At 41.3% G+C, this 57,671-nt stretch carries 60 protein-coding genes and 1 pseudogene (2 of these 61 running past the window's edge); 35 read left to right on the forward strand and 26 right to left on the reverse strand.

Annotated elements, in window-relative coordinates; all coding sequences use genetic code 11:
• From FJ709_RS17115 to FJ709_RS17180, 14 genes are all read left to right on the forward strand, one after another.
• Window positions 1-273: the end of a KpsF/GutQ family sugar-phosphate isomerase gene (locus tag FJ709_RS17115; RefSeq protein ID WP_226411406.1), read on the forward strand. It extends 705 nt beyond the left edge of the window; 273 of the gene's 978 nt are visible here — the last part of the coding sequence; its start codon lies off the left edge, out of view; it ends in the stop codon at window positions 271-273.
• Between the two features lie 2 nt (window positions 274-275).
• The gene (kdsC, locus tag FJ709_RS17120; RefSeq protein ID WP_226411408.1) at window positions 276-842 is read left to right on the forward strand and encodes a 3-deoxy-manno-octulosonate-8-phosphatase KdsC; all 567 of its coding nucleotides are present in this window, start codon (window positions 276-278) and stop codon (window positions 840-842) included.
• Window positions 839-1,399 carry an LPS export ABC transporter periplasmic protein LptC gene (gene lptC / locus FJ709_RS17125; RefSeq protein ID WP_226411410.1) on the forward strand — a complete coding sequence of 187 codons (561 nt, stop codon included), beginning with the start codon at window positions 839-841 and terminating at the stop codon, window positions 1,397-1,399. The genes kdsC and lptC overlap by 4 nt, the downstream gene beginning before the upstream one ends.
• Complete coding sequence (lptA, locus tag FJ709_RS17130) at window positions 1,386-1,973, forward strand: lipopolysaccharide transport periplasmic protein LptA (protein ID WP_226411412.1); 588 nt, start codon at window positions 1,386-1,388, stop codon at window positions 1,971-1,973. The genes lptC and lptA overlap by 14 nt, the downstream gene beginning before the upstream one ends.
• Window positions 1,970-2,701: an LPS export ABC transporter ATP-binding protein gene (gene lptB, locus FJ709_RS17135; RefSeq protein ID WP_226411414.1), complete on the forward strand. Its 732-nt coding sequence runs from the start codon at window positions 1,970-1,972 to the stop codon at window positions 2,699-2,701. Before lptA ends, lptB begins: the two co-directional genes overlap by 4 nt.
• A gap of 160 nt (window positions 2,702-2,861) precedes the next feature.
• Window positions 2,862-4,355, forward strand: a complete 1,494-nt coding sequence (locus tag FJ709_RS17140; protein WP_226411416.1) for an RNA polymerase factor sigma-54 — start codon at window positions 2,862-2,864, stop codon at window positions 4,353-4,355.
• A gap of 26 nt (window positions 4,356-4,381) precedes the next feature.
• A complete protein-coding gene (gene hpf / locus FJ709_RS17145; protein ID WP_226411418.1) occupies window positions 4,382-4,669 on the forward strand; it encodes a ribosome hibernation promoting factor in 288 nt (95 codons plus the stop codon).
• A 2-nt stretch (window positions 4,670-4,671) separates the two neighbouring features.
• A complete protein-coding gene (gene ptsN, locus FJ709_RS17150) occupies window positions 4,672-5,115 on the forward strand; it encodes a PTS IIA-like nitrogen regulatory protein PtsN (protein WP_226411420.1) in 444 nt (147 codons plus the stop codon).
• Window positions 5,112-5,969, forward strand: a complete 858-nt coding sequence (gene rapZ / locus FJ709_RS17155) for an RNase adapter RapZ (RefSeq protein WP_226411422.1) — start codon at window positions 5,112-5,114, stop codon at window positions 5,967-5,969. The genes ptsN and rapZ overlap by 4 nt, the downstream gene beginning before the upstream one ends.
• Window positions 5,970-6,002: 33 nt before the next feature.
• On the forward strand, window positions 6,003-6,278 hold the full coding sequence (locus FJ709_RS17160) for an HPr family phosphocarrier protein (protein ID WP_226411424.1): 276 nt from the start codon (window positions 6,003-6,005) through the stop codon (window positions 6,276-6,278).
• Between the two features lie 349 nt (window positions 6,279-6,627).
• Window positions 6,628-6,777 (forward strand): hypothetical protein, encoded by a 150-nt coding sequence (locus FJ709_RS17165; protein ID WP_226411426.1) that lies wholly within the window; start codon window positions 6,628-6,630, stop codon window positions 6,775-6,777.
• A 31-nt stretch (window positions 6,778-6,808) separates the two neighbouring features.
• Complete coding sequence (locus FJ709_RS17170) at window positions 6,809-7,057, forward strand: transposase (protein ID WP_226411428.1); 249 nt, start codon at window positions 6,809-6,811, stop codon at window positions 7,055-7,057.
• A 380-nt stretch (window positions 7,058-7,437) separates the two neighbouring features.
• On the forward strand, window positions 7,438-8,427 hold the full coding sequence (locus FJ709_RS17175) for an ABC transporter substrate-binding protein (RefSeq protein ID WP_226411430.1): 990 nt from the start codon (window positions 7,438-7,440) through the stop codon (window positions 8,425-8,427).
• Window positions 8,427-9,731 carry a GGDEF domain-containing protein gene (locus FJ709_RS17180; protein WP_226411432.1) on the forward strand — a complete coding sequence of 435 codons (1,305 nt, stop codon included), beginning with the start codon at window positions 8,427-8,429 and terminating at the stop codon, window positions 9,729-9,731. The genes FJ709_RS17175 and FJ709_RS17180 overlap by 1 nt, the downstream gene beginning before the upstream one ends.
• 64 nt (window positions 9,732-9,795) lie before the next feature.
• On the opposite strand, the gene FJ709_RS17185 is transcribed toward FJ709_RS17180, so the two are convergent.
• Window positions 9,796-10,398 carry a hypothetical protein gene (locus FJ709_RS17185; protein ID WP_226411434.1) on the reverse strand — a complete coding sequence of 201 codons (603 nt, stop codon included), beginning with the start codon at window positions 10,396-10,398 and terminating at the stop codon, window positions 9,796-9,798.
• A 195-nt stretch (window positions 10,399-10,593) separates the two neighbouring features.
• On the opposite strand from FJ709_RS17185, the gene ubiD reads away from it, so the two are divergent.
• From ubiD to FJ709_RS17205, 4 genes are all read left to right on the forward strand, one after another.
• Window positions 10,594-12,075 carry a 4-hydroxy-3-polyprenylbenzoate decarboxylase gene (gene ubiD, locus FJ709_RS17190; protein ID WP_226411436.1) on the forward strand — a complete coding sequence of 494 codons (1,482 nt, stop codon included), beginning with the start codon at window positions 10,594-10,596 and terminating at the stop codon, window positions 12,073-12,075.
• Window positions 12,076-12,211: 136 nt separating this feature from the next.
• Window positions 12,212-12,910: an NAD(P)H-flavin reductase gene (gene fre, locus FJ709_RS17195; RefSeq protein ID WP_226411438.1), complete on the forward strand. Its 699-nt coding sequence runs from the start codon at window positions 12,212-12,214 to the stop codon at window positions 12,908-12,910.
• Window positions 12,911-13,094: 184 nt separating this feature from the next.
• Window positions 13,095-14,633 (forward strand): methyl-accepting chemotaxis protein, encoded by a 1,539-nt coding sequence (locus FJ709_RS17200; RefSeq protein WP_226411440.1) that lies wholly within the window; start codon window positions 13,095-13,097, stop codon window positions 14,631-14,633.
• A gap of 73 nt (window positions 14,634-14,706) precedes the next feature.
• On the forward strand, window positions 14,707-15,285 hold the full coding sequence (locus tag FJ709_RS17205; RefSeq protein WP_226411442.1) for a nucleoside triphosphate pyrophosphohydrolase family protein: 579 nt from the start codon (window positions 14,707-14,709) through the stop codon (window positions 15,283-15,285).
• A gap of 378 nt (window positions 15,286-15,663) precedes the next feature.
• Here FJ709_RS17205 and FJ709_RS17210 read toward each other — a convergent pair whose 3' ends face one another.
• The 4 genes from FJ709_RS17210 to uvrD all read right to left on the reverse strand — a co-directional run bounded on the left by FJ709_RS17210 (window position 15,664) and on the right by uvrD (window position 21,165).
• Window positions 15,664-16,086 carry a hypothetical protein gene (locus FJ709_RS17210; RefSeq protein ID WP_226411444.1) on the reverse strand — a complete coding sequence of 141 codons (423 nt, stop codon included), beginning with the start codon at window positions 16,084-16,086 and terminating at the stop codon, window positions 15,664-15,666.
• Window positions 16,087-16,884: 798 nt separating this feature from the next.
• A complete protein-coding gene (locus FJ709_RS17215; protein WP_226411446.1) occupies window positions 16,885-17,904 on the reverse strand; it encodes a hypothetical protein in 1,020 nt (339 codons plus the stop codon).
• Window positions 17,905-18,109: 205 nt separating this feature from the next.
• Window positions 18,110-19,021 (reverse strand): 4-hydroxybenzoate octaprenyltransferase, encoded by a 912-nt coding sequence (gene ubiA / locus FJ709_RS17220; protein WP_226411448.1) that lies wholly within the window; start codon window positions 19,019-19,021, stop codon window positions 18,110-18,112.
• A complete protein-coding gene (uvrD, locus tag FJ709_RS17225) occupies window positions 18,982-21,165 on the reverse strand; it encodes a DNA helicase II (protein WP_226411450.1) in 2,184 nt (727 codons plus the stop codon). The genes ubiA and uvrD overlap by 40 nt, the downstream gene beginning before the upstream one ends.
• Window positions 21,166-21,382: 217 nt before the next feature.
• Between uvrD and FJ709_RS17230 the strand changes: the two genes are divergently transcribed.
• The gene (locus FJ709_RS17230; protein ID WP_226411452.1) at window positions 21,383-22,255 is read left to right on the forward strand and encodes a LysR family transcriptional regulator; all 873 of its coding nucleotides are present in this window, start codon (window positions 21,383-21,385) and stop codon (window positions 22,253-22,255) included.
• 144 nt (window positions 22,256-22,399) lie between these two features.
• Here FJ709_RS17230 and FJ709_RS17235 read toward each other — a convergent pair whose 3' ends face one another.
• The 7 genes from FJ709_RS17235 to FJ709_RS17265 all read right to left on the reverse strand — a co-directional run bounded on the left by FJ709_RS17235 (window position 22,400) and on the right by FJ709_RS17265 (window position 30,499).
• On the reverse strand, window positions 22,400-22,999 hold the full coding sequence (locus tag FJ709_RS17235; RefSeq protein WP_226411454.1) for a hypothetical protein: 600 nt from the start codon (window positions 22,997-22,999) through the stop codon (window positions 22,400-22,402).
• Window positions 23,000-23,051: 52 nt separating this feature from the next.
• A complete protein-coding gene (locus FJ709_RS17240) occupies window positions 23,052-25,328 on the reverse strand; it encodes an LruC domain-containing protein (protein ID WP_226411456.1) in 2,277 nt (758 codons plus the stop codon).
• Between the two features lie 295 nt (window positions 25,329-25,623).
• Window positions 25,624-26,631: an NADH:flavin oxidoreductase gene (locus FJ709_RS17245; protein ID WP_226411458.1), complete on the reverse strand. Its 1,008-nt coding sequence runs from the start codon at window positions 26,629-26,631 to the stop codon at window positions 25,624-25,626.
• A 240-nt stretch (window positions 26,632-26,871) separates the two neighbouring features.
• Window positions 26,872-27,987: a glycosyltransferase gene (locus FJ709_RS17250; RefSeq protein WP_226411460.1), complete on the reverse strand. Its 1,116-nt coding sequence runs from the start codon at window positions 27,985-27,987 to the stop codon at window positions 26,872-26,874.
• A gap of 113 nt (window positions 27,988-28,100) precedes the next feature.
• Window positions 28,101-29,039 (reverse strand): SPFH domain-containing protein, encoded by a 939-nt coding sequence (locus FJ709_RS17255; protein WP_226411462.1) that lies wholly within the window; start codon window positions 29,037-29,039, stop codon window positions 28,101-28,103.
• A complete protein-coding gene (locus FJ709_RS17260; RefSeq protein WP_226411464.1) occupies window positions 29,039-29,989 on the reverse strand; it encodes an SPFH domain-containing protein in 951 nt (316 codons plus the stop codon). Before FJ709_RS17260 ends, FJ709_RS17255 begins: the two co-directional genes overlap by 1 nt.
• Window positions 29,990-30,043: 54 nt before the next feature.
• Window positions 30,044-30,499: an NfeD family protein gene (locus FJ709_RS17265; protein WP_226411466.1), complete on the reverse strand. Its 456-nt coding sequence runs from the start codon at window positions 30,497-30,499 to the stop codon at window positions 30,044-30,046.
• A gap of 235 nt (window positions 30,500-30,734) precedes the next feature.
• Here FJ709_RS17265 and FJ709_RS17270 point away from each other — a divergent pair, with 235 nt between their 5' ends.
• The gene (locus FJ709_RS17270) at window positions 30,735-31,484 is read left to right on the forward strand and encodes an outer membrane protein OmpK (protein WP_226411468.1); all 750 of its coding nucleotides are present in this window, start codon (window positions 30,735-30,737) and stop codon (window positions 31,482-31,484) included.
• 121 nt (window positions 31,485-31,605) lie between these two features.
• Here FJ709_RS17270 and udp read toward each other — a convergent pair whose 3' ends face one another.
• Window positions 31,606-32,361 carry a uridine phosphorylase gene (udp, locus tag FJ709_RS17275; RefSeq protein ID WP_226411470.1) on the reverse strand — a complete coding sequence of 252 codons (756 nt, stop codon included), beginning with the start codon at window positions 32,359-32,361 and terminating at the stop codon, window positions 31,606-31,608.
• 318 nt (window positions 32,362-32,679) lie between these two features.
• On the opposite strand from udp, the gene FJ709_RS17280 reads away from it, so the two are divergent.
• Window positions 32,680-32,898 carry a YdcH family protein gene (locus FJ709_RS17280; protein ID WP_226411472.1) on the forward strand — a complete coding sequence of 73 codons (219 nt, stop codon included), beginning with the start codon at window positions 32,680-32,682 and terminating at the stop codon, window positions 32,896-32,898.
• A gap of 72 nt (window positions 32,899-32,970) precedes the next feature.
• On the opposite strand, the gene FJ709_RS17285 is transcribed toward FJ709_RS17280, so the two are convergent.
• Entirely contained in the window at window positions 32,971-34,146 is a 1,176-nt protein-coding gene (locus FJ709_RS17285; RefSeq protein ID WP_226411474.1) for a type III PLP-dependent enzyme, read from the reverse strand.
• 305 nt (window positions 34,147-34,451) lie between these two features.
• Window positions 34,452-34,928, reverse strand: a complete 477-nt coding sequence (locus FJ709_RS17290) for a hypothetical protein (protein WP_226411476.1) — start codon at window positions 34,926-34,928, stop codon at window positions 34,452-34,454.
• Window positions 34,929-35,079: 151 nt separating this feature from the next.
• Here FJ709_RS17290 and FJ709_RS17295 point away from each other — a divergent pair, with 151 nt between their 5' ends.
• The 3 genes from FJ709_RS17295 (at window position 35,080) to FJ709_RS17305 (ending at window position 36,715) form a co-directional block, all read left to right on the forward strand.
• Complete coding sequence (locus FJ709_RS17295; protein WP_226411478.1) at window positions 35,080-35,913, forward strand: mechanosensitive ion channel family protein; 834 nt, start codon at window positions 35,080-35,082, stop codon at window positions 35,911-35,913.
• 185 nt (window positions 35,914-36,098) lie between these two features.
• The gene (locus FJ709_RS17300; RefSeq protein ID WP_226411480.1) at window positions 36,099-36,521 is read left to right on the forward strand and encodes a hypothetical protein; all 423 of its coding nucleotides are present in this window, start codon (window positions 36,099-36,101) and stop codon (window positions 36,519-36,521) included.
• The gene (locus FJ709_RS17305; RefSeq protein WP_226411482.1) at window positions 36,518-36,715 is read left to right on the forward strand and encodes a helix-turn-helix transcriptional regulator; all 198 of its coding nucleotides are present in this window, start codon (window positions 36,518-36,520) and stop codon (window positions 36,713-36,715) included. The genes FJ709_RS17300 and FJ709_RS17305 overlap by 4 nt, the downstream gene beginning before the upstream one ends.
• 21 nt (window positions 36,716-36,736) lie before the next feature.
• Here FJ709_RS17305 and FJ709_RS17310 read toward each other — a convergent pair whose 3' ends face one another.
• Complete coding sequence (locus tag FJ709_RS17310) at window positions 36,737-37,192, reverse strand: GNAT family N-acetyltransferase (protein WP_226411484.1); 456 nt, start codon at window positions 37,190-37,192, stop codon at window positions 36,737-36,739.
• 42 nt (window positions 37,193-37,234) lie between these two features.
• Window positions 37,235-38,011 (reverse strand): annotated as a pseudogene (locus FJ709_RS17315) (radical SAM protein); the annotation flags it as partial.
• A 203-nt stretch (window positions 38,012-38,214) separates the two neighbouring features.
• Here FJ709_RS17315 and FJ709_RS17320 point away from each other — a divergent pair.
• On the forward strand, window positions 38,215-38,484 hold the full coding sequence (locus FJ709_RS17320; protein ID WP_226411486.1) for a hypothetical protein: 270 nt from the start codon (window positions 38,215-38,217) through the stop codon (window positions 38,482-38,484).
• Window positions 38,485-38,529: 45 nt separating this feature from the next.
• Here FJ709_RS17320 and FJ709_RS17325 read toward each other — a convergent pair whose 3' ends face one another.
• Both FJ709_RS17325 and FJ709_RS17330 read right to left on the reverse strand, forming a co-directional pair.
• Window positions 38,530-38,847 (reverse strand): putative quinol monooxygenase, encoded by a 318-nt coding sequence (locus tag FJ709_RS17325; RefSeq protein WP_226411488.1) that lies wholly within the window; start codon window positions 38,845-38,847, stop codon window positions 38,530-38,532.
• Between the two features lie 11 nt (window positions 38,848-38,858).
• Window positions 38,859-39,311 carry a GNAT family N-acetyltransferase gene (locus tag FJ709_RS17330; RefSeq protein WP_226411490.1) on the reverse strand — a complete coding sequence of 151 codons (453 nt, stop codon included), beginning with the start codon at window positions 39,309-39,311 and terminating at the stop codon, window positions 38,859-38,861.
• Window positions 39,312-39,577: 266 nt separating this feature from the next.
• Here FJ709_RS17330 and FJ709_RS19615 point away from each other — a divergent pair, with 266 nt between their 5' ends.
• Together FJ709_RS19615 and FJ709_RS17335 are read left to right on the forward strand one after the other, a co-directional pair.
• Complete coding sequence (locus FJ709_RS19615) at window positions 39,578-39,703, forward strand: hypothetical protein (protein ID WP_264177950.1); 126 nt, start codon at window positions 39,578-39,580, stop codon at window positions 39,701-39,703.
• A gap of 363 nt (window positions 39,704-40,066) precedes the next feature.
• Complete coding sequence (locus FJ709_RS17335) at window positions 40,067-40,861, forward strand: S1/P1 nuclease (protein ID WP_226411492.1); 795 nt, start codon at window positions 40,067-40,069, stop codon at window positions 40,859-40,861.
• A 131-nt stretch (window positions 40,862-40,992) separates the two neighbouring features.
• On the opposite strand, the gene FJ709_RS17340 is transcribed toward FJ709_RS17335, so the two are convergent.
• From FJ709_RS17340 to zntR, 3 genes are all read right to left on the reverse strand, one after another.
• On the reverse strand, window positions 40,993-43,008 hold the full coding sequence (locus FJ709_RS17340) for a multiheme c-type cytochrome (protein ID WP_226411494.1): 2,016 nt from the start codon (window positions 43,006-43,008) through the stop codon (window positions 40,993-40,995).
• A gap of 467 nt (window positions 43,009-43,475) precedes the next feature.
• On the reverse strand, window positions 43,476-44,933 hold the full coding sequence (locus tag FJ709_RS17345; RefSeq protein WP_226411496.1) for an SO_0444 family Cu/Zn efflux transporter: 1,458 nt from the start codon (window positions 44,931-44,933) through the stop codon (window positions 43,476-43,478).
• A 105-nt stretch (window positions 44,934-45,038) separates the two neighbouring features.
• The gene (gene zntR, locus FJ709_RS17350) at window positions 45,039-45,494 is read right to left on the reverse strand and encodes a Zn(2+)-responsive transcriptional regulator (protein ID WP_226411498.1); all 456 of its coding nucleotides are present in this window, start codon (window positions 45,492-45,494) and stop codon (window positions 45,039-45,041) included.
• A gap of 348 nt (window positions 45,495-45,842) precedes the next feature.
• Here zntR and purH point away from each other — a divergent pair, with 348 nt between their 5' ends.
• Both purH and purD read left to right on the forward strand, forming a co-directional pair.
• Entirely contained in the window at window positions 45,843-47,432 is a 1,590-nt protein-coding gene (purH, locus tag FJ709_RS17355) for a bifunctional phosphoribosylaminoimidazolecarboxamide formyltransferase/IMP cyclohydrolase (protein ID WP_226411500.1), read from the forward strand.
• Window positions 47,433-47,518: 86 nt separating this feature from the next.
• Entirely contained in the window at window positions 47,519-48,820 is a 1,302-nt protein-coding gene (gene purD / locus FJ709_RS17360) for a phosphoribosylamine--glycine ligase (protein WP_226411502.1), read from the forward strand.
• Between the two features lie 141 nt (window positions 48,821-48,961).
• On the opposite strand, the gene rhlP is transcribed toward purD, so the two are convergent.
• A complete protein-coding gene (gene rhlP, locus FJ709_RS17365) occupies window positions 48,962-49,795 on the reverse strand; it encodes a rhombotarget lipoprotein (protein WP_226411504.1) in 834 nt (277 codons plus the stop codon).
• Between the two features lie 499 nt (window positions 49,796-50,294).
• Here rhlP and nhaC point away from each other — a divergent pair, with 499 nt between their 5' ends.
• Window positions 50,295-51,779: a Na+/H+ antiporter NhaC gene (nhaC, locus tag FJ709_RS17370; protein WP_226411506.1), complete on the forward strand. Its 1,485-nt coding sequence runs from the start codon at window positions 50,295-50,297 to the stop codon at window positions 51,777-51,779.
• Between the two features lie 25 nt (window positions 51,780-51,804).
• On the opposite strand, the gene FJ709_RS17375 is transcribed toward nhaC, so the two are convergent.
• From FJ709_RS17375 to FJ709_RS17385, 3 genes are read right to left on the reverse strand one after another with little or no spacing between them, the layout of a single operon-like run.
• Window positions 51,805-53,154: an NAD(P)/FAD-dependent oxidoreductase gene (locus FJ709_RS17375; protein ID WP_226411508.1), complete on the reverse strand. Its 1,350-nt coding sequence runs from the start codon at window positions 53,152-53,154 to the stop codon at window positions 51,805-51,807.
• Between the two features lie 4 nt (window positions 53,155-53,158).
• Window positions 53,159-53,395, reverse strand: a complete 237-nt coding sequence (locus FJ709_RS17380) for a hypothetical protein (protein ID WP_226411510.1) — start codon at window positions 53,393-53,395, stop codon at window positions 53,159-53,161.
• Window positions 53,396-53,406: 11 nt separating this feature from the next.
• The gene (locus tag FJ709_RS17385) at window positions 53,407-53,958 is read right to left on the reverse strand and encodes a GNAT family N-acetyltransferase (protein ID WP_226411512.1); all 552 of its coding nucleotides are present in this window, start codon (window positions 53,956-53,958) and stop codon (window positions 53,407-53,409) included.
• A gap of 187 nt (window positions 53,959-54,145) precedes the next feature.
• Here FJ709_RS17385 and FJ709_RS17390 point away from each other — a divergent pair, with 187 nt between their 5' ends.
• The 5 genes from FJ709_RS17390 to FJ709_RS17410 form a co-directional block, all read left to right on the forward strand.
• Window positions 54,146-54,847, forward strand: a complete 702-nt coding sequence (locus FJ709_RS17390) for a spondin domain-containing protein (protein WP_226411514.1) — start codon at window positions 54,146-54,148, stop codon at window positions 54,845-54,847.
• 11 nt (window positions 54,848-54,858) lie between these two features.
• On the forward strand, window positions 54,859-55,578 hold the full coding sequence (locus tag FJ709_RS17395) for a spondin domain-containing protein (protein WP_226411516.1): 720 nt from the start codon (window positions 54,859-54,861) through the stop codon (window positions 55,576-55,578).
• Between the two features lie 102 nt (window positions 55,579-55,680).
• Entirely contained in the window at window positions 55,681-56,412 is a 732-nt protein-coding gene (locus FJ709_RS17400; RefSeq protein ID WP_226411518.1) for a response regulator transcription factor, read from the forward strand.
• Window positions 56,412-57,278, forward strand: a complete 867-nt coding sequence (locus tag FJ709_RS17405) for an ATP-binding protein (RefSeq protein WP_226411520.1) — start codon at window positions 56,412-56,414, stop codon at window positions 57,276-57,278. Before FJ709_RS17400 ends, FJ709_RS17405 begins: the two co-directional genes overlap by 1 nt.
• Window positions 57,279-57,280: 2 nt before the next feature.
• Window positions 57,281-57,671, forward strand: the 5' portion of a protein-coding gene (locus FJ709_RS17410; RefSeq protein ID WP_226411522.1) for a sensor histidine kinase. The gene runs 233 nt beyond the window's last position; the window shows 391 of its 624 coding nt (coding positions 1-391); the start codon lies at window positions 57,281-57,283; the stop codon falls past the right edge of the window.

Below are 57,671 nucleotides of genomic sequence, written 5' to 3' on the forward strand. Positions count from 1 at the left end.
ACAGCGGTTGTTGATGATAATAATGTCTTAGTTGGTATTTTTACTGATGGTGACTTACGACGTGTCATCGATGCAGAAGTGAATCTTCGCACCACACCTATTTCACAGGTTATGACTAAAAACTGCGTCACCAGCCCAGCCAACATCTTGGCCGCTCAAGCGTTACAAATAATGGATGAGAAAAGCATCAATGGTTTAATTGTGGTCAATGACGCACATCAACCTATTGGCGCGTTGAATATGCTCGATATGGTCAAAGCAGGAGTAATTTAAACATGACAATAAATACGCAAACTCACCAAGGTTTTTATGGCCCTATTAGTGATGATATTTGGCTGCGCGCTCAAAAAATTAAACTGCTTATTTGCGACGTTGACGGTGTTTTTTCTGACGGCCGTATTTACCTTAATAATAGCGGTGAAGAGTCAAAAGCTTTCCATACTCGAGACGGATATGGCGTTCGGTCAATATTAACCAGTGGCATTAATGTTGCGGTTATTACCGGACGAAAATCTAAAATTGTCGAAAATCGCATGACGGCTTTAGGTATCAAAGATATTTATCAAGGTATAGATGATAAATTTACTCCCTACGAGGAATTAATCAGAAAATATAACGTCACTGCTGAACAGGTAGCTTATATTGGCGATGACATGGTAGATTTACCTGTTATGAAAGTAGTAGGACTTGCTGTTAGCGTTGCCGATGGACATCCTTACGTGAAACAACATTGCCATATGATAACTACCATTAAAGGTGGCAATGGTGCTTTGAGAGAACTCACTGATTTGTTACTACTAAGCCAAAATAAATTTGAAAGTGCACATGGTATGAGCATATGAATCGAACCACATTGGCTATTTGTGCATTTTTTGGCTTAGCCTTGGTATTGTATTGGCAAGTACAAGTCAAACGTAATCAAATGGCGTTAATCAAAGATCCTAGAATTGAGCGACCTGATTTTGTGGCCGACAATCTTCGCACGACAGAATTTAATAAGTTGGGGTTTGTTGACAGCAAAGTCAGTGCCGAGCATATGGAACATTTTACCCGCTCAAATACCACTTTATTTACAGAGCCTGTATTACTTATTTACCCTGAAAATGGTAAAGCGCAGTGGCAAATAACAGCTAAAAATGCGACCTTAGATCAACATTCAAATGAAGTCAGTTTACATAACGATGTAGTTATCGATGCTATTGATATTAAAGAGCCATTACAATCACTTGAGACTCAGCAAGTCACCTTTAATTTAAACACTATGATAGGCCGTTCTGAAGAGTCAGTTACCATTAAAGGTAATGGTTTTATTATTCAAGGCTTAGGGCTATTTGCCGATCTCAATGCAGAACAAATTACCTTACTCAGTCAGGTAGAAGGGACATATGAACCACATTAATTTTTTAACAACATTGCTCGGTAAAAGCAGTGTTATTTGCACTTTAGCTATTAGTATATTAGCAGGCAACGCCGTAGCCAAAGAAGGCGATTTGAAGCAAGAGCTTAAAATTGCTGCTGTAAGTCAACGAGCTGATGTTAAAAATAATCAAATTATTTTTAACGGACCAGTAAAGATTACCCAAGGCTCGATCAATATCGAAGCCGATGAACTGCGGGCATTTTCAGCTGAAAACGGCCAGACTAAAACGCTCATTGCGACCGGTAACCCTGCTACGTTTTCACAAGAACTTGATGATGGTCGCATAGGTACAGCCAGTGCCAATGAAATTCGTTATGACTTAGCAACAACTGGACTGTTATTAACCGGTAACGCTAAGCTAGATCAAGCTGGCAGTAAAGTGACAGGTAATGTGATCCGTTACAATATTAATGCTCAGGAACTTATCGCTGAAAGTACCGGTAAAGGTGAAGATCGTGTTATTACCATTATTCAACCGGAAAACTTCCAAAATGATAATTCACCAGTACAAAAATTACCTGAAATTCCGTTAAAAAAGCAAGGTAACCAATGACCCAAATTACCTTAACAGCTGAGAATTTAGCTAAAAGCTATAAAAGTCGTCAAGTGGTTAAAAGTGTCAGTCTAACTGTAAAAACAGGCCAGATTGTCGGACTACTTGGTCCCAATGGCGCAGGTAAGACGACCACGTTTTATATGGTTGTTGGCTTAGTCAAAAGTGATCATGGCCGCATTTTAATTGATGACGATGACTTAACTGCTGACCCAATGCATTTACGTGCGCGAAAAGGTATTGGCTATTTACCGCAAGAAGCCAGTATTTTTAGAAAGCTCAGTGTGCACGATAATATTATGGCCGTGTTGCAAACCCGAAAATCGATGACTTCGGATGAGCGAATTCAGGAACTTGAACATCTTTTAGAAGAATTCCATATTACCCATATTCGCGATAGCCTAGGCATGTCACTATCTGGAGGCGAAAGACGACGGGTAGAAATTGCACGCGCTTTAGCAGCCAATCCTAAATTTATATTGTTAGATGAGCCCTTTGCGGGTGTTGACCCTATTTCAGTGATTGATATTAAGAAAATCATTCTTCAACTCAAACACCGTGGCCTAGGCGTATTAATTACTGATCATAACGTCCGTGAAACACTTGATGTGTGTGAGCGGGCATATATCGTTAGTCAGGGAAATTTGATTGCCGAAGGCACTCCAACTGAAGTACTCAACAATCAGCAAGTTCGAGCAGTATACTTAGGCGAACAATTCAAGCTATAGTTAATCTAAATAGGATCTGAAGCACTTGCTTGGCATAGTGTTTCTGGCAACTAAGCTAATAGATCGTTTGTAGGTAAAGTAAAACCATTTGTTAAAAAATTGCGACTATCACTCACTTTAATCAGTGTAGAAAGCCGAATTCTTCTAGGGATCAGCAGTAATGAAAGCTTCACTCCAACTTAAAATGGGTCAGCACCTCACTATGACCCCACAGCTGCAACAAGCTATACGTTTGCTGCAGTTATCATCTTTGGAGTTACAGCAAGAAATTCAACAAGTATTAGATTCCAATCCTTTGCTTGAAATGGAAGATGAATTTTCAGCACTTAGCAACAAAAATGACAACTCAAAAGACCTATCAGAAACTGACTTCAATGAAATCAGTGCACCTGTAGTCGAAAAAGACACTTCAAATGTCGACACCGCAGAGTCAATGACTAAAGAGCAAATGTCTGAAGACTTGCCAATGGATACTACCTGGGATGAAGTGTACAGCGCCTCACCAATGGCAAGTCCTGGTTCGGGTTCAGGCAGCATGCCAAATGATGACATGCCCTTCCAAGGTGAAACATCCGAAGGATTATACGAGCATTTAGAATGGCAAAAAAATCTAACCCCTTTTTCTGAAACAGACCTAGCTATTGCCACAGCCATTATTGATGCCATTGATGACACAGGTTATCTCACCCAAAGTACTGAAGATATTTTAGAAGCTATGGGCGATGATTCTGTCGAATTAGACGAAGTAGAAGCGGTACTAAAACGCATACAACATTTCGATCCTCTCGGGGTTGCTTCGCGTAGTTTAAGTGAATGCTTGTTGATTCAACTTGTTCAGTTTGCACCAGATACGCCACATATTGATAATGCCAGAATATTAATCAAAGATTATTTAGATTTGATAGCAGGACGTGATTTTCGCACCTTAATGCGTAAAACTAAGCTAAAAGAAGATGAGCTGCGCGAAGCCATTGAATTAATTCAATCTTTAAATCCACGTCCTGGCACGATGATCACCCCACCGGATGATGAATATGTTATCCCAGACGTGTCAGTGACGAAAAAGAATGGCCGTTGGGTAGTTGAATTGAACCCTGATAACATGCCTAAAATAGGGATTAATCAACAATATGCCGCCATGGCAAAAAGTAGTAAGAGTTCAACAGATACTCAATTTATTCGAGGTCACTTACAAGAAGCCAAATGGTTTATAAAAAGCTTAGAAAGCCGTAGCGACACCCTGCTTAAAGTATCCAATTGTATTGTGCAATTTCAGCAAGGTTTTTTTGAGTATGGTGCAGAAGCAATGAAGCCTATGGTGTTGAATGACATAGCTGAAGCTGTCGAAATGCATGAATCTACTATTTCGCGTGTCACCACGCAAAAGTATATGCATACACCGCGCGGACTATTCGAACTTAAGTATTTTTTCTCTAGCCATGTAAGTACTGATGATGGCGGAGAGTGTTCATCTACAGCAATTAGAGCCTTTATTAAAAAGCTGGTGGCAGCTGAAAACCAGAGAAAGCCATTAAGCGACAGTAAAATGGCAGACCTTCTGGCAGAACAAGGGATCAATGTTGCACGTCGCACCATCGCGAAATACCGCGAAGCGATGATGATCCCTCCCTCAAACCAACGTAAGAGTTTATAATCTACCTAGGCAATTGGAGGAAAAATATGCAAATCACCTTGACGGGTCATCATATTGAAATTACTGAATCACTAAGAGAATATGTCACAAGTAAGTTTACAAAACTTGAACGACATTTCGATCAGATCAATAATGTCCACGTAGTATTAAATGTCGAAAAGCAACAACAGATAGCTGAAGCAAAAGTCAGCTTAAATGGAGCTGAAGTATTTGCGACATCTGAACATGCCGACATGTATCACGCTATAGACGCCCTGATTGATAAACTCGATCGTCAGGTCATTAAACACAAAGAGAAATTAACTAAGCATTAATGATGGAACTTAGTACCATCCTGCAGCCGGAATGCACCTCCTGTGCCACACCGGGCAGTAAGAAAAAGGTACTGGAGCTTATCAGCGATTTAGCTGCAGCCCAGTACCCATCCCTATCTTCACAAGAGATTTTTGAAAGCCTAGTGGCTAGAGAAAAAATGGGTAGCACAGGAATAGGCTCTGGCATTGCAATCCCGCATGGTCGTTTAACGTCCATCGTTCGCCCTATCGCGGTTTTTATAAAGTGCGAAGAAGCGATTTCATTTGATGCTATCGACAAACAACCAGTGGATCTCTTATTTGCATTACTGGTGCCAGCAGACCAGTGCCAGCAACATCTCAGTACCCTATCCTCAATGGCTGAAAAGTTATCGGATAAACAGATTCTTAAGCAGTTACGAAAAGCAAGTAACTCAACTGAACTCTATCAGGTTATCACAGCATGAAATTAGTCATTGTATCCGGTCGTTCGGGCTCAGGTAAATCTGTCGCACTTAGGGTACTAGAAGACCTGGGTTACTATTGCGTTGATAACTTACCACTGCCCTTAATTGGACGACTATTAGAGCAGCTTAGAAACACCAATGAACTGGTGGCCATAAGTGTTGATGTTAGAAATATAGAAGAGCAAGGTAAAGTATTACAGCAGCAGCTTGCGTGGTTATCTAAGGATACTGAAGTCATAAGCTTTTTTTTACAGGCAAGTGATGAAGCCCTACTAAAACGTTACAGTGAAACCCGCAGACTACATCCATTATCGAAAAAGAATATGTCCCTACAGGATGCGATTCAATTTGAAGGTAAGCTACTGGCGCCTATTTCTGAATACGTAGACCATTTTATCGACACATCTAAGTTAAATATTTATCAACTTAGTGATCAAGTACGTGAAATTTTAATGGGCAGTGTTGATAAAGAGTTAGTGATCAATTTTGAGTCATTTGGTTTTAAATATGGTATGCCCGCCGAAGCCGATTTTATGTTTGATGTACGCTTTTTACCTAACCCACATTGGGAAATAGAATTACGTCCCTTTACTGGATTAGATGAACCCGTGCAGGAATTTCTTGGCCAGCAACCGCTGGTAAATAAATTCATTTGGCAAATAGAAAACCTATTTGAAACATGGATGCCCCACTTAGAGCGCAATAACCGCAGCTACCTAACCATAGCTATTGGTTGTACTGGTGGCCAGCATCGTTCAGTTTATATCGCCGACCAGCTTGCTAAACGTTTTTCAAGTGGTAAAAAACATGTTGTTCAAGCAAGGCACCGAGAGCTTATAAACAAGCATAAATAATCGCTATTCAGTTACTTGTCGGAACTTAACTAAATGAGTCTTTTACAGCGCCAAGTCATCATATCAAACAAGCTTGGTTTACACGCACGAGCTGCTACCAAACTGGCTATTCTTGCTAATGAATTTAATGCCAATGTTACCCTGATCCAGGGTGAAAAAAAGGCCAGCGCGGCCAGTGTATTGGGCTTATTAATGCTTGAAAGTGGCTTAGGTAAAACCATAGATATCATAGCAGAAGGGCCAGATGCACAATCCGCTCTTGATGCTATCTGTAATTTAATTAATGACAAGTTCGAAGAAGGTTGTTGATCCTAATCATTTCTCCATCGGTTAAATCTAGTTTTTAATCGTATACCCACCTTTGCTTTAAAATGGCTAAACGTGTTGAATCTAACTTATTGAATGTATCCCTTAACCAGATTTAAGTTGAGGTTAAATTAATGCAATTAGGAAAATTTAAATTTCTCCCCCGAATTAGTGCAATTGCACCACTATATTGCATCTCCTACGACCACCACAGAAACCATAAAACTCTAACAAATTGAAAATAAATAAAAATTTAATAAAAAAATAGTTGGCACGTTCTTTTCATATAGTAACCAGTACCTACAAAGTGGTACTAGATTTAAAGCTAGCAAAACTTATTGGAGAGAACACTATGCGAAATACACAGTTAACCTTAAATACGATTAATACTGTTTTTGGACATACTCTTAAATTGGCTAGCCCAATTTTTACAAAAATTCAGCAACACTACACATTTTTTGCCAATGTTGGTTTTAGTCAATGGGAAGTTGAAAAACGATAAATATCTGCATTCAAAAAAGTGGACTTTGATTATGAAAAAATACCTAAGCAATCGTTATCCAGACACACTAATCAATCAAGTGGTTAATCAAGTCACTGACCATAACCGCTTGTTATCAGAAGTAGCCAAGGAATATGGCGTTTCATCTAGAGTGGTATACCAATGGGTAAAATCAACGACTGAACCAGTTGAGGTTAAAAAAGATCTAATCACAGAACAAATAGCCTCTTTACAAAGGCAAATCCAAAGCTTAAATAAACAATTGCAAATGATTGCTTAAACCAGTTTCGGCAAGGGTGTTTGGATATATTCAATTATTCCCCAGTAATGGGATATATCAATGCAAACAACAACCACACATAATAATATGGCGCTAGTAGCCTAATAGTGACGCACTAACACCCTTGCCACTTTATCCGCACGACAATCCAAAGACAATCCACACGACAATAATTAGGCTAAGCCTCATTTAGCCCCTTAATAGTGAGTAATATTTTTACCGTTAACGCCAGCATTAAGATAATAAGGATTAGTCAAATTCAGATTATAACTACAACTTTTTACTTACTTCTATAATAATTAACAGTTTTTTACTCAACAATTTAGCGAACATGTCTTTTAGCCACTACACTTACCATTATTAACTAAAATCAATTATGTATGAAATTTCAACTCCCTGTATGTATGTTGCTTGTTGTACTATTATCCGCATGTCAGCCTGATTCAACGGTTAACCCACAAAACAGTACGGCTAATGTCATCAAAATTGCAGTTTCTAATACCCCACTATCGACGCCTTTATTTGTTGCGCATGAAAAGGGTTTTTTTAAGCAACACGGATTAAATGTTGAATTAATAGGACACGAGGGTGGTGTAAAATGTTTTGAAGCTCTTATCACTGAACAAGTGGACTTTGCCACCGCATCAGAAACTGTAGCCATGTTTAATAGCTTCTATCGTAGCGATTTTTCTATTTTAACCAGTTTTGTTGAGTCTGATAATGATATTAAATTAATCAGCTTATCCGCGGAAAAATATCAAAATCTAGCGAGTATTAAAAATGCAAGAATAGGTATCATCAAAAGCAGTGCCAGTGAATTCTTTTTTGATAGCCTACTGATACTTCATCATCAGCAAGACTTGCCTTTAGAAAGAGTCTACCTGAAACCTAATGAGCTGTTAGCTGCGCTAGAAAACGGTGAGGTAGATGCTATTTCAGCCTGGGAGCCATTAGGTTATCAAATATTACAAAGGAGTAAAAACGCTAACCAGGTTATGAGTACCAAAGGGCTTTATAACCTGTCATTTAACCTGCTCGGGTTAAAACAAAATCAAGTTAGTCTGAAAGATCGTCAAAGTTTACTTAAAGCGCTCAGTGATGCAATTGACTTTATTAGCGAGAACCCTACTGAATCGCAACTCATTGTCAGTCAAACGTTAGACATGGATTTACAACAACTGCGTTATTTATGGAAGGATTACTCTTTTCGAGTATCATTAAGTAATGCTTTAGTTTCAAACATTCAGTCACAAGCCCAATGGGCAATTGACAATAGATTAGTCCTTAAAGATAATCGAATCGATGTCAGAATGATTATTGATAAACAGCTATTTGAATCCGCTATCAGTCAGCATCAGGACGAGCATTAATGACACTTGCGACACGACTAAAATTAACCGCGATTTTGTGTGCATTATTAACGCTTGCCGTCGGCGAAGCTTTATTTCGAGCACACGACTACCAGCAGAAAATCTATCAACAACTTAACCACTCAATGCAAATTCAACTCAGCATTGACAGCCTTCGAAGCCAATTATGGCTTTATGAAGAATACGCTGACAAACTCAGTTTAACTGAGTTAAATGCCAGACAGGCTAGCTTAGCATTTGAGCTATCAAAAAAGATGCAGTGGAATACTAAGCAACAGCAAGTATTAGATAATCTAAATCGCCTTAACACCAATATTAGAGTGCTATTTAATACTCAGCAGAGCTCAAAAAATGGCGAAACACCTGTAGAAAGAACCTCCACCTCAGTGCGGTTACTTAAAGTAAAATACAGCATGAATATTGAAAGAATGACTGAGGATATGTATCGTCTGCATCAACTGACCATTTCACAAGCAAAACAAACCCAACAATCTTTACTCATATCAATTTCCCTGGTCGTATTACTACTCTCTGCCATAGCAACCCTTTGGTCATCTATCACTCTGATTAGATTTAAACGCGGCATGAAAGCGCTTAATGACGGCATGCGAAAATTAGCTGCAGGTGACTTAGAAAGCCGTATTGCCTACACAATGAAAGATGAATTTTTCGAAATGAGTGACAACTTCAACCATATGAAGTCCTCATTACAGAACATCACCGTCAAAAAAGATCAGCTCAAACGAGAGGTCGCCAGGCAAACCGCAAAGCTAACCGCACAACAAGTCAAACTCACTTATTTAGCTGAACACGATGAACTCACCTCGATTTACAACCGCAGAGCATTTATAAAGCAAATTGATATTGCCATTGCCAGAGGCACAAGAAGGGATGAAAAGGCAGCGTTGTTGTTTATTGACCTAGATAGATTCAAAATTATTAATGATACTTTAGGCCATCAAATGGGGGATGAAGTATTAATTACCATAGCTCAGCGTCTCACTTCTCACCTTCGCAGCAGCGACTTTGTGGGCAGATTGGGTGGCGATGAGTTTGTTGTATGGTTAGATTATATTGATGATGTACATGATATTATTGCCAAAGTTAATCAGATAATCATGCTGATAGAGCAGCCTATAATAGCCAATGGTGAAATACTCAGTGTGGGGGCAAGCATTGGTATAAGTCAGTTTCCATTACATGGTAAAAGTAGCGGTAGCCTAGTTACCGCCGCTGATACAGCCATGTATATGGCAAAACAAGATGTCGACAACCACTACTGCTTATTTCAAAATATCAATTAAACCCGTGAATCAGATAAAATTACCGACCTATTTTGGCCATACTTTTTTATCGTGTTGTATCCCTTTATTCTACTTTTACATAGCGCTCTGTAGACCAGTCATAGACATATCTTATCCCTTGCCACTCATATAACGTTTTCCCCTCGAGCTGAATCACTCTAGCATTTTCAGGTAAGGTTTTTATTGTGCGATCATACTGTATTGATGTGGTTGTTCTAGTTGGTTCAGTCACGAATACCGGTTCAACAATAACATCACGTCTAGGATATTCGCTGTATCGATTATAGTCATTTCGATCATAATCATAGTTTGCACGTCTGTTATTATACCAAGGGTCACGCCATCCCCAATCATTTCCCCATCGATAACCAGAACTCCAGCCAATGCCAATATTTGGCCCCCAGTGATTATTCCAACCAGTCCCCCAACGCCAAGGGGCTTGGTAGCCATATTGATTACTTTGTCGATAGTGTTGTCGATGGTTGGATTGATAATGTTGCCGATGACCCTGCTGATAACCTTGGCTAATGCTTTGTTGCTGACCAATAGATGATTCAGTATCTTGATTGAGTAGATCGAATCTTAATGGCTCTTTTGCCAGAACGAAATGGCTGCTAATAGCAACCGCAAGCAGCAGTACTTTTACAATATTGATTTTCATGATCATTTAACGTTACATCCCGGTTAATACATACATAGCTTTGTCAATGTCAAACCACTCAACATCAGTTTACACCTGAGCATATTAATTACACATAAATAACGTATCTATAGCACACCGATAGGGATCAAATGGCTTAACCTCAAATTATAAAAATGCTATAGTGCGCGCCACATCGAATTGCATATATAGGCGGTAGGTATGAGTTTCAAGGATTTACGCAGCTTCATTAATCATCTTGAAGCCAATGGTGAGCTCAAACGCATTAGTCATCCAGTTGACCCTCATCTTGAAATGACTGAAATAGCCGATAGAGTATTACGCTCCGGTGGCCCAGCCTTGTTGTTTGAAAACCCAGTTAATAATTCTATGCCTGTTTTAGTCAATTTATTTGGCACACCTAAACGTGTTGCTATGGCACTAGGTAAAGAAGATCCGCTAGCGCTGCGGGAAGTTGGTGAATTATTGGCATTTTTAAAAGAGCCTGAACCACCAACGGGTTTTAAAGACGCTATTTCAAAGATCCCAATGTTTAAACAAGCGTTAAACATGCCGCCCAAAACAGTGCGTAATCCACCTTGCCAAGAAGTCATAAAAACCGGTGACGAGGTTGATTTAACCTCGCTGCCAATTCAGCATTGCTGGCCGGGAGACGTTGCACCTCTGGTTACCTGGGGATTAACTATTACCAAAGGTCCACGTCAAAAACGCCAAAACTTAGGTATTTATCGTCAGCAGCTTTTGGGTAAAAACAAACTCATTATGCGCTGGCTAGATCATCGCGGTGGTGCATTAGATTTTAAAGATTTTAAACAAAAACACCCGGGAGAAAACTATCCAGTGGTCGTTGCACTGGGAAGCGATCCAGTCACTATTTTAGGTGCGGTAACACCAGTACCAGATTCTATGAGCGAATATGCCTTTGCGGGGCTTTTACGTGGCGAACGTACTGAAATATGTAAAGCAATCAGTTGTGATTTAGAAGTGCCCGCTACCAGCGAAATCATCCTAGAAGGCTATATAGCCCCCGATGAAGTTGCCGAAGAGGGTCCTTATGGCGACCATACCGGTTACTACAATGAAACCGATGCCTTTCCAGTCTTTACGGTAACGCATATTACTCACCGTAAAGATGCTATTTATCACAGCACCTATACTGGCCGCCCACCTGATGAGCCTGCCATGTTAGGCGTAGCACTCAATGAAGTCTTTGTGCCCATATTACGCAAACAATACCCAGAAATTATCGACTTCTATTTGCCGCCAGAAGGCTGCTCATATCGCATGGCGATTATCTCTATCCGTAAGCAATACCCAGGTCACGCTAAGCGGGTCATGATGGGTGCTTGGTCATTCCTACGCCAGTTCATGTACACCAAGTTTATTGTGGTAGTCGATGACGATGTAAACTGTCGCGACTGGCAAGATGTCATCTGGGCAATCACAACCCGTATGGACCCTACACGTGATACCGTACTGATAGACAATACCCCAATTGATTATCTAGACTTTGCCTCGCCAATCGCTGGTTTAGGCTCAAAAATGGGCTTAGATGCTACCAATAAATGGCCTGGTGAAACCAATCGCGAATGGGGTACGCCGATAGTAATGGATAAGGCTGTTAAAGAGAAAGTTGATCAAATGTGGGAACAACTGGGTATTGATGGTCAAGCTACACTATAGAGTATGTTAATCTGTCGAAATACACTTTGATGATGAAAAAGTAACATCTCAGTAAGACGTGAGTTAAGAGTAACTAAACGCTATAATTTAGCAAATGATAAACCACCTTCAAAAGAAAGGGCCTAAAGGACGTTAGATGAAAACCATTCGTTGTCAGATTAAAAAAATCACCCCGTTTAATGACGCTGTATTCCAGGTCGTTCTTAAACCTGACACTGCTTTTGATTTTAAAGCGGGTCAGTATCTAAGTATTGTTATGGGTGAAAAAGACAAACGTCCTTTTTCTATTGCATCAGCACCCAATGCCGATGAAATTGAATTACATATCGGTGCTGCGGTAAGTGAAAGCTATCCAATGCAGGTGGTAGAGCGCTTAAAAAACGCTACTCACATTGATATCGAAGCCCCCGCTGGTGATGCCTATTTTCGCGAAGACAGTATCCGTCCGCGTATTTTGATTGCAGGCGGCACAGGTTTTTCATATATCAAAAGTATCATTGAGCACCAAATTGCTATCGGCGAAAAAGTACATACCCATTTTTATTGGGGATGTCGCACCGAAGATGCTATGTATTATCAAGCTATCGCACGTCAATGGCACCAAGCCCATGAGTGGCTAGAGTTTATACCTGTTATTGAACAGGCCGATGCAAATTGGACAGGCAAACAAGCCAATTTACTGGAACAAATTAAGCAGGATTTTATCAGCCTTAATGGATATGACGTCTATATTGCTGGACGATTCGATATGGTAGGCGCAGCGCGTGAAGTATTTAGAGCCCAAGGTATCGAAGAAGCCCATCTTTATGGTGATGCTTTTGCATTCATAAAGTAGTTATTGATATATTTAAAGCTTCTTTAAAACCGATTCACTGAGTCGGTTTTTTTATTGATAATACTAACTTAATACCTCTTTAGTAAGATCTAACGTGAAAGTTATCCCTTCATCATCTAATATTGGTAATAACAAACAATTAAAGCCTACGCCGTGCGTACGTTAAAAATTATGGAAGTATCTGATGCGAAACAAGCCCATTATTAATAAGGAAGTTGAACTAAAAGCGGGCGACGAGTTGGTTTCAATAACCGATACTCGCGGTATTATTACCTATGCAAACCCCATTTTCATTCGAATATCGGGTTACAGTGAGCATGAGCTTGTTAGCCATAACCATAACCTAGTACGTCACCCCGACATGCCAGCAGAAGCATTTAAAGAGCTTTGGGATAAATTAAAAGCGGGTGAATCTTGGCGTGGTATCGTTAAAAATCGTTGTAAGGATGGCAGTTATTATTGGGTTGATGCTTTTATATCCCCTCTATTTGAAAATGGTAAAGTAATCGGTTATCAATCTGTTCGGATAAAAGCAAAGCCTGAATATATTGCTAGGGCCACTAGCTTATACGCCAAAATCAAACAGGGCAAAAAGCTTTCTTCACCCATGAGTTTCAGCCATAAAAAAACGGTCGCTGCTATAATAATCATGGCAGCTGTTATCGCTATGGCAGTAATGTTCAATACTGGCACCGCACTCTTCACCCTGGCGTTATCCATTTTAATGGCCGTTATTTTCAAGGAAGAGCTGTTCACTATTCCCGCTAAAATACAGCAATTACAGCAAAAATATGACTCAGTAAGTCGTTTGGTATTTTGTGGTAACGGCAACAGCACTGTATTAGATTTTCAGCTGATCCTTAATCAGGCAAAAATGCAGGGAGTGCTTGGGCGTGCGCAGGATCAAGGTAATAACCTTGATCAAATAGCCAATGAACTTGTTGCCTCATCTAAGCAAGCTAATCGCAGTATTGAGCAACAACAGAATCAGATTAATCATATCGCTACCGCGATAGAAACAATGAACAACACGGTGTCAGATATGGCACAACACGCCTTATCGACATCACACCATGCAGAAGAAGCCCAACTGGTCTGTGTTGAAAATCGTCAAACCATGCAAAACAATAAGAAACAAATTGAACTGCTAAGTCATTCAGTGACCACAGCGGCTGAAAATTCGCATTTATTAACCAAAGAAGCGGAAAATGTGTCTAATGCGATGCTTGAAATTAATGGTATTGCTGAGCAAACAAATTTACTGGCGCTAAATGCCGCCATTGAAGCAGCCAGAGCTGGTGAACAAGGCCGAGGTTTTGCCGTCGTTGCTGATGAGGTTCGCGCCTTATCCAGCCGAACGCAGCTCTCCACCGATACTATTTCTAAAAGTATTCAGTCAATGCACACCATGCTTCATGACTGGTCTGTTCAAATGCAAAACAGTAAGCAACAAGCCGAAGTTTGTGCAAATGAAATGGGTCAAGTGACTGAAAAATTTGATCAAGTGTATCAACGCATGAGTGAAATAAATCAGTTTACCCAGCAAAGTGCGGTGGCAACAGAGCAACAAAAAAATGTAACCGTTGAAATGACCCATAATATTCATCAAATAAGTCAGCTTAGCCAAAGTAATGTTGATAATTTAAATGTGATAGGATCGGCGGCAATAAACATTCAGCATCATGCTGAAAAGGCCAAAGGCTTACGTAATACATTTGGGTAACGTTATTAAACCTAACATAGTTACCTTATCACCCAATACATGAACGACTCATTACCCATTTATAAGGTTCCACATGCAATTAAGTCAGTTAACTCAGCCTATTTTTGATCACCTTTACCATGATATTTTTGAATTTCGCAGCACATTTGACCTTCCAGTTGCCGACGAATCAAGTTTAGACAGTAAAGCAGATACCCTTCACACCTCGCTTATTATTGAAGAGTTAACTGAGCTAGCTGAGGCAGATTGTAAAGTTGAACAGGCTGATGCCATTGTTGACTCTGTATATGTGTTAATGGGGCGTTTAGTCCACTTAGGTGCGTCTCAGGTAAGTGATCGTTTAGAAATTAGTTATCTGATTGATCTGTTATTAAATGTGGCTAAAAACCGTGAAATAGATTTTATTCAATGCTGGGATGAAGTGCACTCAAGTAACATGAGTAAAGTGTGTCGCAATCAACAAGAGTTAGATGAAACGATTGCCCATTATGCAAAACAAGGCGTAGAAATTGTTGGCAGTCAAAAAGGTGATTTTTTAATCGCAAAATGTGCTAAAGATGTAGAAATGGCCGGTAAAACCGTTCGTCAAGGCAAGGTATTAAAGTCAGTTTATTATCGCCCAGCAGATTTAACGTCGCTAGTTAAGGGTTAAGGCATAAAGCTTAAAGCGGTTGTCTGCTAAAACACTCGCCATGAGAATAGCAAAATAGCCAAATAAAATGCGCTTATCGTATTAACGGTAAGCGCATTTTTTGTGTTTAATTTACAAAGATAATCGCGATGATCCTGAGCATACTAAATGCCTGCCGCACTCAGTGTCTCAACGGCAATCACTCTGGTTAGTGTAATGAGTCCAATACTTCATGGGTACTTATTGCCTGCCGCAGGGATGTTCAGGATTGTAGTGGTCAATAAAAACTGGACGCTACATTAGGGCCTACCAAGCTTGTTTTTGGACAGAAATGAATTAGTAACAAGCACTGTAAAAGGCGGAAAATAGTTGGCCAAAACTTGCAAGAACAAGCACAAGTTAACGACTTTTCTGGATAGCCTTTATTAAGTTTTTTGGATCGTTTGTACCCAGACAAACCGTTGTGCCATCTTTAAGTTTTAATTCAACAGCAGTGAGACCAGAAACATTATATAACCATCCAGTTGAGATCAAACGAATTCCAAGCCCATAGTACCATTTTGTTCTTATCTCTTGTGCCGACTCAATTTCAGATATCTTTATTGATTTATTCCAAAATTTTGGACCAAAAAACCATCTTATCTCTCCATCTTCAACTTTGATTGTTAATGCTGAAAAAAGAATTGAAACCAAACCTACAATTAAATAAGCAAATCCAATCGGTTCGGTAGGTTGAGTTACGGAAGCAAAGATAAGCACTAATGTTACAACTCCCATAACTGAAAGCATCGCGATTCCAAGCTGAGTGTTTTTATACTGCATAACAAACTCCTTTTACAAGATTAGTTGGATCAGGGTAAACATTTTAGGGGGAGTTAATAGACGCATGTTATTGAATGGCTTTTCTTCCCTAAATGGCGTACTCGATGATTGTGTTCGAGATAACCCAACTCTGTCCTTAAGTTTTCATACTTTAATCTACTTTATAACTTTAATTCAATGTTTTAATACAAGTTATATTGGGTAGGTTAAGTCAGTCCGTGACTTCAATCTAATCCATTGCCTGCCGCAGGCCTATGTGCAGATGATCCAGCGAGACGCCGCAAGCACCTCCATGTGAGCTTAACCAAAACATCCATGTTTTGGATACTCGCAGGCTCATCTACACCCGAATTTTTCACATCTTCGATTTAACTTCATTTGTAACAATTCCATAAAAAAGCTGAGATGTAAGGTTTGAATTGAGGCCATCGAGACTCTTTATCCCGAGAACCCGTGAGCTTGGCATGGATGCCACGCTAGCTTTCGTTGGGCCAGGGATGGCCCATCGGAAGCGTTAGGATATTTTTTATATTAGGTGACAATGGCCGAAGCCGATTAAAATGAAGTTTAAAGCTGGATCGATCCCCATCGAAAATTATGCGCTTTTCAGCATTTTTCGTCTGGGGCGGCAGGGAGATCCAAGAGGGTATTGCTGTTGATACCCTTTTGGCCGGTGCAGGATGGAATCCTGCGATGTTAATCCAAACGGAGTTTGGAAATACTGAAATGAAGTAAAATTGAAGAGATGAATGACCCAGTATAGATACGACTGAGGGTATCGAAAACAGAGACGTTTGGTTAAGCAGCTATTCCTGCTCTGCTAGCTTCAATCGCCGCTATTACATCTTGTGGATTATCAACACTCAAATGAATCATACTCATCGGCTCGGGCAATTGCCCCATGCCTCCGTGGTAAATAACAGGCTTTACTAAGTTAAGGGTTAAATTAGTCTGCCCTCGCCCGATTGAGAGAACCTCAGTATCATCTTTAGTTTCAGACTTCGCTTCTTGATTGAGCATGCAGGAAATATCAGCCATATCTATCACCATAAAACCCCATAAGGAGTTATTGATAACAAGCTTATTACGCAGAATATATATCGAGTAGTAACGCGACACTCTATGGTTGGCCACTATCGACATCAAGGTATAACCAATGAAAGACGATACTATAATGGCCACTAATTGGCTCCACGACTGCAATAACACATAGCAGGTCGTCAATGCAGCAAGACAAGCCAGCACCATGAATGCGACATGCCACCTAGAAGCGCTAATAAGCTTGATATGAGCGATTGCGGGTTGTTGATTGCGTGAAAACCTGGGAATAGCATAAAGCCAGTTGGTCGCTTCGCTGGCAAGAATAAGCGCAAGGGTTAAATTTTTATCATCACCTTCTCGGTAGGTTTCAACTGCGCCGACTCTGGGGTCACCTTTCAGTTTTCTGACCTTAAACAGTCCGCGAATAACACTGAACATCAAATACAATTGAATAACCAATAACACTGCAATGATAGGGTAGCGCACCCACATCACAAACTCGAAATAATGGCTTAACTCCGCTGGGTAACTCAATCTTGCTACTAAGCTGCTTAAGCTCAACACCATGATGATTTTCCACAGTTTTTGCTGGCCCACTTTGATGATGCAATACCAATACGCAATGGGTAGAAGGATAAAATAGGCGGCAGAAATAGTGCCAAGCAACCATTTTTCATTGTCTGTACTCAAGGAATCGGGTGTAAAATTCACCCCCGCCACGAAACACACCAATGCTAATAGCAGAAACAATAAACGAAACTTCACCTGTGAACGCATCAAACAATCCTTTTATATTTAAGCACTTAGTAAATTAGGTAAAGACGATCAGCATATAGACCCACAAATTATTAACAAATTAAATTTGTTAATAATTATGTTTGCTGAGTAATAAACAACAAAAAACCGCTAAATAGCGGTTTTGAGTGTATCAAGGTTAATCTTTAACAATTAAAAGACTCGCATTTAAAAACAGCTAACAGGATTAGATGAGGTAGTCGGCAGTTAACGTTAAAAATAATACCAAACCGGCCCAGTTATTATTTAAAAAAGCGGTGAAACAAGCTGTGCGTTCACGCCTATAAATCATCCATTGTTGATAACCACTGAAGCCGATAAAAGCGATAATCCCTAGCGCATATATAAGCCCACGTTCGGCTAATAAGCCCGCCATAATAAAACACCCAAGCGCGGCTAACTGAAACAAGCCAATCCAATGCCTATCAAAACGACCAAATAAAATGGCGGTAGATTTAATACCAACTTTTACATCATCATCCCTGTCGACCATGGCATACATGGTGTCGTAAGCCACTGTCCAGCACCAATTGGCCATAAATAGCCACCATGCTTCAACAGGCACAGTGCCTAACTGGGCCGCATAGGCCATTGGAATTGACCAGCTCCATACCACACCCAAAAACATCTGTGGCATATTAGTCACCCGTTTCATAAACGGATACATCACAGTTAAAATAATGCCGACAACCGAAAGCTGCACCACTAAGGTATTTAACAGCAGCACCAATGAAAATGCCACTAGGCCTAAAATAGCAAATAAGCTCAGCGCTTCTTTCACGCTGATTTCACCCGAAACCAATGGCCTATTTTGGGTTCGCTCAACGTGGGCATCTAATTTACGATCGGCAAAATCATTAATAATGCAGCCACAAGCACGCATTATAATCACCCCAACAATAAAGATAACCAACACTTTAATGTCCGGCATTCCCTTGGCTGCCAGTAACAGCGCCATCAAACACGGCCACAATAACAGTAAAGTTCCTATGGGTCGGTCAATGCGCATTAAGCGTGCATAGGCGTGCAGTTTTTGTTTCACATCAAGTTCCTTCTTGCTTAACAGGCTTCCAGTTTCGCTAGGCTTACCAGTAACCATTTACTGCCAAAGTCGCGAAAGTTAACCTGTACTCGCGCTTTTTCACCTGTGCCTTCAAAGCTTGTCACCACGCCTTCAGAGAACTTAAAATGTTTCACTTTTTGGCCAACACTGAATCCGGTGGTATTGGCGGGTGATTGGCTAAACCCAGTACTGACGCCTCTGGCGGGAAAACGCTGACTGATTGACGGCGAAACCTGGGCGCGTAGTCGAATTTGCTCAACGTATTGCTCAGGTATTTCATTAATAAAACGGGATGGACGGGCGTAATCTTCGCGGCCATAAATTCGTCTGGATTCTGCATAACTGATATACAGCTTCTTCATGGCACGGGTCATACCCACATAGCAAAGACGACGTTCTTCATCTAAACGATCGCCTTCATCTAATGCCATTTTACTCGGGAAAAGCCCTTCTTCTACCCCAGACATAAACACCATTGGAAACTCTAGTCCTTTAGCGGAATGCAAAGTCATTAATTGCACCGCATCAGTAAAGGCATCAGCCTGACCTTCGCCAGCCTCTAACGCCGCATGGGATAAAAAGGCGTTTAACTCGCCCATATCTTCCAGCTCTTCTGGCATTTCAAAGCTTTTAGCTGCGGTAACTAGCTCATTTAAGTTTTCTATCCGCGCCTGGGCTTTTTCGCCCTTTTCAGCTTCGTACATGGTCCGTAAACCGGATTGATTAATGACAGTATCCGTCATGCGATACAACAACATATCAGCGGTATCTGTGCGCATATTAATCACTAAGTCCATAAAGCCACGCACGGCATTAGCGGCACGACCGGCGAGCACTTTTTCTTCCAATAGACGTAAACTTGCTTGCCACAAAGTTAATTGTTGTTGCCTTGCGGTAGAGCGCATAATTTCCAGAGTGCGATCGCCAATGCCACGTGTAGGCGTATTCACCACACGTTCAAAGGCGGCATCATCATCTTTGTTATTGATTAGGCGCATGTAACCCATAGCATCTTTAATTTCTTGACGATCAAAGAAGCGTAAGCCGCCATAAATGCGATAAGCGACACCACGATGCAATAAGGCTTCTTCAAGCACACGAGACTGGGCATTGGAGCGGTATAAAATCGCGCAGTCACTTAAGCTGCCGCCCTTTTCTTGCCAGTCATTAATGCGACCAACAATAAACTTAGCTTCATCCATTTCATTGAAAGCACAGTAAACTGAAATAGGCTCGCCATCTTTATCTTCGGTCCACAGTTTTTTGCCTAAACGATCGGGGTTATTGGCAATCAAATCGTTAGACGCTTTGAGGATATTGCCGGTCGAGCGGTAGTTTTGCTCTAGGCGAACCGTTTCTGCACCGGGGAAATCTTTTAAGAAGCGGTGTAAGTTTTCAATTTGAGCGCCGCGCCAGCCGTAAATAGATTGGTCATCATCACCGACAATCATTACATTTGCGGTATTACCTGCCAGTACGCGGATCCACGCATATTGAATCGCGTTGGTATCTTGAAACTCATCGACTAAGATATGGCGAAACCTGTCCTGATAATGTGCCAAAATATGTGGTTTATTCAGCCATAACTCATGGGCACGCAATAGAATTTCCGCAAAATCGACTAGACCCGCGCGATCGCAGGACTCTTGATATATTTTGTAAATATTAAGCAGATTTTGTTCAATCGGAAAGCCACCAGCATCAATATGCTTAGGTCTTAACCCTTGATCTTTTTTGCCATTGATATACGCCTGAGCTTGTCTTGGAGGATATTGTTTATCATCTAGATTGAGGCTTTTTAAAATGCGCTTTAATAATCTGAGCTGATCGTCAGAATCAATAATCTGAAAGGTTTGCGGTAAATTAGCATCTTGAAAATGGGTGCGTAAAATTCGATGAGCTAAACCATGGAAGGTGCCTATCCACATGCGTCCCATATTGCTGCCAACTACTTTTTCAACACGCTCGCGCATTTCTGCTGCGGCTTTATTGGTAAAAGTGACCGCCAGAATAGAATATGGACTTTGCTGTTCAACCTGCATTAACCAAGCAATACGGTGGGTTAACACCCGAGTTTTGCCGCTGCCCGCGCCGGCTAATACCAGCATGTTAGATAAAGGTGCGCCGACGGCTTCGCGTTGCTTGTCATTCAGGCCGTCTAATAATGATGATACGTCCATTTTTCCTCCCAGAAATCTGCGCGCATTATAGCGCCAAACGGATACCAGATGCGATGAAAGCCCGTGGATTTATGTCCCAATATAATCTTCACTTCCTATAAAGGATTAAAAATGGCTAACTAATGCTCACTTATTGAGTCTTAAGTAGTCATAAATTGACAACAATAGACACTAAAACTACTATAATTGTTCATTTATCTAAGCGGGTTATATTAATTTGAACATCAATGATTTAGAGCTATTTATTTTGGTAGCTGAGCAAGGCAGTTTTGCTAAAGCTGCAGAATCATTGAATACCCGCCGTGCATTAGTCAGTCGCCGCATTGCTGAATTAGAAAAACAACTTGGCGCACCTTTATTCACCCGTACAACTCGGGTTATGACGCTCACATCTTCCGGAGAGTTATATTTAGAGCAAGTCGCCCCGCTACTTAAGCAACTTAAAAATGCCTCGTTTATTTTCAAAAATCGCTACAACGAAATACAAGGGCGTGTTCGCATCGGCTTATTGCCTTTTGTCGATAAGATGTTAGATAAAAAAATCGCTAGTTTTGTGCATGCTTATCCACAAGTGCAATTAGATATCATGGTGATTTCAGGCGGTTATAAAGATATACATAGATTAGATTTAGATATGGTTATTGATATCAATCAACAGCATGATAGCCAGTTTACGACTCAGTCATTACTCAGTTTTGAACGCAAGATTTATGCAAGCCCGAGTTACCTTGAAAAATCATCTGTGATAGAAACCGTTGATGATTTGCAGTATCAATCCTTACTTGGCTTTAGAAACACTAATGGCTTGGTTGAAGATAAATGGACGTTTCAACAAACCTCAATTACGGCTAACCACAAAGTAATTTGCACTGATTACAACTCTTTGTACAACCTATGTTTAGGCGGTGCGGGGATTACGCTGTTACCGCAAACCATTGCTAACGAAGCGATAGCCAACCAACAATTAGTCAATGTGTTACCTGAATTGAGCGCAGGCTTTACTGACCTAAATTTAATTTACCCGCATGATGCCCACTTATCTAATGCCGCAAAAGTATTTATAGAGCACCTTACCCGTCCACTAAAATAGTTGTTATAGCTCTAGCACTCAAAAAAAAATGCGGTTTGCTGCAAGGTACTGAGTGCGTTTACGACACTTCACACCTTGCAACAACTGAATATTAAAATTTTATCTCTCTAATACTCATCCCATTTAGCCTAGACTCAACAACCCTTAATAGATAACAAGCTGCTGCTCTACTTCATTGGCAGCATATTGCCAGTGTAAATATTGTGGCTGATTACCGTCATAAAACCAGACAACCGCCATTAAGTCGCGTTGGTGGTTAGCAACCAATAGCGATTCGCTCAGTTGGCCGTTATCAAGTGCGCCCCTTAATAAACACGATTCATAGTTCACGCTGATGGTTTGTCCTTGCTGCTCAAACTTATCGCACAAAGAAAAATAGCCTCTTTTTCCGCTGGCGATGTCGACGTTTATCGATAACGTAAATGCGGCTTGCAAATCAAAATCTGGATCCACAATCAAGTCATCAAGTGATGTGGGATCCGGCACAGGCTCGACAACCGGCGGAGTTGGCGGTATCGGCGGTGTTATGGTGGTAGGTGGCGTCGTTGTTGGCGGTGTGGTTGCCGGAGGCGTCACTTGAACTGCAGGTGCACTGTCACCACCGCCGCCTCCCCCACAGGCCGTTAACGGTAACAGCAGAGTTAACGTTAATAGGCCAAATAACGGCTTACTTTCACGCTTACTGTTACATAATTCTCTTACCTTTGAGCTTATGGTTAATCTGGTCATGTTTGCATATTTCATCTCGTTCACCTTTATTGTGTATTAGGCCAATCATTGCTGATAATTACGGGCATTAATCTTCAAAAATTAATGCTTCGATGGCGGTCAGATACCAATAGGGGTTAGTTGTACCACTTGCATCTGCTGCAAAATCAACAAACTCTTGATAGCTTCCATCTAAACGCTGTTTTTCAAGTGGATGCTGCCAGGTGTCTGGCACTTCTATGGCCCAACTCATACCATTTTTATCCTGAAAATACTGTCCAGCCGCCACATTTGAGGCGTCATCACGTTGACCTAAAAAGGCTTGATTGAATAAAGCTGTTGGCGCATGGTTTTTAAGATGAATTTCTAATGCCCGACCAGGCTCTTTGCCCCCATTAATATTTTTAGCGGCTAATCCATGATCGGTATTGGGTGTAGCGAAGATAAACGGATCGTACGGAAACTCTGGCATTTGGTCTTCATCAACCGCATTCACAAACGGTACGGTCATTTGCCAGGTCGCACGATAACTTGTGCCGCAACCAGGCTCGGTTCTGAAATATTCACAACCGTTACCGCGGGTAGCATGCTGCCAAAGGTCATCAGTAAACTTGAGCACAGCGTTAGTTTGCCCCGTTTCAAGTGGAGATTGGGGTTGTTTTACCCCCTGTAATGTCCAATCAATGGCTGACTCCTGCACGTTACTGCGCGCAATGCCGGGAAGTTGAACCGCAAAACCATTGTGGTACCAGGCCCCCATGGCAACCAACTGGGCATTAAATCCCACGCGACGCACTTGGTTGTTTTTTACAAACTGGGTAATACGTAATTGCATCACTACATCATTCATATCAAAGTCACCTTGATCAGGATATAAATCTTCATACGCCAATGTGGTAAAACCTGATGATGATGGATAGTAGGTCATGGTGATGCCGGTTTCAGTCACAGTGATAGGGTAATCTTCTACTTCACCGTCACTGACACCGCCTGTTGGTAAAATATCTGCAACAGAACTTAATCTAAATCTTGACCAGGTTTCGCCCGGCTTTGCCCAGTTAGGCACATTGATTAATAAGGTTTGCACGCCTGCAGGCATAGCTTTGGCACTAATGATGCGGTCTTCTTGATCAAATTTTCCATCTTGGGCCCAATCAATCCACCCATTTAAAAATCCGCCTTGCCCTGAGGTAGTGACTAATAAAATCGCTTCTTCACCAATCTCAAATCCCGTGGGCATACTGACACCATCTTCATCATCAATACCATCGCTGCTATCATCAGATAAAGGAGCTGGCGAACCATCTGCTTCATTATCATTCAATATCCCTAATGTTAATGACTCGATAATCCCGTGACGGGCGCCGTTATCTGCCATTAAGGTTCCATAACTTGCTGGGGCATCTCCAAAATCGACCGCATCACCCACTGGCACTTCAGCCAAAGCACAGCGCGCACCATCATTAGAGGTTGAAGACGGTCCATATGAGAACAATTCAGCTTGAGGCGAACTCTGCTCTACATTTAATTTGTACACATTACCTGTGCCATTATTGCTTAAGTATAAATTGCCTTGTGGGTCAAAAAATTGAGCGCCAAAAGTGAAATTTGTACTGCCAGTGATCACTAGCCCTAAATTTTCAGAGCCACCGGTGGTGGGGTCAATTTTAATTAATTGCCCCTCTTTACCATTGGTTACCGCATATAAAAAACCATTGGTTGGATGAAAGGCAAAATCAGTAATGTTAAAGCTCGCCTGTGAATTGCTGCCAGGGACTAACGTCATGGGATGGTTTTGGTCATCTAAATCGACCCGAAATAAACCCACATTTTTGCGATAACCGTACCAGGCGTTTTCTGCTAACGCCACGTCACCGACGAAGAAGTTACCCGCTGCGGCTGCGGCAGATGGCGCATCTTTGGCTAATGCTAATGGAATAACTTGGTAATCATTCCCAACTTGACCTAGGGTTTGATGCTCGTAATCCCAGCCATATAAATAATTGTCATTGAAGCTGAAACCTGTGCCATTGAGTGCACCATTAATACCCATATTATCCGACAGAGTGATATAACTACCTGTGCCCAAATCAACTCCGTAGGCGATGGGTTTAGAGGCAGGAGTTTGAATGATAAATGCTTCGTGGGGACAAGCTTGAAAAGGTTCACTTGCCTGCGCAGATTGGGCCAATGCTAACGTTAAAGCCCCTAAGGTAAATAATCCGGATAAGGGATGACGGGTTAACTGAGTTAATGTGACTAATTTCATATTGGTGATCTCATCTTTCACTGAACGTAATATACGTACTGCACATAAAATGCCAATATTCAAAGCATTGAAATATATAAGATTATATTTAATCATTATCGATTTATCATTTTGCAAAATGCGAATAAATTGCAAAAATAGACTTAATCCTCCCAATCGAAACGGTATGGGAATAGGTAATATCACCCTAAGGGTAATAGCTCGACACAGCCCGTTATCAGAAGCGCGAGAAGTCATTGGGGAGTATTATGGGGAGCATTATTGTGAGTGGAATGTGGGCTTAAATGAGAATAATAATCGGCAAAAATTTTCGATCAGATACAGAAAATAGGCTCACAGATATGCGAGCCTATTTTTATTCATAAGATTAAAGATGTTATGCTAAACATCATCACACAACCACTTCGCTTGCTTCGCGCATTACGCTATGGGCAAATTCCTGCGGCCCTTTGAGTATCGCTCGGCCAACCGCCGCTAAATCAAGCCACTGGTTTTCAATCGCCATATCAATATACTCAGCGGTTTCTATACCACCCACACCAATAATGCACGCCTGTAATCCCGCTTGCTTCAAGAAAGCGGCTTCTTCAACCAAGAAACCTTCACCGCGACGCTCTTTCGGGCGATTCCAACCACCAATACCAGATGATACATCTAATATCACCACGCCAGCATCAATGAAATATTCACAGGATTCGACAATTTGAGTCTGGGTAAGCCCTTGTGGATAAAGGTCTTGCCCTGGCACTCTGATCATAATTGATAACTGGGTATGCTGCTTAATTTGTTCGATAATCTCAACGATTAACCGTGCACGATTAAGCTGAGAACCACCATATTGATCATCGCGTTGATTGGTCAGTGGTGATAAAAACTGGTTCAGACCATAGCCATGGGCGCAATGTAGCTCAACAAAATCAAAGCCCGCCAATTCAACCCTTTTGGCTGCATCGACAAATTGCTTTTTCAATACAGCGATGTCGTTTAGCGTCATCATTTTAGGGGTAGGTAAAATACGATCATAGGCTGGAACCGTTATCCCTGATGGCCCCATTAAATCAGGGCACACATCAAGCTGCGCTTTACCGCCGCAATGGGTTAATTGTAGGCCAGCTTTGGCGTCTGTTTGATGAATAGCCTTAGCAATAGCTTTAATTCCATCAATACAATCATCATCATGTACGCCCAACTGATTAGGCTCACTGCGACCTGAAAACGCTACAAAGCTATATTCAACCATCACTAATGCCGCTTGAGATTGTGCTAGATTGGCATAATGGCGCAGTGTTTTATCTGTTACCTTGCCATCAAGGGTTGAAGTTTGCGAGGCCATAGGCGCCACCACTAAGCGGTTCTTCAATATATGGTGAGCTATCGGTAAAGCAGAAAAGCGGTTCATATTTAGAATTTCGTTTTGATTGATTTTTGGTATTGTATCTAGCGAGGGGTCAACTTTCGAGGTGAATTTGACCTCTGTGGGAAGTGTGGCGGGTAAGCACTTTTTGTAATGGTTTAAAGCAACCTAAAATAAACGGATGTATGAGTGTGAATAAATTATTTAACCCTCTAATAAACCGCAGTAAAATATTCACGCACCCTAGATTTGGGAAACGATCAAATGGCTAATAGCGTTACCAAACTAAGACAGTATTTTAGTAAACAAGTCGCGCCATTTGGCTTGCACTCGATCCCACTGTTCAATAGACCATAATTGAACCTGAGCCTCTTTATCTAAGCCATTTTTATCTGAGCAAGCTTTATCTAAGTATGGTTGTTGCAGTTCTGCTGCCATGTTTTTCCCTAGAACATCCATCGAAGACACTTGAGCCGCATGCCAATCAGCAATAAACGCTTCAATCGCTTGAGTTATTAATGCCACTGAAACCTCCTTTATCGGGGTAACATATGCATCAGGCCAGCGCGCTGTCATCTCAGTCAATTGGTCGCCCAAACCATCGACCTCGGTAGATATTATCCACTTTTGCATGGCTAACGCTTCAATAAACACCAGTCCAAAGGGTTCCCATCGCGAAGGAATAATTACTGCATCACAGGCCATTAAAAAATCGGCGACATTATCAACCCTGCCAATTATTTCAACATGGGCTAAAGGCGCGGCTAATTTAGTTAATGCAGTTAATTGTGGCCCTTCTCCTGCAAGTTTGAGCTGGCATTGGCTTGTGGCAATATTTGCCATGGCCTGCAGTAATAAATCAAAGCCTTTTTGCTGATGAAACCGCCCATAAGCAGCAATTACTGGTATTTTATGAGTTGCGCTAACAGTATGCGTGTTTGTGGTCACAAACTGGCTTAAATCACGCCCCTGCCCCACAAGTTCAATCGCACTTGTTGTAACAAGATTATTTGTAATCATCCATTGACGTTGAGACGGTGAGATTGCAATAACGTAATCCATTAAAGCATAAGTCATTTTCAGCATACGATAGAAACGGCTGACTGAGGGGATTTGTGACACCACAAAGTGCTGACAATAATGGTGCTCTTGTAACACAAATGGCGTGCGTGGAAACTGCAGCTTTAGCCAAACTAACCCAATAAGTTTACGCCAGCTAGAGGCACCATGAAAGCAGATAATGTCGGCAGAGGTGGATATTCGACTTAGGCGGGTCAAATCGACATAGCGGATCTCAAAGTCATAGTCTTGAGCTAATGACGAATCACAAAGTGCTTGCAAGGCGAAATTGACTCCACCCATGCTGTTATCATCAACACAATGCAAAATTTTTGGCCGCATTTAACCCCTATTAAGGCGAGTAAGAAGTACTTAAATTGTTGCACAACTAACTATAAAAGCAAAATGGGCCAGTAAATACCGGCCCATTTGAGGTTTAACATTTAACAACAAAATTACTTTTTATCGTCTTTCAAACCAATCGTGTCCATCCAGTACTCAAAGTTCACTAAGTTACCGGGTAATACAATACGAGTGTCTGTTTTGGTTAGCCCATCTAACTGCTTCATATACTGCTCGCCTAACTGCATGCGTAATGCACTTTGGCCGCCTTCAGAAGAAATCACTTGTGCCAGACGCTCAATCGACTCAGACGTCGCTTTAGCTAAGGTTAAAATTTCTTGGGCTTTACCTTCAGCTTCGTTGATTCGGCGCTGCATTTCGCCTTCTGAACGGTTAATGGTTTCCGCCATCACACCCTCAGAGCGGTTAATTTTACTTTGCTTGTCACCTTCACTTTTTGCCAATAATGCACGGCGTTCACGCTCAGCGTTCACTTGCATTTCCATGGCATTTTTAACGGTTTCAGGTGGGGTAATGTTTTTAATTTCATATCGATGTACGCGTATGCCCCAAATCGCGCCAGCTTCATCTAATACTTGAACCACTTTGGCGGAAATTAGGTCGCGCTCTTCAAAAGTACGGTCTAAATCTAAAGTACCAATCACTGAACGTGTAGTGGTTTGCGCTAATTGAATGGCTGCATAACGGTAGTCGGTAATACCGTAACTGGCTTTAACAGGGTCAGTCACCGAAATATAAATTACCCCGTCAACTTCGACATTGACTTCATCGCTGGAAAAACATTCCTGCGGCGGCACGTCAATAGTTTCTTCTTTCAAGTCATGTATATAAGCTACTTTATCAACAAACGGCAGTAGCGCATGAAAACCGGCATCTAAGGTGCAGTGATATTTACCTAAACGCTCCACAATACAAGCAGACTTTGTTGGGACTAAGCGAATAGATTGGAATAACTTCATCACGAAGATAGCAAAAATAATACCCCAAATACCCATTACAACAATATCGGTATCAATTCCATTTAAGATCATTAGCGTGCTCCTTTTGCTGCTGACTTGGCATTCTGTGATGGTGAACCTGAAACCGCATGGGTAACTTGTTCCATACCTTCAAAAAAGCCTTCCAACTTTGCCATTTCGGCTGGCACCACTGACACTTGAGCTTCAGACAGAATCTTACCCACCTGACCAATAAACTGCTCTTTCAGTAACATATTCATTGCATCGTTACCGCCATTAACGGTTAACGCTTTACAAATCATTTCCATACCATCGGCTTTTGCATTGGCAATAATGGAGATTTCTTGACCTGTACCAATCGCTTCGTTAATTCGTTTTTGCTTTTGCCCTTCAGATAAGTTAATCGCTTCTTGACGCTCACCCTGTGACATATTAATCATCGCCGCTTTTTCAGCATTGGCTAAGGTAATTTCAGCACGTTTGCGGCGTTCCGCTTCCATTTGCTTTTCAAGCGTATGGATCACATGCTGAGAAGGAGTAATATTTTTAATTTCATAACGCAATACTTTAATGCCCCAGGGATCAGATGCCTTATCGATTTCACGCACAATTGATTCATTTAGGCTGTCACGCTCGGAAAACGTTTGTGATAAGGTCAATTTACCAATTTCAGAACGCATAGTGGTTTGAGCAAGGTTTACAGCCGCTTTTCGATAATTCTCAATACCGTAACTGGCCAGCTTACCGTCCATGACTTTTAAGTAAACTAAACCATCGACTTCTAACTGGGTATTATCTTTTGAAATACAACTTTGCGGAGGGACATCAAGTACTTCCTCGCGGGTATCGTGTCGGTAAGCAACACGGTCAACAAAAGGGACTAAAAAATGAAAGCCTGGCGGCAGTACAGTGCGGAACTTACCTAATCGCTCAATCACATGAACTTCGCGCATAGGCACTATCAACATCAGCTTAAATAAAATAAACATGATGAATAAAAATATTATGGTAAACATGAACATACTCTCTTCCTTTTGATACTACATTAATGACGTTTGGCTATTTGAGTGGATGTGTTACTCCACAAAAGGTTCAACCACTAATGCAATGTTATCCCGACATATGATTCTAACTTTCGTGCCCGATTGTATCTCAGTACCATCACCGAGTGCAGTCCAATCTGAGCCTAAACAACTCACACGCCCAGTTTGTTGACCCGGGCCAATCGGTTCCTTAACGATGGCAACCTGATTGTACAAATCTAATTCTTCATCTGTATTATCAACATGTGAGTCCCCACCCACTAGTTTTTGGGTCACATGACGGAAACTGAGTAACATTACCATTGAGGCAATAAACCATAGGGTTAAACTTTGGCTTATGCCTTCGATAATACCCACAGCGAGTGCCAAAGCAACCAACAAACATGATGTGCCGAGCAATATTACTATCCCGCCTGGAATAATAATTTCCGCTAACATCAACACTATGCCCAATATTACCCATATTGAAATTGGGTCACTAAAAGTCATATTCACTCCTTATTCTAGAGTATTCGTCATTAGACTATATCAACTCTTTTACCTTATAGCGACATATTATGTCAGGCAAATAATACTTCACCTTCTAGTCTGTAGTTAAACGGTATCCTTCGATGCTAATTTATTTATACTCAGGTAACATATTGCGGTAACCCTATAAAACTAAACGTACAATCGGTAATTTTTTTGTATTTGTTCTGATAGCAAAATAAATGAAGGTATTTCAATGAATAAAAACTGGCTCGCTTTAGCCCTTCTCGCCGCTCAACCAGCTATTGCTGATGACATGGTGCAATGGTGGGATTTTAGTGCCACGGCACTTTATGGTGACAACTACGATTTAGCACCATCAGAGACCCAAACAACTATCACAGTTGAAACTGCGGGCGCATGGAAATATGGCGATTGGTTTGCCTTCCAAGATTTTACCCATTTTAATGATTCTAATGGGCAACAAAGAACAAACTATGGTGAAATATCTCCCCGTTTTAGCTATGGAAAAATTTCTGGAAATGAAATTAATCTTGGCCCAATCAAAGATGTTTCGTTGGCACTGACATTAGAAGAAGGCAGAGGTCCTGTAAGCAGTTTGCTTTACGGCGTAGGACTTGACTTTGATATCCCTTATTTTAGCTATTTTCAACTTAACACCTACCGTCGTAATGCGATAAGTAGCGGTAATAACAGCGATGGCTGGCAATTAACCCCTGCGTTTAGAGTTGATTTCCCTGTAGGCAATTCCAATATCGTATTAGATGGTTTTATTGATTGGATTTTTGTAGCCGACAACGGTGGTTATCAAGAGAATCTGCACTTCAACCCACAAATCAAATATGATTTAGGGTCAATTTTATTCGGTCAACATAAAAAGAATAAACTCTTAGTCGGTTTTGAATACGACTACTGGCAAAATAAATACGGCGTAGAAGGGATTGATCAAAATACCTATTCTGCTATTGCTAAATATCACTTCTAACTCAAATTTTAGTCAAATTTCAAAATAGCTTAGTTGCAGTGTTTGTATAGGGCTAAAAGACAAAGGGCACCCTAGGGTGCCCTTTTACATATCAATCACTGTCTTAAAGATAAAATCGGTACTAGAGTAACTTTTTCGCTGCAGCAACAACAATAGATACAGCAACACCTTCGGTTTTCTTCATGCTAGCCTCATCAGGGATCTCTTGCTGAGTGCGGTTTACAATCACACCCGCAACGCAGGCTGCACGCCAACCTTGAGTCGCACACATGGTAAATAAAGTTGCTGATTCCATTTCATAGTTCAGCACACCCATAGACTGCCACTCTTTCATTGAACCGACAAAACGTTGAGTGATGCGGCCAGATACCGTGTCATAACGCTCTTGTCCTGGATAGAAAGTATCAGAAGATGCTGTAATGCCCACATGCGGTTCAACACCTGCATCACGACAGGCGGCAACCATTGCAGTGGTACAGTCAAAGTTTGCTGCTGCTGGGAACTCAAGTGGCGCAAAATGTAAGCTTGCACCATCTAGGCGTACTGACGCTTGCGTCACAATCACATCTCCAACATTCACATGTGGTTGAATGGCGCCAGTAGTGCCTACACGTAAGAATGTCGTGACACCTAACTGAGCTAATTCTTCTACCGCGATAGAGGTTGAAGGGCCACCAATACCGGTTGAACAAACAACGACAGGTTTACCATCGATATAGGCTAAATAACTGGTGTATTCACGATGGCTGGCAAGAAACGTCGCATTATCCATTAATTCAGCAATACGCTTCACGCGTTCTGGATCACCTGGCACGATTGCTAATGTAGCGCCATCTAACATTTTTTTGGTCAAACCTAAGTGGAATACGTCAGACATGCTGAACCCCTATATTATTTTAAAAATGAAACGCTGTGTTTCATAAACTGTATCCTAGTATTGTCTCAGAAAAGGTTAACTGGATCACATTATTATTTATCACTGATATAATTTGTCGTTAAACGGTGGAAAATGAACTCGCTAAAAAGCTGGGTAATTAACTGATAACGGCTCATTAAATCAACATGCCATAATGAAAATTAACATTTAATACTTCCAAAACACGTTAATTTGATTTACATCAAACTTTTACTTTAAAGATAAGAGTAGGTTTGAGGTAGAGCAAAAAATAATTATCTATCCTACAGGAGTTTATCTATGTTCCCAGAATACCGTGACTTAATTACCAAACTTAAAACATCTGATGCGCATTTTTTAAGAAAATTTGACGAACACAACCAGTTAGATGAAGAGATAAAGCAATTAGAAACACACAATAGCAGTGATAGTACGCCAGAAGTAAAAGTGCTAAAGGCGAAGAAACTGCATCTTAAAGAAGAGATTTTTGAAATTCTGAAAAAACACGAAATGGCTTAACGAAAGAATATACTTCGTTTTAAGCTAAAAAAAAGGACGCCTAGGCGTCCTTTGTTGAATCTATATTCTTTATTATAGATAGTAATCTTTAAGCGGTGGGAAACCGTTAAAAGAGACAGCTGAATACGTTGTAGTGTAAGCCCCTGCAGTTAACCAATACATGCGATCGCCAATAGCTAAATCAACAGGTAAACCATAGCTGTAATGCTCATACATGATATCAGCACTGTCACAAGTTGGTCCGGCAATAACACACTTATCTAACTTGCCTGTGCGGTCAGTATAGATAGGAAATTTAATCGCTTCGTCAGTTGTTTCAATCAAACCTGAAAATTTACCCACATCGGTAAATACCCAACGCTCAAGTGCCGTATTTGATTTTCGCGAAATTAACACGATCTCAGAAACCAATACACCCGCATTAGACAATAGTGAACGACCAGGCTCAAGAATAATTTCAGGTAAATCATCCCCAAAATCTTCATGCAAGAAATGCTTAATTTGCTGAGCATATGTCGCTAGCTCGTTGGTTTTGTCTACATAGTTTGCAGGAAAACCACCGCCTAAGTTAATCATTTTAAGCACAATGCCGTGCTCTTCACGTAAACGATCGTAAATACTTTTCACTTTACCAATTGCAGAATCCCATGCGCCGATATCGCGCTGCTGAGAACCGACATGGAAAGAAATACCGTGTGGCTGTAGGCCTAACTCTTTTGCTAATACCAATAAGTCATAAGCCATTTCATTCTGGCAACCAAACTTACGTGATAAAGGCCAATCAGCAGTATGAGTGCCTTCGGTAAGAATACGAACATACACTTTTGCGCCGGGTGCTTCTTCAGCGATCATGCGTAAGTCTGCTTCTGAATCAGAAGCAAACATACGAACACCTTGCTCATAAAAAGAGCGCACATCAACACGCTTCTTAATGGTGTTACCGTAGCTGATACGGTCAGGGCTAACACCAATTGATGTCACCATTTCTAATTCATAAATAGAGGCAATATCGAAGCTAGAACCTTTGTCACGCAATAAGGTTAAAATTTCTTTTGCAGGGTTAGCCTTCACCGCATAATACACTTTAGCAAAAGGGAAACTTTCCACCATGTCATCGAATTGTTTAGCAACGATCTGAGTATCAATGACGACAAATGGTGTCGGCTTGTCTTTCGCGAATTCTTGAATACGGGCGAAAGTATCTTTTTCATAATAATCAGCGATATCAATAGATTGAAATTGGCTCATTAGGCCGGTGCCTCCTCATAGTTGGGCAATAATACTGGGCAATGCTTTAACAATAAATACGTGCTTTTGACAACATGGTAAAACAGGCGAAGTAAACGCTATTTTAAGTTGCGACGCAATGAATTTTTATGCGTTGTAGGCAATTTTTTATTCCAATAGTCAGCGGCTCTATTTGTCATTTCCGCTGCGGAATTTTCCATATCACATACAATTTCAATTAAAACATGCCAGTTGCTGTCTCTATTCAACCAAAGATTGGTGAAAATAACAAATGGTTAACCTAAATTAATATTTTCAAGGTGTCATTACCATTGAACAATGAGTGATTGGACATCCTGCGCATACGCAATTGATGTAATCTTTAGTTGATTGATTTTTATGATAGTTGCCTGACTTTTTTCGGCAGGAAAGGCTGCTGTAATGTCACCTTCTCTATCAAGCCCTAACATAAATGAATAATCTTGCATTTTTGGTACGGCAATAAATTTCGCAATAAGTGAAGGCATACCACTGATATCAGCAACATAAACTAAATTTTCAGGACGTTTATCAGCCGGTGTTTGTTCAAATGCGGCTTGGATAACTGCCCCGCCATCCATATCACGACTAAATAATAAGACCTGTGTTTGTGAAGTCACATTAAGTGGCTTATCAAACTGGTTGTGTAAACTCATTTCTGTCAGCGTATCGCCCACTTTTAGTGTCAGCTTATCCGCAATTGTGGAAGTAGATAAAAATAACATCGGTAATATAAAACTTGCCATTAACAACTGATTTCGCATTTGCCACCTCTAAGCTAAAAATAAGTTTAGTCACACTACCAAGATAATATGACTAATATCTTAATGAAGATGATTTTTTATAAAGTGAATGAACTTGTTATGATACGGTTCACAAAAATACCTTTATGACTTGCCAAAATAGGGATATCAGATGGACCAACCAAACTTAGACTTGGAACTTGCCCAACTTCAAAATGCTTACAGCCTTATCACTGAATTTTTAGTTCAATATAGCTTTCAGCTTGTTGGGGCTTTACTGATATTTTTAACCGGATTATGGGTTGCTAGTAAAGTCGCTAACCTTGTCACTAGGCTATTTGAAAAGCATGAAATAGACATTACCCTGAGTAATTTCACTTCAAACTTGGTTCGCATCATTATCATAGTCATGGTTGCGGTCATCTGCTTAGGTAAACTGGGAATTAGTGTCACACCAATGGTTGCCGCTATTGGTGCAGCATCCTTAGGGGCAGGACTTGCTTTACAAGGCATGTTATCAAACTATGCAGCAGGGGTGACTATCATAGTGACTCGCCCTTTTGTGGTCGGTAACACCATTGAAGTGAGTGGCGTTAATGGTGTAGTCAGTTTGATCAAACTGGGACAAACAATATTAACCAACGAAGAAGGTGAACAAATCAGTATCCCTAATAAACTCATTATAGGCGAAATACTGCATAACTCATTTGAATACAAGTTAGTTGAAAATACCCTCAACATTGATTATCAAGCTGATACCGCGGCGATAATTACAATAATTGAACAGGCTATTTCTCAGTCAGACAATGTCAATAAAGACCAAAAAATCTTGGTTGGCATCAACGGTTTTAATAGCATAGGTATTGAATTAGGTATGCGGTACTGGGTGCCAACAGAACATTATTTTCAAGCTAAGTATCAAACCAATCAACAAGTGATGCTGGCATTAAAACAAGCCCGCATAACTATTCCTTGCCCAGTGCGCGAAATTCAAATTCAACATTAACCCTAAACAGGGTTAGTTTTTAATATATTAGGCCGACATTATGTCGTCCTTTTTGTTTTCTACCCGCAAAAAGACTTAAATTAACGACAAAAAGTAAACTAGACTTGACATTACTCAGTTGCCACTCCATATTTAAGTAAAGCTTACTTGACATTAAAGCAGGCTAACTTAAAAAGGATACCGAAATGAAAGCACTCGATTCTACTAATACAGATTGGAAACAGCGTAACCAGATTAACACCAAACGACTCGCTAAATGGACGGCAGCATGGGTACTGTCTTTAGCATTAGCCACTTTTGGCGCTCAGTTTATTTGGCAACAAAACCAATGGATGACAGCTACCGCAATAGGTCTTAACTTTCTTATTGGAATAGGGATGATAATAGCTAATAAGCAACATTTAGCCGACTTAGATGAACTTCAGCAAAAGATTCAACTCAATGCTATGGGCTTAAGTTTAGGTATGGGACTTATCATAGGGATCAGCTACTCAACCTTAGATACAACAGGCCTAATTCAAGCTCATGCAGAAATATCCCATCTTGTTATTGTGATGAGTCTGACTTATCTAATGGGCATAATAATGGGAAACAGGAAGTACCAATGAATAATCGCTTGAAAGTATTACGTGCCGAGCGGGACTTAACTCAAGCTCAGTTAGCTGACTTGTTGAATGTATCGCGGCAAACCATTAATGCGATTGAAAAAGGTAAGTTTGATCCTAGCTTACCATTGGCATTCAAAGCCGCGCGCCTATTTGGCTTAACCATAGAAGATATTTTTATTGATGAACCAAGCTAATGACTCCCTAGCTTGGGTTCATCAAAGGTATTTATGCATAAATAGACTGTGGGGATCTAATGGGTAATCGGCAAATTTTTCGCCTACCTTAAATCCAAAACCTGCGTACAATTGTCTGGCGGGTTTAAAAAATGCCATTGTGCCGGTTTCTAAACTGAGTTGTTGATATCCGTTAATTTTTGCAACATCTAACATATGTTGCAATAATTTTGCAGCAACGCCTTTACGTCTATGGGCATTGGCTACTCGCATTGATTTAATCTCTGCATGTGATGCACTGAGTCGTTTTATTGCACCACATCCTGCAAGTTGCCCATTGTCCCAAATAGTCCAAAAGGTAATATTAGGCTGGCGCAGTTTTGATAAATCTAAAGCATGAACCGACTCTGCTGGAGAGGTTGCGTACATATCCTGTAAATGCTCATTTAATAGTGCGGCTATTTCTATACCAGATAAATCATCAATCCGAATATCCATACCAATAGTACTTCCTTTTATCTAATATTGAGAGCAATAGGCTTACAAGCCTCTTTGCCATTCTTGTCTCAATGGCACCATACCTTGTAATGCTTGCGTGACTTGTTGGACTAGTTGAGGTTTGTCTTTACCTAACACTCCTTTAAGCACCAGATAATTTGATGCGTGATCAGATCTAAAAATGGTTTTAGTTAACTCAAGGTGAGTCAGCAAAGTATGCATTTCAGCCAATAATCCCTGTTGGTTAGGTAACTCAAATTTACCATCAAATGCCGCATCCATACGCTCAGTACCTAATGGTAAAGTGACCACTAAAGTAGACAGGTAATCAGGTTGAGTTTCATTCATTAACTTAGCTGAGGCTATGGCATGTTGCTTGGATAATTTAACCCCACCCAGCCCCATTAAAATCATTACTGATGATTTCATTCCAGCTTGCTTGATTTTATGAAGGGCTTCAACTGAAGACTGATAATCTTCACCCTTTTGAATACGGGTCAGCACTTCATCATCGCCACTTTCACAGCCGACATAAAGTAAAGATAATCCCATTTGACGCAGCTCAGCTAACTGTTCAACCGTTTTATTTTTCAAATTACGCGGCAAACAGTAACTGCTAATACGAGTCACAGAGGGGAGATGGGTATTAATTAACTCACACATGGCTTTCAAGCGATTAAATGGCAGGCTCATCGCATCACCATCAGCCAAAAACACCCGACTTATTGGATAACCAGATTCAGCGGCGAGTAAAATGTCTTGTTCTATTTTATCTAATTTCTGCGCCCGAAACTGCTTTTGCGGTTGAGTATACATGTTTGATGTATCACCCCTACCAATATACTTTTTTGTTAAAAATAATTACACACCTAAAATACATCAATTAATCACACTCTATTACACTTGGTTTATGGCATAAAACATAATTTGTCATAAAAAAGCACTATCCATGAATAAATTTTTTGTTATATTAGCTTAATCAACATTTTAGTTGACTATTTTTCTCTCACAAAGGAGTGTGAATGAGTTACATGATGATGGATCAGACCGCGCTTGATATCGGTGATCGCCGAAGTGCCCCCTTAGCTAATAGTGAATGTTGGGAGCTTACAACTGCTGAGCAAAAACTCGCACTATACGACTTACATCGTTTCGGGTATCGCTTACTGTTTGTCCGGCACACATTAAAAGGTCCAGTGGCTGTAATATCACAACAAAATGACATTGCTGCAATATACCAAGATGGTGAGGTCGACTTACGCCCCAACATCGTTTTACGTAAATCCCACTAATTTATTTTAAAAAGAGTGGCCTGCCACTCTTTTATTTGTAATCTATTACGCAATAACCTGATTAAATACTTCAACATGGTGCGATTCGACTAACTCAGGCATTACTTTATGAAAATAATACTGAATAGCCTCTTTTTCGCAATGTTGGTCAAATGCTGCCCGGTCGACAAACTTTTCCACAAAAGCCACTTTATTGTCATCATCTAAGCTAATGTTTAATTCATAGCGAATACAACCTAGCTCTTTACGCGTGTCAGGAATTAATGCAGCCAACGCCGCCACTAGTGCATCTCGCTTACCTGTTTTGGCGACAAATTGTGCTACACATACTAACTGGGTGTTATTGATTACATAATCAGACATTAAATTTTCCTTTAAAATTGGTAAAGCATATCAATATGGGGGATTCCATCTTCTAAATAAACCTCGGAATGGCTAATAAAACCAAGGCGCTGATAAAATTTTTGTAGATGTTCCTGTGCGCCAATTTGCACCCCAGCATTGGGCCAATACGCCAATACTTTTGGTAATGCCTGTTGCATTAATGACTCTGCTAAGCCCTGGCCGCGGTGGCTAGATGCAACAACAACCCGTCCAATACTGGCTTGCGGGTAACTTAATCCTGGAGGCAAAATACGGCAATAAGCCACTAAATGCCCGTCTCTGTCCTGTATAACCATGTGCTGAGTTTGTGGATGTCGATCTTTTTCATCCAATTCAGGATAGGGGCAATTTTGCTCAACGACAAACACATCAACTCGCAGTTTCAGTATTTCGTAGAGCTCATCTCGGGTTAATTGTTCGAATCTCAGGCTACGTGAAATCACTATAAATTCCTTTTCCTCTGTTTAATTTGACCATATTGTAGCATTACTTAACACGCTAATATCTCAAGTGCCAACACGGCATTTTATATGCCAAAGTGATAGCACAAATAACGCTAATCCTAGATTAAAATATTATATATTAGCCCTAGATGAAACCAAACGAATTAGTGCTACGCTACTTTTACCAACTAGGTTAAGCACAAAAACAGCGTAACCGTTAATAAATTAATTCTTCATTATCTATCCTACTTTTTTTGGAGCACAACATGAGTAAAGAACGCAATAATTCTAAAGAATCCAAAAAGCAGCCGTTACTGTCATTAAAAGAAAAACGTGCAGTTAAGCAATCAAAAAACGCACCTTCATCAGGTATCGTTTCTAAAGCTAAATAAAATTTATTTTTAAGTGATAACCATAAGAAATACCGAGCATAGCTCGGTATTTTTGTTTAGGTATTTTAAAACCACTTCTAACACTCATACGCAGCTTAAAAATAATCCCAGCTAAATATCTATCAAGAAAGCTGTGCCGTAAAATACCCCCAACATAAAACGCCTCTGAACACTGCACATGTTACTTTGCGTAATAGCATTCTCTGCGCCAATATATACTATTAATATATTACATAATTACGCTCATAATAATGACTATAGCAATGAATAACTGGCGTACTGGGCACACAATTGAAGCGCTATGTAGCACCTGAAATTGAGGTTAAATATGTAATGTCACTCTGTGCCAAGAAAAGGAATTCAATGAAGTTAATCGCACCCCAACTCTACATAGCCTTAACCCTGTGCATAGTTAGCAGCCAACCTGCGACTGCATTTGGTAGATTAGGTCATCAAATTATCGTTCATATAGCCGAAGACAATTTAACTGATCACGCGGCTAAAAATATCCGTCAATTGACTCAGGGGAAATCCTTAGCACAAATATCGACTTGGGCAGATGAAATACGATCCAGCACTCACTGGCGACATAGTGCCTCTTGGCATTATATATCCATTGACGACAATGAAAGTTGGAGCAATGTTAAACGTAATCCAAACGGTGATATTTTACGCAGTCTAGAAGGTTTTGAAAAAGTACTCTCTGACTCGAACACAACACCTAAGAAGCAATGGCAAGCGCTCGCCTTTTATGTCCATTTTGTCGGTGACCTTCACCAACCTTTGCATGTAGGATATCGTCATGATCAGGGTGGTAACGGCGTGAAATTGAAATGGTTTGGTAAAGACAGCAATTTACATTCGGTATGGGACAGTAGACTGTTAGCCCACCAGCAACTCAACGCTAATGAATATACGCGCTTGTTGAGTCATATTACCCCAGAACAAAAGCATGACTGGACGGGAAAAAGCTACTATCAATGGGCTGATGAGTCTAAAGACTTACGGACCAATGTTTATCGATTAGAGGTCAATTCAGCCGCAAAATACGAGTTAGGGACAGATTATGAAACCACAAATTTACCTCTAATTGAACTAAGATTACAGCAGGCAGGTATTCGCTTAGCCGAAAAATTAAATCAGATATTTACTCAATAAATTTCTAACATAAAAATGGGAGCCTAATTCGGCTCCCATTTCATTCCACTAGTTGATTATTTCAATTTGCTATATGCGGTAGCAAAGATAACTCAGTGTCTGCAGCTTAAATTCAAACTTAATAATAAATATTAGCGTTTGAAATTGTGGAACTTCTCGATACCAAATGATTTACCTTCAGCATGACAGGTTGCACAAGATTCACCTGTTGGTTGAGTAAACCAGGTACCATCATTACCGTTACCTTTTTCTGCACTAGTTTCACCACCATTCTGTTCCATATGGTTAAGCGCTTGTGTATCGCTGTGACAGGCAAAACAGTTAGCCGTGATTGGGCTAGCCATTTTAGTTTGGTCGCCATTATTAAATGCTTTAGCACGAATGTATTGATTAGGAATTTCATTTAAATCAACACCATCAGCGTGGCAAGACACACAGTTGTCTGCATTCAAACTGTCGGCAGAGTTAGCTATATTGTTACCATCAGCATCTTTTTTAGCGCCGGAAAGTGCATTACCAATACCCCAGTGCATACTGTGTACCATAGGTCCAAATCCTGGAGCTGAGTTTTTGGCACTTCGGTCTTGGCCATTGTTATGACATGCTACGCAGTCATCGCCACCATCGTTATAAGCACCATTTTTATGATAGTTGGTTTCGCTGTTATGACAGGTGGTACAACTATCATTTGTCACCGCTAAACGACGTTCGTATTTAACAACGGCTCCACTCACTTGATCAGTCGCATCAGAATAAGCAGTAAACGACACTGACTCTTTACCATCATCATCACTCCAACCAGCATAGCTTAATGAGATGCGAGCTGACGCCATAATATCAGCGGCTTCAAAACCTGCTGATGGCGATGGGAAACAATGTGTACGCGTGCCATCGGCATTGTCAGTTTTAATTTCATTACTACCATGACCTGCAAAACGCCCCACTATTGAATGGTTGTAATAGCCGTGTAAATAAGCACCTGCATATACTATTGGCGTATCTGGGTGATGACTGGTTAAATCATGACTATAGTTATCACCTATATTTACAGGTGTTTTAGTATCACCATCTAGCTTAAACAATGACATCGTAGTACACCAAACACCATTGTCGTTTTTAAATGGTACTGTTGTTTCTGCAGAGTAACCATCGCGCATTACTTGTAAATTAGCCAAGCCACTTTTTTGAGCATGGAAATCGCGGGCATCAAAGTCAGTACTTGATGCGTTCAAAGCTTGAGCCTTCATTACAATTTCATTGTTTGCTTGGCTAACACTATGGCAATCACTACAACCATTTCCGGCAAGATTAGTGTTAATTACAGGTTCAGCATGACAGGTGTAACAATTAACAGGGGTAAAATCTTTTTCAAATTTTTGGTGATTAATATGCCCAAGTTTTTGCATACTATTTTTAGCATAACCTCCGGTGTTTAATGACGCTCCATCAGGGGCAATATCACGCGGTACATTGTTGTGACACACCATACAGCCGCCAACAAAATCCACTTCACCGTCAGTATTTAACGCAACATAACCGCTATGACGAATATTAGACGTCGCATAATCTACGTGACATGAATAACATGTTTCAGTCGTCGATGTGTGCAGATTTTCAGGCTTATCAATAATGATATAAGGTGATTTAGCAATATCGCCACCACCAACTTGTAAGCGAATTAAGCCGTCCGTGTCAGCTTTTACCGCTGCCATAGGCGCTACAAACTGATAATTACCATTATCTAATAACGTTAATGAAGCTCCTTCTGTAGGAGAACTACCACCCACGGTTGCATTACCACCCACACTACCATCACGGCTACGTTGAACCCCTTTATCAGTCATAGCAGCAAGGTATACTGACGCATCAGTTAACCCTGAAATCGAAAGACCATCCTGGTTAGTAATACCAAATTCAATAGTCACTTTTCCTTCTTCAACCATGTGATTAATCATTTCAACATTGGTCACTGTAGAAGTCGTCACTACTGGTGGCACAGCCGGAGTACCTGGTGTGCCTGGTATGCCCGGAGTTCCGGGTGCTCCAGGAGCTCCGGGGGCACCATCTTCACCGTCGCTACCACAAGCGGTAGCTCCCATTGCTATTGCTATAAGCAAGGCAATTTTACATAATTTGATTGTTTTCATCATCACTCCGGTTTCATTATTATTAAGAGTACTACTTATGAGGTACTTCAATAATGACTATAGAGTGAACGATAAATGTACGATGAGAGACGACTCACAATTTAGTTGGTGAAGTAAGTCTGATATAGGTAGTTAATTTAATAAATAAGATGTAGATCATGTTAATTAACTGCTGCAAAAGTTAATACCATGTTTGTCACTTGGCTAGGAAGGCAAAATTAAGGGTAAAAAAACAAAAACCTTAGACTATGTCAAAGTAATAATTGGCTGATAACGTCGCTTTAAATACGCTACCAGCCCACTATATTAATAAAATATCTTGCAACAAACAGGCGGTCACGCCGACAGATTCTTGAAATACCGCTTCTTAACTCAGTAAATAGCAAGTGAGATTAGAACGAACGTGTCGATGTTAGCTTAATAGCCGCTTAATTTAACTTACCTGAACTCATTTAACTTGCCTTAACTTAAGAGCAACAGCTTTGATCTTTTTGTTTTTTAGGCAGCTTATCCCATAGTACTTTTGCCATTAAAATGGCTAACACAATGCCCGATATTGCCACAACACCTTGTGGTAATAACTGATGTTCTGGTCCAATTTGCGGTATCACCTCAAATCCAAAGGTCGCCACTAAGTAATTCACAACCATGCCAGAAATTAACGCCACGCCGATGACTCCACCAAGATAACCTAGCAATGCACGCTTGCCTAACTCCTTACTGACCACACCTAATGTGGCAATATTAGTAGCAGGTCCTGCCATCATAAACACCAGCACTGCACCCGGCGACACCCCTGCTAATAACAGGCCCGCAGCTATTGGCGTTGAAGCGGTTGCACATATGTACATAGGCACAGACACCAGCACCATCACTAACATAGCTAGAATACCATCACCCCATTTTGCCAAAAAATCACCGGGTACATAGGTTTGTACTAAAGCGGCAAAGAACAAACCCACCAATAACCATAGGGTGGTGTCACGCACGAGATCGGTCGCTGCATAGTGCAAACCTGAGCCCACTCGGCTTAAAATTGAGTTTTGCTTTAACGCAGTCGCCATATCATCGGTTGAAGCACAACAACTTTCAGAGGGGTCACTCGCTTTAGGAGTCACATTTGCTTGGTTAGCCGATTTGGTGCTGCAACAACTGGCTTTCGTCGATGCTGCAATATCGGATTTGACCGGAGCGGTTATTTGCGCAGACGACGCTGAAGCTTTGCTGCAACAGCTGGACTTTTGTGGTGTTTTTTCGACGGAGGTTGAACTACAACACGATTTTACCTGACCAAGATTATCCACTGATTTATCAGCAACAACCTTAAATGAGTCAGCTTTAAACGACTGACTTTCAACCAAAGCGTGCTTAATCAACGAGCTAGCGGGATCGACAGGCTTAAAGCTCATCGTTGTTATCGCTTTAGGTTTAGCTGACTGACTTGCACAACAACTGCTGGATTTTTCTGCTATCACAGCCGCAGTCTTTTCCACAGCTGCATGACTAGCTTTATCATCAGGCTTTCCATCATCGTCATCTCGCCCGACCAACAAGCCTGCAACAATGGCGCTGGTGATTGCCGCAATTGGACGTACTATGGCCATGAAAGGGCCGAGTAACACGTAAGACACTGTCACGGAATCAACACCGGTTTCAGGCGTTGAAACTAAAAATGATGTTGTCGCGGCTTTTGATGCACCTGAGCGACGCAAGCCAACAGCAGCAGGAATAACCCCACATGAACATAAAGGCAATGGCGCACCTAGCAAGGCCGCTTTTAGCACGGTTTTAAAACCATGACCACCTAACTGCTTTTGCATCCACTCCATAGGAACAAAGACTTTTAACAAGCCAGCCAGAATGAGTCCAAGCAGCAGCCAGGGTGCCGACTCTAAAAATAACTGAATAAAATTATCAAATAACATAGTGATTTCTCCAGCGGCTATCGGTTAAAGCCGCTTATGGCAATATATAACTAACAAGCTTCCATCAAGGTGTTTATACCTGCGAACAAGCAGAATCAATAAAGACTAACCATGTTGATGCGCTTTATGTGCCGTTTCATTTCTGGCATTTAGCTGCTTATCTTCAGATTCAAGCGCCTCTAAAATACTGCAATGCTCGGCGCTATCGGGGCCACCACAACAGGCATTTGATAAGCTTTGTAAGGAATTAGCAAACTGGGTTAACTCGGCAATTTTAGCTTCAACATGCTCAAGTTTGTTATCCACCATACCCTTCACGTCAGCACAGGCCCAGTTGGCTTTATCAAGTTCAATAGACAACAGCTCTGATATCTCATTTAAGGTAAAACCAACAGCTTTAGCGCGTAAAATAAAACGTAATCTAGCGGCATCATCATTATTATATAAACGATAACCTGATTCAGATCGGCTTGATGGTGCTAGCAGACCGTGTTTTTCATAAAAGCGTAAGGTGTCAGCCTTGATATCACACTGACTCGCTAACTCACCTATTCGATACATAATCGTCCCGTTATTGCCCTAAGCAAACTTTGAATATGGCTCAAGTATAAACCTTAGAGTTTAATCCAAGGTCAAGGGTTTTATGGTCATTTATTTTCCCTGGTGTTGTTCGGATTTCAATATTGTGAAATCACGCAGAAAAAACACTCAAGCCCTATTGTTTACGGTAAAATATGCGCGCTCTGGCGGCACAGATAAAAATAATCATAAATAGCTGCACATTTTGTTCAAATAATGCCCCGAGGAACTTTGGCAAAACAGATTCACTTTTGGGTTTAAACACCATTTAACAACCCGAATCTGCTTTGCGAAAGATCCTTGAAATTTAATAGTGGACCCTGTACCTACATGAATACTGTCAGACCAATTCGTCGCGCGCTACTAAGCGTTTCAGATAAAACTGGAATCCTTGAATTTGCACAAGCTTTGCATGCCCAAGGTGTTGAACTGTTATCTACCGGTGGCACAGCAAAATTGCTGGCCGATAACAATATCCCTGTCATGGAAGTTTCTGATTACACAGGTCACCCTGAGATCATGGATGGTCGTGTCAAAACATTGCATCCTAAAGTGCATGGCGGCATTTTAGCTCGTCGTGGTATTGATGAGATCGTGATGGAACAAAACGGTATCCAGCCTATCGATTTAGTCGCCGTAAATCTGTATCCATTTGCTGAAACAGTAGCAAAAGCAGGTTGTACATTGGCTGATGCAGTTGAAAACATCGATATCGGCGGCCCAACAATGGTGCGCTCTACGGCTAAAAACCACAAAGATACTACCATAGTGGTTAACGCTAAAGATTACGCTCGCGTGATTGCTGAAATGCAAGCTAACAATGGTAGCACTACGCTTGAAACCCGTTTTGACCTAGCCATAGCCGCATTTGAACACACAGCTGCATACGATGGCATGATAGCTAACTACTTCGGCACTATGGTGCCTGCTCATAGCAAAGATGAGTGCCATGAAGATTCAAGCTTCCCACGTACATTCAACACTCAGTTGATCAAAAAACAAGACTTACGCTACGGTGAAAACAGTCATCAAAAAGCGGCGTTTTATGTGGATACGCACATTGATGAAGCATCTGTTGCCAGTGCAACTCAACTTCAAGGTAAGGCATTATCTTATAACAACATCGCCGATACTGACGCAGCACTTGAATGTGTAAAAGAATTTGAAGGCCCTGCATGTGTGATTGTTAAGCATGCTAATCCTTGTGGTGTAGCATTAGGTAGTACTATTTTAGAAGCTTACGAGCGCGCATTCAAAACAGATCCAACCTCTGCCTTTGGTGGCATAATTGCCTTTAACCAGGAATTAGATGCAGACACGGCCAAAGCAATTGTTGACCGTCAATTTGTTGAAGTGATTATTGCACCTAAAGTCAGCCAGGCTGCACGTGACATTGTTGCTGCTAAAGCTAACGTACGTTTATTAGAATGTGGTGAGTGGAACACTAAAACCACCACTCAAGACTTTAAGCGTGTTAATGGTGGTTTATTGGTTCAAGACCGCGACCAGGGCATGGTCAATGTTGAAGACGTTAAAGTGGTATCAAAACGTCAACCAACGGCTGAGCAATTAACTGACTTAATGTTCTGCTGGAAAGTGGCTAAGTTTGTCAAATCAAATGCGATTGTTTATGCCAAAGATGGCATGACAATCGGTGTTGGCGCAGGTCAAATGAGCCGCGTTTACTCAGCTAAAGTTGCCGGCATTAAAGCTGCTGATGAAGGTTTAGTGGTTGAAGGTTCTGTAATGGCATCTGATGCATTTTTCCCATTCCGCGATGGTATCGACGCTGCAGCTGCTGCAGGTATCAGCTGTATTATTCAACCGGGTGGTTCAATTCGCGATGAAGAAATTATTGCCGCTGCGGATGAACACAATATCGCCATGGTATTTACTGGCATGCGTCACTTCCGCCATTAATCGGCACTAGAATAGAGCAGCCTTGTTTGGCTGCTTTTTTCGTTTAAAGAATCATATATTTTTACTACTTAGAGGAATGAATCGAGATGCAAGTACTTGTAATTGGTGGCGGCGGTCGTGAACATGCTCTAGCTTGGAAAGCGGCTCAGTCTGCTCAAGTTGAAAAAGTTTTTGTTGCGCCAGGTAATGCGGGCACATCACTAGAGCCAAAACTAGAAAACGTAGCAATCAAGGTTGAGGCCATTTCAGAGTTAGTGAAATTTGCCCAGGACAACAAGATTGAACTCACCATTGTTGGCCCAGAAGTGCCTTTATCATTAGGTGTGGTTGATGCGTTTAACGCTGCCGGTTTACCTATATTTGGCCCAACACAGGGTGCTGCTCAGCTTGAGTCATCAAAAGCCTTTACTAAAGACTTTTTAGCGCGTCATAACATTCCAACAGCTGATTATTCAAACTTCACTGAAATTGAGCCAGCCAAAGCTTACGCGGCAGAGTTAACCGCTAAAACAGGTTTCCCTGTGGTGATTAAAGCCGATGGTTTAGCCGCAGGTAAAGGCGTGATTATTGCTGCTAGCCAGGTTGAAGCTGATGCAGCCATTGACGATATGTTATCTGGTAATAAATTTGGCGAAGCGGGTTCACGCGTTGTTATCGAAGAATTTTTAAAGGGTGAAGAAGCCAGCTTTATCGTTATGGTTGATGGCAAAAACATTCTAGCCATGGCCACCAGCCAGGACCACAAAGCTCGCGACAATGGAGACTACGGTCCAAATACAGGCGGCATGGGTGCATACTCACCGGCACCTGTTGTGACTCAGGCAGTTCATGACTGGACCATCGCTAATGTTATTCGCCCAACGGTAGATGGCATGGCCGCTGAAGGTAACGTTTACACTGGATTTCTTTACGCGGGCTTGATGATTTCACCTGACGGTAGTGCAAAGGTACTTGAGTACAACTGCCGTTTTGGTGACCCAGAGACTCAGCCAATCATGATGCGTCTGCAATCTGATATCGTTGAACTGTGTTTAGCCGCCACTCGTGGTGAGTTAGATAAAGTCACCGCTGAGTTTGATTCACGTCCTGCTGTAGGTGTTGTTTTAGCCGCTGGCGGTTACCCAGATGCGTATCGTAAGCATGATGTGATTGATGGGTTATCACTTGGCGATAACAATGCCAAGGTATTCCATGCTGGCACTGAAATGAAAGACGGTCATGTGGTAACAAATGGTGGCCGAGTGCTATGTGCTACAGCATTAGGTAATACCGTTACTGAAGCGCAAAAAGCCGCTTACGCATTAGTAGATACCATCCATTGGGATGACGTTTACTTCCGCACCGATATTGCTTACCGTGCTATTGCGCGCGAGCAAGGTAAAGCATAATAAGTTAGTTTTTATGTGACATAATAAATCCCTGTGATGTTGACTAATCAAAGCATCACAGGGATTTTTTAGTTGTAGGGTCTATATATAATCAGGCAGCTTTGGAAGCTATTTTTCATTTCGACTTGGAATAGTAGATGATCAAGAGTTCATTTTTCTGGCTCGTCTAAGCCATGCGATACTCATTAGCAGTACCCAATAAAAACCCATTGAACCGCCACCGCTGTAGCCTTCTCTATGTTCAACTGTAGCCACTTTATCTTCTTTTACTCGAGTCTTAAATCGAGCTAATTCCGCATCTAGATTAGTCGTCATATCATCGACGGCGATACCAAACCCTTCGAGTGATTTTTCGGCTAAGGTATCATCAATGCCAATCGCGGTAGTTCTTTTTTCAAGCTTGCTAACCCCAGGCGCTCTGAACAACATTTTTTTACTTTTGATATCAAAAACGGCGGTATCAACAAATGTTTGTACCGCGTTTTCATTACCCGGAATAACGTACATGCCCACTATGGTCCAATACAAAAGTGCGGCGTTATTCTCGATTGATTGTGTCACTTGATCATAAGACACTAACGCCATAACGTCGACATCATATAGCCTTGATAGCTGTTCTAAGGTGTCAAACCCTTGGCCCTGCTTTAAGTAAGTGCTAGGGATGACTTCAATGTGGCCAATATAATCATATTGAAGAAACGCCTGTTTTACTTTTTCAAGTAACTCGATTTGATCTTTGCTGTGAATACCGTCAGCGCCCCAATTTTTAGACGGCACAAACGCGATACCCACTTTTACCGGTAATTTTAGAATAGGAATTTCAGGTTGATGTTCAGCACGACTTTTTTCATCCGGATATAAAAAATCCATCAGACTGCTGGATTGTGTTTGTTTACCGGTATTTTGACTGACAATTGCACTGCAGGCTGATAAAAAAAACATTACTAGTAAACAGACACTCATTTCAGACTTCATCAACATTCCTTTGATTCCCTATGGGCTATATGTTTATAACACGAAAGCATAATTGCATATCCCAAAGAGACGAACAAATGATTTATCTGATCAGTAAAATCATTTTAAAAGAGTTAATATTAATGCTTTCTATCAACTCAAGATGTGGTTAGTCAAACTATTAAATGTGCTTAAAGCTGCGTTAATCTCAATTAAGATATTCTCCTCATAAAAAATAAGCCCATCATGCATATTTAAGCAAGCCACAAGCGGCTATTGCGCATATTGAGTTAACCAAGCTAAACATTTAGTCACCTTGAAGGCTTCCATACCTTCTCAGCCAAGGGTTTCAAACAAAGCAAGACTCGACTTAGCTATCATTTCTATGTAACGATAGCCAGCCGTTACAAATTAATAACAACTGTAGTTTGGGACTATCCCGTACGCTTATATTGACTGTTGCGATAGCAACTCGATAATGAAAAACGACACAAAATAAAAATAATAAACAAGGATCTCCATGTCTCAAACGACACCTTCACAACCTAAGCAACCTAGCTTGCTTGATGCGCTTATTCCGATCGTGGCATTAATTTTGATGCTAGCCGCTGCGGTATATCTTTTCTCATCTGATAGCTCATCGGGTGCCAACCAAATCGCCTTGGTATTAGCAGCCTGTATTGCCATGGTGATTGGCTATAAAAATGGCTACAGCTGGAATCAAATGGAGCGTGGCATTGTTAAAAGTATTGGGGTCGCGACCGGGGCATTACTTATTTTATTTAGTGTAGGCTCGCTGATCGGTACCTGGATTTTAGCCGGTACAGTGCCGACAATGATTTATTACGGTATGCAAATTCTTAATCCACAATATTTCTACAGCGCATGCTGTGTATTGTGTGCAATTGTTGCATTAAGTATTGGTAGCTCTTGGACGGTAGCCGGTACCTTAGGTATTGCGCTTATTGGTATCTCATCGGCCATGGGATTAGATGTTAATATCACTGCTGGCGCAATTATCAGTGGCGCGTATTTTGGTGACAAGATGTCGCCAATGTCTGACACTACTAACCTTGCACCGGCTGTAGCCGGTACCGATATTTTTAGTCATATTAAACATATGACCTGGACCACGGTTCCCAGTATTACAATTGCACTGATAGGCTTTACCTTTTTAGGCTTAACCGCTGAAGCCACCCCAGTAGAAAATCAATTAACTGATAGCTTAGCCTTACTTGAACGCACCTTTAATCCGGGATTCCACTTATTAATCCCCCTTTTAGTGGTGTTGTATTTAGCTAACCGTAAAATGCCTGCCTTTCCTACGGTCATTTTAGGCACACTTGCTGGCGCAGTATGTGCGGCAATATTTCAATTTGATAATGTATTAGCCTATGTGCACGATGATGCAATACCGCCGCTGCTGGCGTTAGTAAAAGGCATCTGGATTGCCATGTTTGACGGCTATGTTGCCAATACCGGCGATGCTGTATTAGATAACTTATTAAGCCGTGGCGGTATGAGTAGCATGGTGACGACTGTCTGGTTGATCCTGTGTGCCATGGCCTTTGGTGGCGTGATGGAAGTTACTGGCTTACTTGGCCGTATTTTGCAAAGTATTTTAACCCTAGTGACTGGCACATCTAGTTTGATCATTACTACACTCGGTGTGTGTATTGGCGCCAACGTGATCACTGCCGACCAGTACATTGCGATTGTGTTGCCAGGTAGAATGCTAAAAATGGAATATACCAACAGAAAACTTGCCGCGGTTAATTTAAGTCGCGCCCTTGAAGATTCTGCCACTGTCACTAGCCCGCTTGTTCCCTGGAATACCTGTGGTGCCTTTATGGCCAGTACCTTGGGTGTCGCGACAGTGGCTTATCTACCCTATGCATTCTTTAACTTAGTTTGCCCATTAATTAGTGCATCATATGCTTATTTCAATTTCAAAATTGAACCGCTAGATGAGCGCTTGGTCAGTGACGGTACTGTTGTAGGCTAATTCGATTTAACAATAGAAAACCGCTTTAGCCAAAGCGGTCTTTCATCCAGCCATAATGATAATAACCCCATTGACCTAAACGCTTTAACTGGCCAAAAGGTAGTATAGATACAGGCTGCGCAGGTAACGGCTGACGATATAAAGGCAAATTAGGCGGTGCAACACCTGCCATACTTTGCGCCAATCGATAAGCCGCTTGGCTGCTAAAAGACACTCCTGCACCACAATAACCTAGGCTATAACCCACTCCACTTTGTGCAAATACATGTGGCATATCATCAAACGATGCCGCTATCCAGCCGGTCCAGTTATAGGCAATGGCTTTGTGTTTTAATGCAGGAAAGCATTTATCTAAGGCCATTTTTAGCCTTTGACCATACACAGGGTTAGCACCGTCTTTGCCCCATACCGCGCCGCGGCCACCAAACAACAAGCGGTTATCAGGCAGTAAGCGGTAGTAATATTTTAATATGCGAGTATCCATGGTGACTTGCGAAGTATAAATACCTGCTTGTTGTAATTCATCGGCGGTAAGTGGCTCAGTCACAATGACATTACTGAGTATTGGCAAATATTTATTATCGAGAATTGGCGAGAATTGTTTTGGCGTATAAGCATTACCGGCACAAATCACCTTATTGGCAGTAAGCTCACCGGACTCGGTTATTAAGCGATGCTTTCCGCCCTCCTGATGCCATTCAAGCACGCAAGATTGCTCTGATATCGACACTTTGGCTTGCTGTACCATCTGTTTATAACCCAGTAGCAATTTGAGCGGATTAATCCCAAAACCATCATTTAGCCTTAATGCACCATAAGCTTGCTGGTGATTCATGTACTGATCACAAAAAGTGTTGCGGTCGATAAACTCAGCCCCATCACCAAAGTGTTGCTGAATGAACCCCGCGGCGGCTTGCAGTTGTGCGAGCGCTTTTGGGTTATGGGCGACTTTTAAGTAACCGGTGTCCTGCACATCACAGCTAATTTGATGCTGTTTAATTAATCCTGATACCCGCTCAACCGCCTCGGTAAACTCACCATAAATACCTTTGGCGGTATCAATATTCCAACGCTGTGCCATGGCGCTATAGCCCAATCGACCAGAACCTTTTAAAACAAATCCCGCATTACGAGCACTGGCACCAAAGCCAACCTGATTAGCTTCCAACACGTGACAATCAATATTAAATTCAGTCGCTAGATAATAAGCAGTTAATAATCCAGTGTAGCCGCCGCCAATAATAGCCACATCGGTTTGATGAGAACCTTTTAGTGCGGTACCAGGCTGGGGTAATTGAACCGTACTTGCCCAATAGCTATTAGGCTGGGGTTGCTGTTGTGGAGTGGGATTAACAAGGGGATCATAAAGTTGCATTGGGTTAGCCTAATAACTGTAAAATTTGATCCCAATGACGCGTCAGTAAAACCAGCAATACGACACCTAAAGGAATAAAAATAAGTAATTGAATAAATTGTAAATAAAGCACGATTTTTGACAGTTTCAGCTTTTCTAACTTGAGCCTGTTTAACTCGATTTTAAGTAATTTGAGCTCATCTGATGTTGTGGATACTGCTGTAGAATGAGTTTCTGACGATGTTTGAGTGAATGTTTTCATCACTTAATCCCTTAAAAAACTAACAGCATTTCACATGCTACACAGTGACAATCAGCGCCGCAAAGTACACAGATATAATCCTCTCCCACATGCCGTTGATGCCATCGTTGAGGATGCTGCTTAATCAATTGCCCACCGGCTTTGGTAAAATATCGTACCGCAGCATTATTGGGGCTTTGTTGCCATAAATGACTCACGCCAGCTTTAGCACCTTGTACAATAACCGCTTCTTTAGAGGCTTGTAAAAGTTGTCCTCCTAACCCTTTACCTCGGCCATGTTCAGCAATGGTATTTGACTTAAAGTAACACACATCATCAAAGTTAACGCCCCACAACGCTACAGTACACCATTGATCCTGTTGCCATTTACCTGCGGCATAGGTTAATCGAAAACCCAGTAATTCATCGTTTTCAATGGCAACAAAGTTAGCATTAATGCCATTCTTTATGCCTTTATGATAAATGGCTGTCAGTTCATCCATATCCATATAGCCCTGACCGTGTACTTGTTCACCTAATAGTAATACCGCTTTAAAATCATTTTGTTGTAATGTTCTTATCATGTTTTTATTCTTTTTTTGATACTAAGAAAATTAACCTTGAAAGATCAACCGCCCCCTAAGTTTTAGGCTAATTTATCATAACAAAATAGCCTGAAACTAACGATGTTAAACTTTTGTGATAATTTAGCGATAACCCGGTGATATCCATTTGTAATACTAGCTGCAATTAAACAAAAGGAGCTCGGTTATGAAACGTACATTAGTTAACGCTAGCCTACTAGCAGCAAGTTTATTGAGTTTATCAACCCAAGCCGCAGACATTGAAGTCAGTGTCACCAACCTTACCCATGGTAATCACTTTACCCCATTGTTAATAGCCGCTCACAACAGCGACAGTCATTTATTTCACGTCGGTGAAATGGCCACTCCAGCATTACAAAAAATGGCTGAAGGTGGCGATATTAGCGATCTTAATACTGCGGTAACTGGCGCAAATGGCGCCACCTTAGCTAACCCAGCCATGGGGTTACTTGCCGCAGGTGCCAGCGTTAATAGTGCGATGCTAGATACCGGCGATAACACCCACCTTTCTATTGTCGCAATGGTGCTGCCAACCAACGATGCATTCATTGGTTTAGACAGCTGGAAAATTCCAACTGAAGTAGGCACTTACACAGTTTATGTCAATGCCTACGATGCCGGCACAGAAGCAAATGATGAAATCATTAACGGCGGCGGTATGTCAGGCGTACCGGGTATTCCTGCAGCACCGGGTGGCAATGGCGGCGCAAATGGGACTGGTGTAATGGACGGTGCTGACAATATGTATGTGCATACTCACCCAGGTGTTTTAGGTGATACAGACTCAGCTGGCGGTGCAAGTGATTTAGACAGCCGAATTCACCGCTGGTTAAACCCTGTAGCCAAAGTTGTGGTCACAGTAAAATAAGGAGGTAGCCCATGAAACGCACTGACTTAATAATCAAACCCAACCTTATAGCTATGATAGCCGCGGCGACATTACTCACCGCCTGTAGTGACGATGACAATGTTGTGGTGCCACCGGTTGAACCAGAGCCAGTAATGCAAACATTTACTGTCACTGTGACTAACCTAACGGCAAATCAGCCTATGTCACCGGTCATTTTAGCCGCGCATAATACCGAAGCCAGCTTATGGCAAGCGGGCGAAATGGCCAGCCTTGCTATCGAAAAAATGGCCGAAGGTGGTGACACTGCCGATATAGCAGCCCTTGAAATACTTGATAGCAGCATTAATGGAACAGGAATGTTAATGCCGGGTATGAGTGAAACCCTTACCCTCACATTAGCACAAGCCAATGTTGCCAATATCAGCTTAGCCACAATGCTAGTGAATACTAATGACGCGTTTACCGGGATCAATAGTTACCACATTGCAGGTATGCAAGTTGATATGCCTAAAATGATGAAATACACAGCTTATGATGCGGGTACTGAAGCTAACAGCGAAGCAAAAGGCACTATGCCAGGTCCCGCTGACGGCGGTGAAGGGTTTAACGCTGCACGTGATGATGTTGATTTTGTGCATATTCATCCAGGGGTAATTTCAATGTACGACGGACTGGCTGACTCAGTACTAATGCCATCACATCGTTTTGATAACCCTGTGTTAGCGGTAACCATTATGCGTACTCAATAACCGCAGGTTGATTGAATAGGTTTTAAACAGATTGAAATTTATTCTCCTTAAAGCAGGTCTAGGTATTAATGCAATTACTGGATTTGCTTTGGGGAAGTCACCATGAATGGAAACACCAAACATACCGGCCATGTCAGTCCGCAACATATTTTGCTGGTAGAAGACGAACAAGACTTGGCTAAATTAATTATTCTGAACCTCAAGGCCCTTAACTATAGCGTCGACCACGCCACGACATTGAAGCAAGCCATGCACATTATCGAACATAAAAAACTCGACCTAATTTTAATGGATAGAATGCTGCCTGACGGCGATGGCATTATGCTATGCCAGCAACTTAGGCAAGCCCAAAAACAAATACCCATTATGTTACTAACGGCCAAAGACTCAGAAGCCGACGTGGTATTAGGGCTAGAAGCGGGCGCCGACGATTACCTTGTAAAACCCTTCAGTGTGTTAGAGCTGCGCGCCAGAATAAAAGCGCTATTAAGACGCGGACAAGTACAACATGAACATCAACAACAACTTGATTTTCATGGCGTAAGCATTAATGCCAGCACGCGTGAAGTCATCGCATTTAATAATGCATTAACCTTAACCGCACGTGAATTCGATTTATTACTTTTTCTTGCTCAACATCCACAACAAGTATTTAGCCGTCTACAGTTATTAGAAGCTGTTTGGGGCTATAGCCACAGCGGTTATGAACACACAGTGAACAGTCACATTAATCGTTTGCGCAACAAATTATCACCTTGCTCAGAACACGAACTGGTCAAAACTGTGTGGGGAGTGGGCTATAAATTTTCACCACCAGAAGCGCATACCCACTAATGAATCGCTTATTTAATCGATTATTTTTAGTCGCGACAATGATTGTATTGCTGCTATTTGTCGCATTATGGCAATGGCTGCAACTAAACCACGAATTCAGTCGCAATCAAATACAGCAGTCTCTACATCAAGAGTTGGCTGCACATATGGCACATATTAATCCGCTGTTATCACAGGGGATAACCTCTGATGCCGCATTAAAAGAAGCTTTTCATGATTTTATGTTGCTCGGACCCAGCTTTGAAATTTACACCTTAGACCCAGATGGCAAAGTGATTGCCTATGATGCTAAAGAAGAAAAAATTAAAACACATCGAGTGGACACCGGTATTATTAAGCAGTTTTTAGCCGGAAAAAATCTGCCGATTTTAGGCACAGATCCGCGTTCGCAACAAACCCAAAAGATTTTTTCAGCCAGTAAGTTAGTCAATGCCCAAGGTCTGCACAGTGGTTATTTATATGTGATTATTGGCGGAGAAGACTACGACAGCTGGCAAGCATTAATTAATGCCGAAAACCAACCCAAAATATGGGGTGCAACCATAGGTTTCTGGGTAATATTCGCCCTATTGTTATTTGTGATTTTATTGCATTATTTTACCCGTCCGATCCATAAATTAGCCCTGGATTTAACTAATTTAAAAACCTTACCCATTACCGAAAACCTCACCTTGCCGGATCGCTATAGAGGCAGTTTAGAGATAGCTCAACTCAGCGAACACATTAATCAGTTGCTGCAAGACATTCAGCAACAGCAACAACAGGTCAAACGTCAACAGCAGGCAAAACATGACTTTTTACTGCACCTGTCCCATGACTTAAAAACCCCACTCACCGCATTATTGGCTATATCGATACATGGTTAATTTTGCCTGAAGCGGACCGAGATCAAGCCTTTATTCAATACGCGGCTAACTCAGGTCAAACCTTACAACAGTTATTAGCCCAGTTATTAGAATTAGCTGCACTAGAAAATGGCCAAATTCATGCACAACTTCAACAAGTTGAGTTAACAGAACTTCTCAATGAAATAGACCAAACCTTTACCCCAAGAGCGAAAAAACTCGGCGTAAGATTAAATTTTGAGCATATTAACGCCACTTCAATTTTAACCGACCCACAATTAATGCGACGCATACTCAACAATCTAATTGATAATGCCTTACGCTACACCCCGTCAGGTGGCGAAATCACTATTTTTACACAACAAGACTTTAGCCAGGGTAAAAACCAACAATGGTTAGCCGTAAAAGACACCG

Source organism: Shewanella glacialimarina, from assembly GCF_020511155.1.
Classification (GTDB): domain Bacteria; phylum Pseudomonadota; class Gammaproteobacteria; order Enterobacterales; family Shewanellaceae; genus Shewanella; species Shewanella glacialimarina.

Bases quoted from the DNA above. Each gene is read 5' to 3' on its own strand.
- kdsC (WP_226411408.1), top strand. From the start codon at position 276: ATGACAATAAATACGCAAACTCACCAAGGTTTTTATGGCCCTATTAGT.
- lptC (WP_226411410.1), top strand. From the start codon at position 839: ATGAATCGAACCACATTGGCTATTTGTGCATTTTTTGGCTTAGCCTTG.
- lptA (WP_226411412.1), top strand. From the start codon at position 1,386: ATGAACCACATTAATTTTTTAACAACATTGCTCGGTAAAAGCAGTGTT.
- lptB (WP_226411414.1), top strand. From the start codon at position 1,970: ATGACCCAAATTACCTTAACAGCTGAGAATTTAGCTAAAAGCTATAAA.
- FJ709_RS17140 (WP_226411416.1), top strand. From the start codon at position 2,862: ATGAAAGCTTCACTCCAACTTAAAATGGGTCAGCACCTCACTATGACC.
- hpf (WP_226411418.1), top strand. From the start codon at position 4,382: ATGCAAATCACCTTGACGGGTCATCATATTGAAATTACTGAATCACTA.
- ptsN (WP_226411420.1), top strand. From the start codon at position 4,672: ATGGAACTTAGTACCATCCTGCAGCCGGAATGCACCTCCTGTGCCACA.
- rapZ (WP_226411422.1), top strand. From the start codon at position 5,112: ATGAAATTAGTCATTGTATCCGGTCGTTCGGGCTCAGGTAAATCTGTC.
- FJ709_RS17160 (WP_226411424.1), top strand. From the start codon at position 6,003: ATGAGTCTTTTACAGCGCCAAGTCATCATATCAAACAAGCTTGGTTTA.
- FJ709_RS17165 (WP_226411426.1), top strand. From the start codon at position 6,628: ATGCGAAATACACAGTTAACCTTAAATACGATTAATACTGTTTTTGGA.
- FJ709_RS17170 (WP_226411428.1), top strand. From the start codon at position 6,809: ATGAAAAAATACCTAAGCAATCGTTATCCAGACACACTAATCAATCAA.
- FJ709_RS17175 (WP_226411430.1), top strand. From the start codon at position 7,438: ATGAAATTTCAACTCCCTGTATGTATGTTGCTTGTTGTACTATTATCC.
- FJ709_RS17180 (WP_226411432.1), top strand. From the start codon at position 8,427: ATGACACTTGCGACACGACTAAAATTAACCGCGATTTTGTGTGCATTA.
- FJ709_RS17185 (WP_226411434.1), bottom strand. From the start codon at position 10,398: ATGATCATGAAAATCAATATTGTAAAAGTACTGCTGCTTGCGGTTGCT.
- ubiD (WP_226411436.1), top strand. From the start codon at position 10,594: ATGAGTTTCAAGGATTTACGCAGCTTCATTAATCATCTTGAAGCCAAT.
- fre (WP_226411438.1), top strand. From the start codon at position 12,212: ATGAAAACCATTCGTTGTCAGATTAAAAAAATCACCCCGTTTAATGAC.
- FJ709_RS17200 (WP_226411440.1), top strand. From the start codon at position 13,095: ATGCGAAACAAGCCCATTATTAATAAGGAAGTTGAACTAAAAGCGGGC.
- FJ709_RS17205 (WP_226411442.1), top strand. From the start codon at position 14,707: ATGCAATTAAGTCAGTTAACTCAGCCTATTTTTGATCACCTTTACCAT.
- FJ709_RS17210 (WP_226411444.1), bottom strand. From the start codon at position 16,086: ATGCAGTATAAAAACACTCAGCTTGGAATCGCGATGCTTTCAGTTATG.
- FJ709_RS17215 (WP_226411446.1), bottom strand. From the start codon at position 17,904: ATGCGTTCACAGGTGAAGTTTCGTTTATTGTTTCTGCTATTAGCATTG.
- ubiA (WP_226411448.1), bottom strand. From the start codon at position 19,021: ATGGTTACTGGTAAGCCTAGCGAAACTGGAAGCCTGTTAAGCAAGAAG.
- uvrD (WP_226411450.1), bottom strand. From the start codon at position 21,165: ATGGACGTATCATCATTATTAGACGGCCTGAATGACAAGCAACGCGAA.
- FJ709_RS17235 (WP_226411454.1), bottom strand. From the start codon at position 22,999: ATGAAATATGCAAACATGACCAGATTAACCATAAGCTCAAAGGTAAGA.
- FJ709_RS17240 (WP_226411456.1), bottom strand. From the start codon at position 25,328: ATGATTAAATATAATCTTATATATTTCAATGCTTTGAATATTGGCATT.
- FJ709_RS17245 (WP_226411458.1), bottom strand. From the start codon at position 26,631: ATGAACCGCTTTTCTGCTTTACCGATAGCTCACCATATATTGAAGAAC.
- FJ709_RS17250 (WP_226411460.1), bottom strand. From the start codon at position 27,987: ATGCGGCCAAAAATTTTGCATTGTGTTGATGATAACAGCATGGGTGGA.
- FJ709_RS17255 (WP_226411462.1), bottom strand. From the start codon at position 29,039: ATGATCTTAAATGGAATTGATACCGATATTGTTGTAATGGGTATTTGG.
- FJ709_RS17260 (WP_226411464.1), bottom strand. From the start codon at position 29,989: ATGTTCATGTTTACCATAATATTTTTATTCATCATGTTTATTTTATTT.
- FJ709_RS17265 (WP_226411466.1), bottom strand. From the start codon at position 30,499: ATGACTTTTAGTGACCCAATTTCAATATGGGTAATATTGGGCATAGTG.
- FJ709_RS17270 (WP_226411468.1), top strand. From the start codon at position 30,735: ATGAATAAAAACTGGCTCGCTTTAGCCCTTCTCGCCGCTCAACCAGCT.
- udp (WP_226411470.1), bottom strand. From the start codon at position 32,361: ATGTCTGACGTATTCCACTTAGGTTTGACCAAAAAAATGTTAGATGGC.
- FJ709_RS17280 (WP_226411472.1), top strand. From the start codon at position 32,680: ATGTTCCCAGAATACCGTGACTTAATTACCAAACTTAAAACATCTGAT.
- FJ709_RS17285 (WP_226411474.1), bottom strand. From the start codon at position 34,146: ATGAGCCAATTTCAATCTATTGATATCGCTGATTATTATGAAAAAGAT.
- FJ709_RS17290 (WP_226411476.1), bottom strand. From the start codon at position 34,928: ATGCGAAATCAGTTGTTAATGGCAAGTTTTATATTACCGATGTTATTT.
- FJ709_RS17295 (WP_226411478.1), top strand. From the start codon at position 35,080: ATGGACCAACCAAACTTAGACTTGGAACTTGCCCAACTTCAAAATGCT.
- FJ709_RS17300 (WP_226411480.1), top strand. From the start codon at position 36,099: ATGAAAGCACTCGATTCTACTAATACAGATTGGAAACAGCGTAACCAG.
- FJ709_RS17305 (WP_226411482.1), top strand. From the start codon at position 36,518: ATGAATAATCGCTTGAAAGTATTACGTGCCGAGCGGGACTTAACTCAA.
- FJ709_RS17310 (WP_226411484.1), bottom strand. From the start codon at position 37,192: ATGGATATTCGGATTGATGATTTATCTGGTATAGAAATAGCCGCACTA.
- FJ709_RS17320 (WP_226411486.1), top strand. From the start codon at position 38,215: ATGAGTTACATGATGATGGATCAGACCGCGCTTGATATCGGTGATCGC.
- FJ709_RS17325 (WP_226411488.1), bottom strand. From the start codon at position 38,847: ATGTCTGATTATGTAATCAATAACACCCAGTTAGTATGTGTAGCACAA.
- FJ709_RS19615 (WP_264177950.1), top strand. From the start codon at position 39,578: ATGAGTAAAGAACGCAATAATTCTAAAGAATCCAAAAAGCAGCCGTTA.
- FJ709_RS17335 (WP_226411492.1), top strand. From the start codon at position 40,067: ATGAAGTTAATCGCACCCCAACTCTACATAGCCTTAACCCTGTGCATA.
- FJ709_RS17340 (WP_226411494.1), bottom strand. From the start codon at position 43,008: ATGAAAACAATCAAATTATGTAAAATTGCCTTGCTTATAGCAATAGCA.
- FJ709_RS17345 (WP_226411496.1), bottom strand. From the start codon at position 44,933: ATGTTATTTGATAATTTTATTCAGTTATTTTTAGAGTCGGCACCCTGG.
- zntR (WP_226411498.1), bottom strand. From the start codon at position 45,494: ATGTATCGAATAGGTGAGTTAGCGAGTCAGTGTGATATCAAGGCTGAC.
- purH (WP_226411500.1), top strand. From the start codon at position 45,843: ATGAATACTGTCAGACCAATTCGTCGCGCGCTACTAAGCGTTTCAGAT.
- purD (WP_226411502.1), top strand. From the start codon at position 47,519: ATGCAAGTACTTGTAATTGGTGGCGGCGGTCGTGAACATGCTCTAGCT.
- rhlP (WP_226411504.1), bottom strand. From the start codon at position 49,795: ATGAAGTCTGAAATGAGTGTCTGTTTACTAGTAATGTTTTTTTTATCA.
- nhaC (WP_226411506.1), top strand. From the start codon at position 50,295: ATGTCTCAAACGACACCTTCACAACCTAAGCAACCTAGCTTGCTTGAT.
- FJ709_RS17375 (WP_226411508.1), bottom strand. From the start codon at position 53,154: ATGCAACTTTATGATCCCCTTGTTAATCCCACTCCACAACAGCAACCC.
- FJ709_RS17380 (WP_226411510.1), bottom strand. From the start codon at position 53,395: ATGAAAACATTCACTCAAACATCGTCAGAAACTCATTCTACAGCAGTA.
- FJ709_RS17385 (WP_226411512.1), bottom strand. From the start codon at position 53,958: ATGATAAGAACATTACAACAAAATGATTTTAAAGCGGTATTACTATTA.
- FJ709_RS17390 (WP_226411514.1), top strand. From the start codon at position 54,146: ATGAAACGTACATTAGTTAACGCTAGCCTACTAGCAGCAAGTTTATTG.
- FJ709_RS17395 (WP_226411516.1), top strand. From the start codon at position 54,859: ATGAAACGCACTGACTTAATAATCAAACCCAACCTTATAGCTATGATA.
- FJ709_RS17400 (WP_226411518.1), top strand. From the start codon at position 55,681: ATGAATGGAAACACCAAACATACCGGCCATGTCAGTCCGCAACATATT.
- FJ709_RS17405 (WP_226411520.1), top strand. From the start codon at position 56,412: ATGAATCGCTTATTTAATCGATTATTTTTAGTCGCGACAATGATTGTA.